Here is a 57,671-nt window from a genome sequence, read left to right as displayed (position 1 = left end):
TTTATGGTGCTTCTAGCATTTCAGATCATGGTAAATTTGTATATCAAAATTATGTTGAAGGTATGCCGAATATTCATGATGATAACTTTGTAAATAGTTTAAACGAAGTTATTAAAAAATATAATATTGATTTTATAATTCCAGCACATGATAGTGTAGTTTTAAAATTAGCTCAAAATCAAGAGGATATAAATGCTAAAGTAATTACATCTGATAAGATGACCTGTGAAGTAGCACGTTCTAAGAAAAAAACATATGAGTTTTTCGAGAATGAGTTTTTCACTCCTTATATGTATGAAAAAGTTGAGGATGTTAAAGAGTTCCCTGTATTTTTAAAGCCAGATGTGGGACAAGGCTCTCAAGGTATTGCATTAGCGAAGGATTATGAGGATTTAAAATTCCATACAAATAAAAATCCTGAGTTATTAATTTTGGAATATCTTCCAGGAAAAGAATATACAATTGATTGCTTTACAGATCGTAATGGTGAATTACGTTTTATTGGAATGAGAGAACGTAAAAGGGTGAAGAGTGGAATTAGTGTAAATTCTGCTACTTTAAAATATAGTGAGCAAGTTGAAAAGATTGCCCATCAAATAAATGAGAAATTAAATTTCCAAGGAGTATGGTTCTTCCAAGTTAAAGAAGATGTGAATGGGGAATTTAAATTATTAGAAATAGCGCCAAGAATTGCAGGGACTATGGGTTTATATAGAAATAAGGGGATTAACTTCCCACTACTTAGTTTATATGATCGTATGGAATATGATATTGAACTTCATGAGAATGACTTTGGGATTGAGGTTGATAGAGCCCTGATTAATAGATTTTCGTTAGATGTAAGTTATGAAAGAGTATTTATTGATTTTGACGATACAATTACATTGGGTGAAAAAGTAAACCCTATGACAATGATGTTCTTATATCAATGTTTAGCAAATAATAAAGAAATCATCTTGGTAACTAAGCATGTAAGAGAAATTTTAGAAACACTTGCAACGTTAAAAATTGATAAAAATATGTTTAATAAAATTGTTCATATTTCTAAAGATGATGAAAAACATAAATATATGAATAATGATGTTCCATCTATATTTATCGATGATTCATATAGTGAAAGAAAGAAAATCAAACAAGTGACGGGCATTCCGGTATTTGATTTGGATTCATTAGAATGTCTAATAGACTGGAGATATTAAAATGAAAGAGGAACTAAAGTTTATTCAACCAATTACTGTTACTCAACCAAAGCTCCCAGATTTTGATTTATATACTTCGTATATTAAAGAAGTGTGGAATAAAAAATGGCTAACCAATAATGGTCCATTACATGAGGAATTTAAAGAAGAGCTAAAGCAATATTTAAGAGTCCCAAACTTGGAACTGTTTACAAATGGTCATCTAGCCTTAGAATTAGGAATTAAGGCGCTAGGATTAACTGGAGAGGTAATTACAACTCCATTTACTTTCGCATCTACTACTCATGCAATTACTAATTGTGGATTAAAACCTGTATTTTGCGATATTGAAATGGACACCTTTAATATTGATGTTGAAGAGATAGAAAAACATATTACTGAAAATACTAGTGCGATTGTAGCTGTACATGTATTTGGAAATCCATGTAACGTTGAAAAAATAAATGAATTAGCCGAAAAATATAATTTAAAGGTTATATACGATGCAGCGCATGCTTTTGGGGTCGAAATAGATGGGCGTAGTATAGCAAGCTATGGAGATTTATCTATGTTTAGTTTCCATGCAACTAAAGTTTTCCACTCTATTGAAGGTGGGTTGCTAGTATTTCAAGATGAAGAATTGGGAAGTAAATTAATGGCATTGAAGAACTTTGGTATGCCATCACCAGATCGTGTGGAATTTATAGGATCAAATGCCAAAATGAATGAATTCCAAGCGGCTATGGGATTATGTAATATAAAAACGATTGATAGTGATATTCAAAAAAGACAACGAATCTATGAAGAATATGTAAATTGTTTGCAAAATGTTAATTTTATAAAATATTTACCACAGATTGAGAATGTGAAGCATAACTATTCATACTTTCCAATTGTATTAGAGAATAATGCTTTACGAGATCGATTATTCGAACAGCTGAAATCATATAACATATATGTGAGGAAATATTTTTATCCATTATGCAATGATTTTGATTGCTATGATTACGATAAGAATGAAACTCCGAATGCTGTTTATGTGAGTGATAGAATTTTGGCATTGCCAATGTTTACGGAATTAAACATTAATGATATAAAGCAAATCTGTGAAATTATTTTAGAAGAATCATTACTAAATGTATAAGTTGGGTGATTGAAATTGAAAAAAGCATATAAACTAAGCGTTATTGTTTTAGTTTATAATACAGAAGAATATTTAAGGGAATGTTTAGACTCGCTTGTTAATCAAACCCTAGACAGTATAGAAATAATAATTGTAAATGATAGTAGCCCAGATAATAGTCATATTATTATTGAAGAGTATCGTAGTCAGTATGAGAATATCAAAGTAATTAACCAAGAAAATAGTGGCGGTGCAATTGCTGGGAATAAAGGTATGAAGATTGCTCGTGGTGAGTATGTGACTATTATGGATTCCGACGATATTGTTCCTCTTAATGCGTATGAAAAATTATATAAAAAGGCCAAAGAAACAAATTCAGAAATTGTAATAGGGAAACCAAATATCTTAATTGATGGAATTCAGAAAGAGATTTTGTACAAAAAAGAAAGAGAAGTTTGGCGTGAAGAAAGGGTTATTGAAAATATAAATGACTTTTTAGACATATTTTACGATGCCTTTTATTGGAATAAGATATTTAAAAAAGATCTTATTTTTGAACATGAATGCTTTATGCCACCTGGAATGCTATATGCAGATAGACCTATGGTTCACAAGGCATTTTTATATGCGAAAAGAATTGCAATTATAGAAGATGTTGTATATCTTTGGAGAAAAAGAGGAAACCAAGCAGTCCATAAGTCTATTAGTCAGATGAATAGCGAAGTGAATAATTTTAGAGATAGAATGGAATCTTATCACTATCAGTTAAGATATTTTGATTATTATGGAGATGCAAATCTCACCAATGAGTTTTTAAAGAGAAATATAGAAAGAATTTTCTTCCCGATAAATAATCTTGTAGAAAGTCCAAGATTTAGAGAAGTATTTTTAGAAGAAGTAAAACCCATATTGAGTAGAATAGAAAATGTATATGAAAATGAGTTAGGAATAATAAAGAACTTATACATTTATATGATTCTAAATGACTTAGAACAGGAATTACTTTCTTACCTTGCTTCAAAACCTCAAGGTAAGGTGATTGGGGAAAAAGGAAAATATTATTGGACTTTACCATATTTTCGAGATAAGTCATTAAATATTCCAGATGAATTATTTCAGATTAAAGAATTATTAGAAGGTTTTATAAAAATTGATGCCTTTAATATAGAGAATAACAGTATCAATTTTGAAAAAATTAAAATTCCACTTGCTTTGAATGTACATTTTGCTAAGTTAATTGTGCAGTCTCGTTTTGATGTACAAGATTATAAAGAGTATGATTTAAAACATGAAGGCCATAATCATTTTAATATAACGATAAACTTAAATGATTATGATAAAAATAATATTTATGACATATATCTATTGTTTAACTATGATAATAAAGAAGGAAAGTATAGAATCTCTAAAAAAATGTTTCTGAATCAGAATGCTGAGGAACTGCCTTATCAAGGTGAAAGACATAATTTATATTTCACTAATAATGAGAAGTTATCTTTAAAAGCTACTAATTTTAATATCGAGCAATTAAATGTTAATCAGTCTACATTTAGCTTGAAATTTAATAATCTTTTAAATGATGAAATCGAATTGTATTTGAGAAATAGAAAAACAAGAGAGAAAATATATTTTCAGAAAAACTCTGTTGATGTTTATGAATTACATTGGAAACATTTCCTAGATAAATATACTACTTATGATATATATTTTAATGTATTCAATCAAGAATATAGAATGAGTGTAGGATCTATTATGGAATTTAATAGCCGAACTATAAAGGTAGATAATTGTTCTATAGATATATATCAGACGAAAAAGGGAAATGTTTCTCTAAAAACATATACTTTAATAAGTACTTTAGTAACTAAACTTAAGAAGCCTTTTAAGAAATTTGCATAATCTAGATGTACATTATATTAAAGAAATAAAAAGTTTTATTGTTTTAGAAGGTTAAGTGAGGATTATTAACAATCACTTAACCTTTTTTAATAATTTATTAATCAGGATTACAAAGGAGAATTCTTATGAAAAAAATTACTGTTATTGGTGCAGGTAGTTGGGGAACAGCCCTATCTATGGTTCTAGCAGACAATAGACATGAAGTAAGAATTTTTGGTAATAAAGTAAATCAAATCCATGAAATTAATGAGAATCATACGAATGAAACATATTTACCTGGAATTCAGCTTTCTAAAACTATAAAAGGTTATAAGTCTTTAGAGGAAGCAATGAGTGGGATAGACACTGTATTATTAGTTGTCCCAACGAAAGCAATTCGTAGTGTAGTACAACAATTAAAGGGCGTTGTAAAACAACCGGTAACCATTATTCATGCGAGTAAAGGAATTGAACCAGGATCATTTAAACGTATCTCAGAAATGATTGAGGAAGAGATACCGAAAGAGTTAGTAGAAAGTATTGTCGTCCTTTCAGGCCCAAGTCATGCAGAAGAGGTGAGTCTCCGTCATCCTACTACTGTAACTGCTGCATCATATCATTTACAGGCTGCGGAGAAAACACAAGAACTATTTATGAATACGAACTTCAGGGTTTATACAAATCGAGATGTACTCGGTGTGGAATTAGGTGGAGCACTAAAAAATATTATTGCTCTTGGTGCAGGAATTTCAGATGGCCTTGGTTATGGAGATAATGCGAAAGCAGCTTTAATTTCACGTGGATTAACTGAGATTACACGATTAGGGTGTGAGATGGGGGCAAATCCGCTTACTTTTGCAGGTTTAACTGGCGTTGGTGATTTAATTGTAACTTGTACAAGTGTTCATAGTCGGAATTGGCGAGCTGGAAACTTACTTGGTAAGGGTCATAATTTAGAAGAAGTGTTAGAAAATATGGGCATGGTAGTAGAAGGTGTTCGCACAGCTGAAGCAGCGTATCATTTAGCTAAAAAAATGAACATTGAGATGCCAATTACAAATGCGATATATAATGTTTTATTTAATGGAAAAAATGCAAAAGAAGAAGTAGACGTATTAATGGGCAGAACGGGAAAAGGCGAAGTTTCGCATTAATATATCATAGGCATGAAGCTATTGAATTAGAAGGTGTGTAAATAACATGAGCTTTATAAGAAGAATAAAAAATCACCGTATTGTTAAAAAACTATGTAAGGTAGTATTTCTTTTCTGTAGTCATTTGCCTGCCAAAAAGAAATTGATTGTATTTGAAAGTTATTCTGGAAAACAATATAGTTGCAATCCACGGGCTATGTATGAATATATGTTGCAAAATAACTTGGATTTTCAAATGGTTTGGAGTGTGAATAAAAATCACATTGAACAGTTTGATAAAGGAAGTATCCCATATGTAAAACGATTTTCACTTCGTTGGTTTATTTTGTTAGCGCGTGCACAATATTGGGTAACAAATAGCCGAATGCCAATTTGGTTACCGAAGCCCAAACATACTACTTATGTGCAAACCTGGCATGGTACTCCACTTAAAAAGTTAGCAGGGGATATGAAAGAAGTTCATATGCCAGGTACAACTACTGAAAAGTATAAGGATAACTTTCATCGTGAAGCGCAAAACTGGGATTATTTACTTTCTCCTAATGGATATTCGACTGAGATCTTTAAACGAGCTTTTCGATTTCAAAGGGATGTTGTTGAAGCAGGATATCCTCGTAATGATTTTTTATATGTAAATAATAACTTGAAGGCAATTGATGCATTAAAGAAACGGAATGGATTACCTATAGATAAAAAAATAATTTTATATGCGCCAACGTGGCGAGACGATCAGTTTTATAATAAAGGTCGATATAAATTAGATTTACAACTAGATTTACAACTTTTGCAGAAAAGATTAGATTCAGATTATATTATTTTGTTACGCATGCACTACTTAGTGGCAGAACAGTTTGATTTAGAACCGTATAAAGGATTCGTGTATGATTTCTCTAAACATGTTGATATAAATGAGTTGTATTTATTATCAGACTTGTTAATTACAGACTATTCTTCGGTCTTTTTTGATTATGCAAATTTGAAGCGACCAATCATCTTCTATACGTATGATATTGATTCTTATCGTGATAAATTAAGAGGTTTTTATTTTGATTTAGAGACGGAAGCTCCTGGGCCGGTTGTGATGAATACAGAGGAAGTGCTAGAGGAAACATTAAAATTCGAAATGGTAGGTTTAAGTGCATTTGCAGAGAAATATAATACCTTCTATAATAATTATTGTTATTTAGAAGATGGGTTTGCTTCTAAGCGAGTAGTAGAGAAAATATTCTTCGGAGAGGCACAATAAAGATGAATTCAATGATTATGGTATTAAAAGAACAGATAAACAGCTTTTATTTAATTAAACGTTTATCTATTTATCAAGTAAAAAGTACAAATAATAATAATTATTTGGGGCTTATTTGGGAAGTGCTGAATCCTCTAATACAAATGAGTATTTATTGGTTTGTATTCGGGTTTGGAATTCGGGGTGGTCAAGGGATAGATGGAGTACCATTTGTTTATTGGCTATCTGCAGGGCTTGTTGTATGGTTTTTTGTACAACCAGCAATGCTACAAGCTTCTAAGTCCATTTATACAAGATTAAACATGGTTTCGAAGATGAGTTTTCCAATGAGTGTTATCCCTAGCTTTGTCATTATGTCTAATCTGTATCAACATTTGATACTTGTTGGGATTGTGACAATCTTATTTTTAGTAACGGGCCAAGGTATTTCTATTCATTATATTCAGCTAGTTTATTATATCTTTGCCACTCTTATGTTAATATTTTCACTTTCTTTAATTACATCAACATTAGCAACAATTGTAAGGGACGTTCAAATAATTGTTCAATCAATTATGAGAATGCTTCTATACTTAACGCCTATACTTTGGACGCCTGAAAAATTACCACCTACTTTTCAAAAAATTATGCAATTAAATCCGTTTTGCTATATTGTTGATGGATATCGGGCTTCTTTATTAGGAACAGGTTGGTTTTATGAAAATCTAAAATATGCATTATGTTTTTGGGGCTTTGTTCTTATTATGTTGCTAATTGGTGCGACGCTACATGTGAAATTGAGAAAGCACTTTGCAGATTATCTATGATGAGGGTTGTAAAAATGAATGAATCAGTGAAGTTTCATAATGTAACAAAAAAATATAAAATGCATAGCAAAAACTCTGAGAAATTAAAGGATATTATATATCCAGGAGGGTTTGGTGAAAACTTTTATGCATTAAGAAACTTAACATTTGAGGCTCAAAACGGTGATGTTATTGGTATTGTTGGGGTAAATGGTTCTGGAAAATCAACGATGTCTAATTTGATTGCTGGCATTACACTGCCTACAGTTGGGAGTATCGACATAAAAGGGAAAGTCGCACTCATTGCAATCGCAGCTGGTTTGAATAATCAATTGTCAGGTAGAGAAAATATTGAGCTTAAATGTTTAATGATGGGATTAAGTAAACAACAAATTGAAGAATTGACACCTGAAATTATTGATTTTGCTGATATTGGTAAGTTTATTGATATGCCAGTAAAAAAATATTCTAGTGGGATGAAATCACGTTTAGGTTTTGCAATTTCAGTTAGTATTAATCCAGATGTACTCGTAATCGACGAAGCTTTATCAGTAGGTGATCAAACATTTGCTGATAAATGTTTAAAACGAATGAATGAATTTAAGGAACAGGGCAAAACAATATTTTTTGTTAGCCATTCTTTAGGACAAGTGAAGAAATTCTGTACAAAGGCTTTATGGCTTGAATACGGTGAAATTAGAGACTACGGTCCTATTGAAGAAGTAATGCCGAAGTATGAAAGCTTCTTAAAAGAATACAAGGCAATGAGCAAAGAAGAGCAACAAAAATTCAAAAAAGAAGCAATGGAAAAGCAAACCGGAAAAGGGCTAGAAAAGGAAAAGATTGCTCCGGAAGATGAACCAAATGTATCAAAAGAAATTACAGACTATGCCCTTTTATTACGTGGAGAAACGTTGCAGCATAGGAAGAAACGACTAGATCGTAAGTATATGACAAGTTTAATTGGTTTTATATTACTTATCACGATAGGTGGACTAACGTATTGGCAAAAGGATAATATTTTTCATTCTTTACAAGCGAAAGAGTCGGTGAAAAAAACAACTTATAAAGAAAAGCCTGTAAAAAAAGAGAAAAACCCATTAGTTGATTTAGATGTTAGATATATAAATTCTGCAAAGGCACGTGTAAGGAGTATGCCAGCTTTAGAAGGACAAGTAATTAATACGATGACATTTGGAACACCGTTTGTAGTAAAGGATCAGAAAAAAGATGAACAATCTGGAATCAATTGGTTAAAGACTGTTTATGACAATGGGGAGGAGGGTTGGATTAGCGAAGAAATAACAATTTCAATTCCGTTTCACAAGGCATTACCGTATGAAGATGTTATGAAAAAATTAAGGGATTTAGAGGGAGTACCCCAAAATCTTGAACAGAGTATTAATTTATTAGGTAAACGTAAGGAAGATGTAACTAGTATGATAGGTATTCCTCAGAATGAAGAAAAACTTCCAGAAGGAATACTGACCCAATATAAAAATATTGATATTGTATATAATAATGAATTGGTTGCTAAGCAGGTAAACCTAAAGGATATGGCTATATTAAGATCAAAGCTAATTGAGCAATTAGGCAAAGCACAGGTGGAAGATAAAGATAGTTCATTATTAGTTTATCGATCTAATAAATATGATTTTAAATTTGATATTTCAAATGGTGTGCAGGTTGATAAACTATCTATTGTTTCTTTGTTGGATATTTAAAAGCAATTGATTAATTATGAAAATAAGAGTGCTCCTCAATATAAAAAGTTATGAATTGAGGAGCACTCTCATATTTTTAATGTTTTTAGTATGAATTAAAGAGCTTTAATTTACTTAAGTGTTATTTGAATCCTTGGATAAAATAAAAAAGATAAATAGTATTGATACATTTTAAAATTACGGTAATGGATTAATATTTTTTCAATTTATTTGAAATAAAAGATGTAAAAGATTGGTTTTGAAGTGTAGATACTGTTGATTCTAATGATGTATTCTCATCTTGTGCTGTACATAATGTATTTTTTAATAAAGTGTTATCTGTTTGTAGAATATCATTTAATTGCGATAACTCTTGTATTTTAATTATTTGTTCATGTAGTACTATTTCATGAAGGTTCTTTAAAAAATTATGATAATAATTTTCTGTATAATGAACATAAAAATCTCCCCAAGGATGCTCTTCATGAGATATATATTTTTCATCTGTTAAATTTATACATTTAACATCATATTTTTGTATTACATATCTATCTAACTGATCCCAAAGGGAGTTCAGATAATCTATATTAATGGGATAGTGCTTACCATTTTTACTTAATTGTTTAATTGCCTGGGTTTCTTTTTCGATATACCAATCAACAAACCTAGCTTGTGTTAATATTACTTGACACGTGGGTAATTCTTTTTTTAGAAAGTTGAAGAATTTATCAATACTGAGTTTCCATAATTCGAAATATTCATCTCTATTTAACGCTATTTTCAACTCTTGTTTTGAATCCAGTTCCTTATAGTAAGATGTTTTTGTTAATTTCCACCAATTATTGGTTAGGAATTGGTTAGTGTTTATTTTTATGACACCAAAGTACACGTCTGCAAAAAAATCTATAATTAAATAACTAGGAGCCATTTGTTTAATTAATGTCAAAAATTCTTTGGTGAATTCTGTTTTTAAATGCCAAACATCTGAACTATTGGTTTGATTATCTATCTTGGCTTCATTGAATGGTATAGGACTAGACATTAAACTTATTATTGATGTTTGATGTTGATGTAATATACAATTATAAAATTCCTTATAATTAGGATTAAAGAGGGAATTAAAATTATCTCTGGTTAGGCAGCTTCCTAGAGTTGCTACATTGATTGGATTTATTTTCATATAATAATTAACTCCTTAGTAATTTTACTATTTCAACATGTTCTATGAAGAACTATGCACGTATTCCGTTCAACACAATAATAAATGGAATATAAAAGGATGTTGAGTTTGAAATATAAAGTATAGATAAGAATTTTCAAATTAGTATTTATTGATTTTTCAGTTTATCAGCTATTCTTTTGGATAGTTGATTTATCATTATGTGCAAAAAAGGTGTCATTACCCTATTAATGATAAAGGTATTTTTACCTTTTTCTTTCATTTCTAGTTCACTTGTTATTCGTTTCTTTGATGGAGAAATTGCTTCGGCATGGAAAAAACCACTACCTGTTAATTTTTTAGTTGGAGAAGCAATTGTAAAACTAATTTTATCGTAATCTTTCTGTTCAATAATTTTAACATGCAAATCAACATTGCGTTTAATTATACCAATATCACCATATAGGCGCCAACTTGAATGTTGATTATTAATTATTCTATGTTTAACGTATCCAGAAACGAGAGGAGCCCAGTTATTTATATTATTAATGAATATCCAAATGTTTTCTAAGGGTATATCTAATTCAATTGAGTGAGTTCCTTTTGCCATAGATTGAATCCTCCCTTACATGTGATTCAATCATCGAATTGGATTGTTTGTGATAACATACAAAGTATAAAAAAGAGGTTTCTCTATGAATTATTTTACAACAGATGTTGTTCAATCTCTAGTGAAAAATGTCATTATAATGTTAATATCTGAATATTAGATAAATATAAAAAGATGTTATTTTATAGTTTGAAATGTGATACTTCTTCTTGAAGCGGAGTATCGTTAAGTCTAGGTGTTCCCATTAGATAGAAGCTATTTTCAAATATGAATTATTAGATAGTTTTTTGTTACTTATTTTACTTATCATAATTAGGCACAAAATAAGTTGCTGGTTTTCTGCTGCAATACTAATCAATATATAATAGAAGAATAGTCTATTATTAATACATTTGAAGCACGCATTAACCCTCAAGAATCATGGAACTTAATAACATCGATTACTTTCCTTTCAAATTTTTTAATTCATCATCAGATTTACTCTTGTGACCTAACGAGTAGAATTGAAAGAAGATAGCTATCTAGTGTAATTTTGTTTAAACTATATAGGTTTCTTTTTTGTAAAAATTCTAATTTCCGAATATAGCATTTAAAATAATGCAAGAAAAAAGGAGGAATTTGTAGTAATTGGAGGAAATAGCGAGGAAAAACAATGAATATTAGATTTTCCTTTCCTATTTCTGTCCTTTATAATAAGTTGAGAATACGGCACTTAAGGTAAGTAGTGCTTTAAGCATGCTACCTTTCCCTAACTTGATATAACTCTTTTTCCAACCTCCGTGTCATTTGCTATTATTTTGTTATACGGATATTAGTAAAGGAAAAAGGGTGTATCTTTTTTGTCTTTTAAGGCATTCTTGGATAGAAAGACATAGTCATCAAGTTAAGGTTATGGAGCGTTCCTCTTTTTTCTTCAAAGCCGTATTTTATTTGAAAAATCCTTAACGATAAACATAATTTTTTATTTCATTTTCCCATGCTTTATAGCCCTCGCCATTTATATGAATTCCATCGACAGTCCATTCTTTCTTTAATTGTCCATCTTTGTCTGTAAATAAAGGGTGTAAATTAATAAAAGTATAGTTATTCTTTTTAGCTATTTTTTCAAGTTCTTTATTTATCGAATTGATATCTTCATTGTTTAAATTTTTGGATTTAGATAGCGGTTTAACTGGAAGTATACTTTCAATGAATACTTTTGTATCTGGTAATTCTAATCTTAATTTTTTAAGAATCTCACTATAGTTATGTAATACTTCCTCTTTTGGTGTTTTAGCTGCCAAGTCATTTATGCCAATCATAAGAAAGATTTTAGATGGTTTTAAAGCAATTACTTGGTTTAAATGATCCATTACACCAATCGTTGTATCTCCGCTGATCCCACGATTATACGTCTTAATGTGGGGAAATGCTTCTCCCCATTCATTATAATCCGTGAGACTATCACCCAAAAATGCTACCCCAGTTTCTACAGGTACAGCATTTTTGAATAAGGATGTTCGTACTTTATGTATTGGCGAAAACGCCCTTTTTTTATCACTACTATCACTTGTAGAAGAGGATACTTCAGCACTCTTTAATTGGGATTCTGAAGGTACTTCTACCTTCTCATTTGTAATTAATGATAATTTATTAGTGGTAAAAGAAATCTTACTGTTTAAATAAACAAAACATCCCCCTAAAAGAAAAAATACTACGTTTAATGTGATAGATATAGTTGCTACTTTTTTTGTGTTCATTTTGGTAAATCCCCCTAATCAAATTGCGTTAAGTTAAATTTACCATATAGAATATTGAAAAGGTATATTATTGCAGCATGGTGATTCTAACAAGAAGAGGGAGGTTTTTCCTTTTTTATCTATAAGTTTTTATTAAAACATGTTGAAGTTTTATTTGACTATTTCTAGATAGGTTAATTTGATAGCTATGGAGGAGAAAGCGTCTTTTTTGTTTTTTCCGTGATAAAAACGGGGAAGAGTGGGATAATAAGGACAGTGTTTTGGTGGTATGACCAATTTAGTGTGTAAGGGGAGAACAATATGCTAGATATTCAACAAATTAAAGAAATAATTCCTCATCGCTATCCATTTCTACTAACTTAGCAATTATGGGGCGCTATGTATTAACACCTGAAATTTTTATGTTCTTAGAGAATCAACAAACAGGAGCAGGTGGAGAGATTCAGTTGACGGATGCTATTCAGCGTTTAAATGAGATACAAAGAGTATTTGCCTATGATTTCGAAGGAAAGCGATACGACGTTGGAGAGAAGCTTGGATTCATTCAAACAACAATTGAAATGGCATTACAGCATGATGAGTTAAAGAATGAATTATTAAGCTATATGGAGAAATTATTTAAAACAGAAATGGTTAATAATTAACTTTTACAAAAAAAACATCCCGGAAATTTATTGTAAAATAAATTTCTGAGATGGTTTTTTATAACTGTTTCATTAATTTATCTGCCACTTTTTTAGAAAGGTGCTTTGTCATTTTAGGGACAAATGGTTTTATTGCGCCGTTAAAAACAAAGGCCCCCTTACCAGTTGTTCGCAATTCTAACTGACTTGTTACTTTTGTAGTAGAAGGAGAGGTTGATTCAGCAAGAAAAAAGCCGCTACCAACTAATTTTTTTGTTGGAGAAGTCATCGTAAAGCTAATTTTATCAGGCATTTGCCATTCAATAATTTCAACATTGAGACTAACGTCGCGTTTAATAAATCCTAAATCACCGTGCAAACGCCAAGTTGAATGTTTGTCATCAATAATTTTATGTTTAACATAGCCTGCGACTAGTGGAGCCCAATTGTTTATATCACTAATAAATTTCCAAATTTGATTTGGTGAAGCATTTAACTCTATAGTATGTATACCTTTTGCCATTTTTGCATTCCTTTCTAAAAGGTATTTGAATAATTAGGGTAAAATCCTATATTCATTCTGTTATAATATTATTGTGTAAATTCTATTACAAGCGTTTTTGTTTTTATTTTAATAATTTTTCATTAAAATTTATATTTCTAAATATCACATTTAAGAGAATGTAAGGAAAATAGAGAAATCATGAGTAATATTAGGGAATTAATACGAAAAAGGTCGAAAATTAGGTTTTAATTTCTTATTTTTGTCATATATAATAAATCTTGAATACGACATTAAGGCTTAATATATTTGATATAATTTGCCTTTCCCTAACTTGGGTATACACTCTTTTCAACCTCCGTGTCAGTGATAATACATATTGAAAAGAGTGTATACATTTTTTTATTTAAAAGAGAAATCTTGAAATCCTTTTTTATAATGACAAATGAGATTTAAAATGGGATAATGATAGTATAACTTCTGGTGGTATGACCAATCTTGTTTAAGGAGAGAAGTGTATGCTAGATATTCAACAAATTAAAGAAATAATTCCTCATCGCTATCCATTTCTACTAGTGGATAAAGTTTTAGAAGTAGAAGAAGGAAAGCGTGCTATTGGGATAAAGAATGTTACAGCTAATGAAGAATTTTTTAATGGACATTTTCCAGATTATCCTGTAATGCCAGGTGTTTTAATTGTAGAGGCTTTAGCACAAGTTGGCGCTGTTGCTATGTTGAAGAAAGAAGAGAACCGTGGTCGCTTAGCATTCTTCGCAGGCATCGATAATTGCCGTTTTAAACGACAAGTCCGTCCAGGTGACCAACTTCGTTTAGAAGTTGAAATGACACGTGTACGTGGAGCGATTGGAAAAGGAAAAGCAATTGCTACTGTAGATGGTGAAATTGCTTGTGAGACAGAAATAACGTTTGCGCTTGGTGACAAGAAAGAATAAATATATTAAGATATGTGATAGACAAATAACAATATATAATTGTTGTTTGTCTATTTTTTGTGGTTTGTATAATAGGATTTACACGTATTGTAAGTTAGGCTTAAGAAAGAAGGGTGCAATAATGAAAAAGAAAATTTTATTTTGGGTACTCGGTATTATCGGGGTACTAATAATAGGCGGAGGAATTTATGCCTATAATGTATATTCTTCTGTATCTAATACATTAAAGGAAGTTCATCAACCTTTAAAACGTGATCAGAACAACAGTAACGTTGGAGAAAAAGTTAGCAAGAGTGAACCAGTGTCAATTTTATTACTAGGGGCAGACGAGCGCGGTAATGATAAAGGGCGTTCAGACTCTTTAATGGTAATTACATTAAATCCTAAAAATAACTCTATGAAAACAGTAAGTATTCCTCGTGATACTTATACAGAAATTGTTGGAAAAGGTAAAAGCGATAAAATCAATCATGCTTATGCATTCGGCGGAGTAGATATGTCTGTAGCGACCGTAGAAAACTTCTTGAATGTTCCTATTAATTATTATATTGAAGTGAACATGGAAGGCTTTAAAGATATCGTTGATGCAGTCGGTGGGGTAGATGTAAATAATGATTTGGAATTCTCTCTAGAAGGGAAGCACTTCCAAAAAGGGAATATTCATTTAACAGGTGACCAAGCTCTAGCATACACACGTATGCGTAAAGAAGACCCACGCGGCGACTTTGGACGTCAAATGCGTCAGCGTCAAGTAATGCAGGCTGTTATTAAGAAGGGTGCAAGCTTCTCTTCTTTAACAGGTTATGGAGATGTATTAGCAGCAATTCAAAAGAATGTGAAGACAAACTTAACGCAAGATCAAATGTTTGATATGCAAAAGAACTATAAAGATTGCTTGAAAAATAGTGAGGATATCCAAATCCCGGGTGACGGTCACAAGGCTGCTAATGGTATTTGGTACTACTATGTTCCAGATGCAGCAAAACAAGATTTATCGAATAAATTAAGAGCGCATCTTGAAGTGACTAAGTAATAAGCAATGGCCCAACTTCTTTAGACAGAATTCGGTTTCCCAAGTGCTAAAGGACATGAAGTTTGGGCACAATATGTAACGGATTATTTCGTTGCTAAGTAATAAAGGTACACAAAAGGTATACGAGCAATCGTATACCTTTTATAATAAGTAAGTGAATAAGAAATCCTAATATATGTAGGAGGAAGACAATGAATTCAATTCTAATCTGCGGCGGAGCTGGTTATATCGGTTCTCACGCTGTGAAAAAATTAGTAGACGAAGGTTTATCTGTAGTAGTAGTAGATAACTTACAAACTGGTCATGAGGATGCAATTACGGAAGGTGCGAAGTTTTATAATGGCGACCTTCGTGATAAAGCATTTTTAAGAGATGTTTTTAAACAAGAAAATATTGAGGCGGTTATGCATTTCGCAGCTGATTCTTTAGTTGGAGTTAGTATGGAGAAGCCTCTTCAATATTATAATAACAATGTGTATGGTGCACTTTGCTTATTAGAGGTAATGGATGAGTTTAAGGTAGATAAGTTTATTTTCTCTTCTACTGCGGCGACGTATGGTGAGGTAGATGTAGACCTTATTACTGAGGAAACGATGACAAATCCAACGAATACGTATGGAGAGACGAAGTTAGCAATCGAGAAGATGCTTCATTGGTATAGCCAAGCTTCTAATTTACGTTATAAGATTTTCAGATACTTTAACGTGGCTGGTGCAACTCCAAATGGTATTATTGGGGAAGATCACCGCCCAGAGACTCATTTAATTCCTCTTGTACTGCAAGTGGCGTTAGGTCAACGTGAGAAGATTATGATGTTTGGTGAGGATTATAATACACCAGATGGTACTTGTATTCGTGATTATATTCATGTTGAAGATTTAGTGGCAGCTCACTTCTTAGGGCTTAAAGACCTACAGAACGGCGGAGAGAGTGATTTCTATAACTTAGGAAATGGTAATGGTTTCAGTGTAAAAGAAATCGTTGATGCAGTTCGTGAAGTTACAAATCATGAAATTCCTGCTGAAGTAGCGCCACGTCGTGCGGGAGATCCAGCACGTTTAGTTGCTTCTTCTCAGAAAGCGAAAGAGAAGTTAGGTTGGGATCCTAAGTATGTAAATGTGAAGACAATCATTGAGCACGCTTGGAATTGGCATCAGAAGCAACCTAATGGGTATGCTAAATAAAATATAATAAGTGAAAGAGAGGGTATTGTCGTTCAACATATGTTCGACAATACCCTCTCTTTTTTTATAGGATTTTTGCTATACTAAACTGTACTATAATACGGGATGGAAGGAGGAGAATAATGAAAATACTTGTAGTTGATGATGAATCGAGTATTCGTAATTTGATTCGGATGCAGTTGGAGATGGAAGGATATGAAGTGCTCACGGCGGCTGATGGAAGAGAAGCTTTAGAGAAATGGAATGAAGGACCGGATGTATTAATTTTGGATGTTATGCTTCCAGATACAGATGGGTACGAGTTGCTTCGTTTATTCCGTGAGAAGAATAGGGATATTCCAGTACTCATGTTAACTGCAAAGAGTCAGATGAATGATAAATTGCTTGGTCTGCAGCTTGGTGCGGATGATTATGTGACGAAGCCATTTAATTATGCGGAGCTTATTCTTCGGGTCAAGAATATGACGCGGCGTGTGATGAAGGCAGAGGTAACGGTAAGTCATGAAGTAATTGGGGCAGGAGAGATAACGATTTGTCCTAAGGAAAGAAAGGTACATGTTAGTGGACAAGAAATTCAGTTAACGTACAGAGAGTTTAATTTATGTCAGTTGTTTGTCTCCAATCCGCAGCGTGTATTTATGAGAGATGAGTTACTTGAGAAAGTATGGGGGTTTGAGTATATCGGAAATACGAGAGCGGTTGATATTATGGTGCAAAGACTGCGGAAGAAGCTAGGGAATAGCGGGGAATATATTAAGACAATTTATGGCGTTGGCTATAAACTAGATTGTTAAGTGGTGATGGTATGTCTTTAAAAAGGAATATGGTGTTTGGAATAGTGGGACTGTTAATCCCGATTTTTGTTCTTTTGTACGCAGTTGTTTATATTACGTTAGAAAAGAATATGTATCATAACGCGGCAAATTCTTTAGAGAAGTTAAGTGTAGAAGCACAAATTTATACGATGAATTATTTAGAGAAGGAAGCAGAGGTCGAGACGCTCGGCCCGAATTCACTTTTAATTGCTTCGTATTTAGCAAAGCGCATGGATGTACGTGTACAGATGATTGGAAAGAATGGAGATGTTGTTGCGGATACGCAAAAGGGAGCACTTCTTCACCGGAATATTGATATTGAGAGCTCTTTGAAGGGGAAGAAATCGTATGTTTTTGAAGAGGGAGACCTAGCTCCAATTCTTTTGTTTTCAAGCCCAGTTTATTATGGAAACGATGTCATCGGAAGTGTTCGTTTTATAAATGAGTTAACGGGTGAGAAGGAAGTTTTAACAAATGTTGGCTGGACGTTCTTAATGACGTCTCTTTGTCTCGTAGCTGCAGGTATTTTCTTTGCAATTCGTTTGGCAAAGTCTCTTCATAAGCCGATTGATCAGTTAAGACAAATGGCAAAGCGGCTTGCGAATGGTGATTATAAAAGTAAGATTGAGCTAAATGAATATGTGGAAATTGCTCAGCTTTCAGCATCTTTTAATGCGATGGCTGATGGAATTGAGCTGCATATTAAGCAATTGAAAGAGGAGAAAGAGAAGCAGAAAGATTTCTTAGACCGCATTACGCATGAGCTAAAAACACCGTTAACGGCGATTATTGGCTATGTGGATTTAATTCCGAAGTTAAAGGCGAAGGAAGATGTAAAAGAGAGCCTGCGATATGTGGCTGTAGAGAGTGAGCGTTTATTATCACTTGTAGAGGAATTGCTTAAGTCTTCAAAGTACGGGAAGAGTACGTTTGAAGTGTCACCTACAGTTGTGAATGTAAAGGAATTAGCAGAAGAAGCAGTTTCAATTGTGAAACCTCGTCTGCAAAAATTTGAGATTGAAGTGATAAATGAGTTAACAGATGTACATGTTGTTGCGGATTTCGATAAGACGAAACAGATTTTCTTAAACGTGCTGGATAATGCGATAAAATATAGCGATGCTACGCAAATTCGTATGAATGTAATTGTAAATGAACGTGAGGCAAAGGTTTTTGTTCATGATGATGGCATTGGTATAGATGAAGGTGTGCTTGCAGAGTGGAATGAAGCACCAGAAGGGAAGGTACTACCTTCTAGTTACGGGAATGGTTACGGTTTGTATATTTGTCAGGAGATTATGAATAAGCAGGGCGGAAGTATGCGAATTGAGAGTAGTGAAGAGATTGGTACTACAATATTTATTACATTTTTGCTTCCGAGACGGATGGAAGACATAAAAAACTTGAAAGCGGTTAAATGATACATTTATGAAACAATTATGCGGTATTTTCGAAACAACGTTTTTTTATCTTGGAGGTAGGCAGAAATGAAAAGGCTATCATTTCAAATTCTTATGTTTGTTCTTTGTATAATTGTTTCTCTTATTTTGTTTTATGTGATGGAGAAGCAAATATACAATCGAATCACAATAGTGAATGACAAACAAACTGTTTTACAAAGAGTGAATGAATCCCTGCCTACCGAAATGAAGGTTAGGCATGAAAAGTGGGGAGAAATTGTTATAACGGATGAAGTTCGTTTGCATACGATTGTTTCATTCTTTGACCGAATTCAAATAGAAACGAGAGAAGCTAAGAATCAAGAACAAGTATTTACTGGAGAAGTAACGTACTTGAATGGACATAAACGTACTTTTGCAGTAGGTGACTTGTTCCAGTACGGGGCTGATGTGTACGGAAAGAATGGTACGGACCCAATGATTTCAGCATTTCAAACGTATTTGTTAAGCCTGTATTACACACCAGAACGTATTAGTGATTTTTTTGCGTCAGCACAGGATGTCATAGTACGCCAAGGTGATGTAGAACGTGCGATGAATCTTACGCACATACTTGATTCGATTCGGTACGCGAAGCAAATTACAGATTACGGAGAAATACAGAAATTATTACAATCACAGAATGAACCGATTGCTTATATTACCGCTTATAAAACAGGGAAGCGTATAAAGAATGAGCGAGAAGACATTCTTACTATTTCTGTGTATCCATCGTACTTTGTTGTGCAATATCTCGGTGATAATAACGGGAATGTTATGTATATGAAAAGCTCCCTAGCAAATTTATTTGTAAAGGAGAATGTGTCATGAGAAAGATAGCCTTTTTCTTCTTTTTGCTAGTAATTGGAGGAGCGATGTCTAGTTGCTCTCGAGATACAACCTCTATTAAATATAATAAAAGTGGCCTCCCTATTTTGGATGATCGTCATCTTGTTGCGTATGTAGCAGCTCGTGAGGAAGTTGGTGAAGCTTTGCTTTCATCATTTTGTAAACCACGCGGCTGTACGTATGAATTTATTCGTCTTTCGACAGAAGAGCTTCTTCGGAGGGTAGAAGAGGAAGCTGGAAATCCGAAAGCGGATATTATTATTGGCGGTACGGTAGACGCGCATCAAATGATGAAGCAAAAAAATCTATCTATTCCTGTTACGAGTCAGCATGCGAACCGTATTTCAAAAACTGTTAAAGATAAAGACGGTTATTGGTACGGTTATGAAGTGGAGAAGCTGGCAATTGCGATCAATAAAGAGCGGTGGAATGAAGAGATAGCGCCGCTCGGACTTCCTTATCCATCAAGGTGGCAAGATTTATTAAATCCAGTATATAAGGGAAAGATTGTTATGCCAGATCCGAATGTCTCAGGAACAGCATATACGTTTTTTCAATCACTTATTGATACTTTAGGTGAAGTGGAAGCGAAGGAATATGTGAAGAACCTTGCAGGGCAAGTTGGTGAAGTAACGGTGAATGGTTACATACCAGTAGAGCTTGTTGCGAGCGGTGAGTATATGATAGGCATCAATTTCATGGGAGATCAGAGAATGCTTCAAAAACGAGGCTTTCCAATTGTAAGTATTGTACCTGAGCAAACAGGGTTATCTGTTAATGCGATTTCGAAACTAAAACGTGCACCGAGTGGTATTATTGCGGATTTATTTATTGATTATTGTTTATCAGAAGAAGCGGGTCACATTTTAGAAAAAGTTTCGTTTGGCGTACCAACGATGTTTGCGAAGAACGAGAAAGAAATAGAAGGACAGCCGGTTAGAAGAACAAACCAAAATATATCAAATAGCGGAATAATCGAGATATGGAATAGACAGCGTCTCTCTCAGAAGTGAGAAAAGGAGACGAAAATATATGTTTAAATGGCTTAAGCCAGCACCTGCAATTGAAAGATTGCCAGCGGATATGATTGATCGAGTATATAAATTATTACGTATTCGTGTATTAATGGGAATTTCAGTTGGGTATGCTGCTTATTATTTAGTTCGTAGTAACTTTACGTTATCAAGTACGTATTTAGTACAAGAATATGGATTTAGTACAGCTGAAATTGGACTACTAGGTTCAATCATGGCAATTGTTTATGGATTTAGTAAGTTCTTTATGGGGAATTTGTCAGATAAAGCTTTCGCCCAGCGCTTTATCGCAGTCGGTTTATTCTTATCAGGGCTTGTAAATATTTGTTTCGGTTTTGCATCGTCATTTGGAATGATTGTTACACTACTTGTTCTAAATGGTATTGTACAAGGTATGGGAGCACCACCTTGTAGTATCGTTATGACGAAATGGTTCTCGAAGAAAGAACGCGGTACGAAAACAGGTATTTGGAATATTTCACATAACGTTGGCGGAATGCTCGTACCACCACTTGTCGGAATTGGTGTAGCTATTTTTGGTGAAAATCATTGGCAAGGCGGCGTGTTTATTTTCCCTGCGATTATCGCAATGATAATTTCAGTTCTTGTTTGGATTAATGCGAAGGATACACCAGAATCAGAAGGTCTTCCTCCAATTGATGAGTATCGTAATGACTATGAAAATCTTGAAAAAGCAGATAATGCTAACAAGATGTCACCAAAAGAAATTTTAATGAAGTATGTAGTGAAAAATAAATTTGTATGGTTCTTATGTATTGCAAATGCATTTGTGTATTTAATTCGTTTCGGCGTTATTAACTGGGTTCCACTTTATTTAACGACAGTTAAAGGCTTCTCAAAAAATGAAGCACACGCGGCGTACGCAATCTTTGAAGGTATGGCAATTCCAAGTTCATTAATCGTTGGTCTTTTAAGTGATAAATTATTTAAAGGAAAACGTATGCCATTATGTATCATTAGTATGGTCGGAGTTGTTATTGGTACGTTTGTATATTGGCAAGCAACTAGCATACTTGTTGTAAGTATTGCCGTTTCTATTATCGGTTGCTTAATTTATGTGCCACAGTTCTTAATCGGTTTAAGTGCGATGGAATTAGTACCGAAATTTGCAGTAGGTACGACAGTTGGTATGTGTGGTCTGTTCGGTTATGTAGGCGGAAGTCTTGTAGCAAACGCAGCAATCGGTGTTATTGTTGATCGTTCTGGCTGGGACGGTTGCTTCATCTTACTATTAACAGGTGCTATTTTATCAACAATCTTCTTGTTCATCGTTCAACGTGGACATGAGGGGAAAAAAACTAAAGTAGCGTAATATTTTGTTTGAAAAGCTATCCAATTGTTATATTGGATAGCTTTTATATTAGCAAAAACAAAAAGTATGTAAAATTGCAGTTTTATGTGTAAATGATTTTTGTTAATTAGTATAATTTTTTTAGGTTTAATAAACCAATCATGTACATAGTTACACCGAAAAATATACCGCCGCAACTCCAAAGCCCAACATCAAATAAAGAAATAGAGATTTCTTCTGAACCTACATAGGGAAGGATATAATTCATAAAAACAAACATTTGAAAGCCCCAAAGTACACCTGCTTTTAAGCCCGCTTTTCTTAATTTTTTCTTATGTTGCAAATACTCTTCTTTTGTTGCACATTCAGTCTCATTTAAACCTTTTTTCTTAAGTTTAAATGTTAAATAATTAGCATAAATCATATTAGACAGAAAAACTAATATAGTTCCTATAGATATTGTGTGGTTCATAGTATCAACAAGTAACATAATAAGCATTACCAACATATTTAACCACCATAAACCAATTCCAGCTACAGATAATTCTTTATTGATTTCTTGTTTTTGATATTCATCTCTTTCACTCATTGTTCCAACAAAATTATTATAAACTCTTTCTTTCCATTCAATTTTCATCATTTAATCTCCCTCCCAAAATAGACTGTTTAAATCTGTTTGTAGTGCTTTTGCTAATTCGATACATAAGGCTAAAGAGGGGTTATATTTATTATTTTCAATTAAGTTTATTGTCTGTCTCGCTACATTAACTTTTTTAGCTAATTCTAGCTGCGATAGACCTTCAGATTTTCGATATTGTTTAACGTTATTCAAATATAAACCTCCTATTAATAATTGTAGACCTCGTGCATCAGAAATGTCATTTATATGTGACATTTTATAATTTGATAAATGAAATGTCAAATATATATGACAAAAATGATAATGGTGCAATTAGGAAAATAATTTTAATAATTTATATTGGTAAGGAGTTGATTAATAAAGGATGGCTTTTCTTATATTAATATAATCTTTCCTTAAATCTATCTTAAAAGACAAGATGTCATATTTCTAATCATTGGAATTTTTGTTACAATATAAATGGATGTGTAAAACTTTGTAAAAAGAATGTAATAATATGTAATTATTTTTCAGAAAGTTTTATACAATTTTTATATTAAACTATTAAGTTATAAAAGGAGAGAGAATATGGTACCAAATACGGTTCGTACTCCAAACAAGAAGAAGAAATGGATTATCATCGGGGTTATTGCACTAATTGTTATTGTAGCAGCAGTTAATATTTTTGTAATGCAAGGGAAGAAGAAGGGCGCAGCAACGACGGCTGATGCTGTGAGCTTTGAGAAGGTAACGGAGCGAAAGCTTAATAATACGAAGTTAATTTCTGGTCAGGTGAAACCAGGGAATATTGAAAGTTTCTATGCGGATCCGACTAAAGGAAAAGTGAAAGATATTGCAGTGAAAGAAGGACAAGAGGTAGAGAAAGGTACGAAGTTATTCTCTTATGATAATGAAGAGATTAATTTGCAAATGAAGCAAGCTGAGCTTGATCAAAAGATGGCAGATATGCGTTATGATCAAGGAAAGAAGAAAATTGATTCGTTGAAGAAAGAAATTAAGAAGGCAAAGGATAGCGGAGCTGGGAAAGAAGTAACAGATCCGATGGACGAGCAAGTAAGTGAGTTAGAGATGGCGCAAAAGACAACTGATCTTGAGAAGGAAAAAGGGAAGTTGCAAAAAGAAGAGTTAAGTAAAAAGCAGAAAGAGCTTACGATTTATAGTAATTTTACTGGTGTCGTTCAAAAGTTAGATAAAGATGCGGCGCAAAGTTCATCTCAAGCGTTAGGTGGTCAAGGGAAAGCATTTTTACAAGTGGCGTCTAAAGATCCATTCCAAGTTCAAGGGACGTTAACTGAGCTTCAGAAGTCACAAATCCAACCAGATCAAACATTTACTGTCACTGCGAAAGCAAATAGTAAGAAGAAGTGGACAGGTAAAATTACAGAGGTAAGTGAATTCCCAACGAGTGCAGAGATGGCTCAAGCTGGTGGTATGGGTGAAGCGACTCAAAATATGTCCCAATATACATATAAAGCAAGTCTTGATAGTCAAGATGGTTTATCTCCAGGTTATCACGTTTCTCTGCAAGTAAGTTTAGAGAATAAGACGATGATTGCTGTTCCAACTAAGAGCATTGTAGAAAAAGGCGATGATGCATTTGTTTATGTTGAGGAGAAAGGGAAGCTTCGTAAACAAAATGTGAAAAAAGGTTCTACTGATGGAGATTGGACAGAGATTGTTGAAGGCGCAAAAGTGGGGCAAAAGGTGGTTAAAAATCCTTCCGACGACGTGTATGACGGAATGGAAGTGAAAGAGAAATGATTACGTTAAATAATATTGCTAAAACGTATTATCAAGGAAAGTTGGCAGTGCCAATCTTACATGATATTAGTTTAACAATTCAAAGCGGTGAGTTCGTTTCGATTATGGGACCGTCTGGTTCTGGTAAATCAACGCTTATGAATATTATCGGTTGTTTAGATCGTCCGACAGAAGGCGAATATATGCTGAATGATGTGAATATCTTAACAGCAGACGAGTCAAAGCTTGCTTTAATTCGTAATGAATATATTGGCTTTGTGTTTCAGCACTTTAATTTGCTTCCGCGTCTTTCGGCAGTAGAAAATGTTGAACTTCCGCTCGTATACGGTGGTGTGAAGAAAGCAGAGCGTCGTCAAAGGGCTCTGGACGCGCTTGGTAAAGTCGGTTTGTCAGATAGGGTTCACCATTTGCCGAATGAATTATCAGGTGGACAGAAGCAGCGTGTAGCGATTGCAAGGTCGATTGCGAATAATCCAACGTTCATTATGGCTGATGAGCCTACTGGCGCGCTTGATACGAAGTCTGGTGAACAAGTGATGAATATTTTCACGAAGCTTAATGCAGAAGGTACAACGATTGTTATGGTTACGCATGAAGAGGAAGTAGCAGCGTATTCTTCCCGCCGCATTGTACTGCGAGACGGGAAAATTACAGAAGATAGAAGGTGTGCGGTATGAGTTTACTAGATAGTATAAAAATTGCCCTATCTTCTATTTTAGCTCATAAACTGCGTTCAGCGCTTACGATGCTCGGTATTATTATCGGCGTTGGTTCTATTATTACTGTCGTTGCAATTGGGCAAGGCGGGGAAGCGATGCTGAAGTCGAAATTCGCAGGTTCTGGTGGTAATAACCTTATGCCAATTCAATTTAAACCAGATATGAATGATGAGTTTGCTATAGGCGGATTTGAAATACCAAAGTTAACGGAAGAGGATATTATGGAAGTAAAACAAGTGAAAGATGTTTCACATGTTATTACGACAAATTCGACAACAGAGATATTGGATGTAAATGATAAAAAAGCAAATCTGAATGTTATTGGTCTTGATAATGAATATTTTGCGGTTAATAAAGTAAAGGTCGTAAAGGGACGTACTTTAAATGAATCAGATATTACTCATGCAAATAACGTTGTGATGATTAGTACAAAAACAGAAGAGACGTTATTTAAGGACGTAAACCCAGTAGGACAAATTATTGAGATGAAGGGGCAGCCAATGCAAATTATTGGTGTGTATACATCTGATAATGAGTTTATGGGATTTGAAATGGAAGAAGCGTTAATCCCTCTTACATTATGGCCTGTTTTATTCGGAACAGATGATATTCAAAATATCGCAATTCAAGCTAAAAATGTAGACGATCTAGAAGCAGCTGGGAAAAAAGCTGTTGATGTGTTAAATAGTCGTAAGCCAAGTGAAATTCCAGGTAAATATGAACTGGTGAATTTAAAAGAATTACAAGAAAATGTTTCTAAAGTCACTAGCATCATGACGATGATTATTGGCGGTATTGCGGGTATTTCATTAGTCGTTGGTGGTATTGGTGTTATGAACATTATGCTTGTATCTGTAACGGAGCGTACGCGCGAAATTGGGATACGTAAAGCGCTTGGGGCAACACGTAGTAAAATTTTATTACAGTTTTTAATTGAAGCAGTTATGTTAACACTTCTAGGTGGTTTAATTGGAATTGGTCTTGGATATGGCGGAGCATATATCGTTTCCACATTTGCAAAATGGCCACCTCTCGTTTCGTGGGAAGTTGTCGTTGGAGGCGTACTGTTCTCTATGACACTTGGTATTATTTTCGGATTAATTCCAGCAAATAAAGCTGCGAAGTTAGATCCAATTGAAGCATTACGTTATGAATAAGTTAGTAGTGTAGTAGAGAGGGGGCTCTCTACTACACATTACCGTTCTAGTGGGCGGTTCGTAGCCTCTATGTTGAGGAAGTGAACCGCCCGTTAGAACGGGTTATATAAATAGAAGGAGGCGTTATAATGGAAGCGAATTTGAATACGCAAAAAGCTGGTGGAGAGAAGCCATCATTGTTCGGAATGATTACTTCTCCTGGTTTACAGTTTGAGAGAATGAAGACGACTGAGAAAGTTTGGGGTATGTTCTTCATAGTGGCGCTATTACAAGGACTTGTAGGTGGTTTAAATTCGTATATTACGTATACATCACCTGAGATGATTGAAATGCAAAAGAAATTAGGTGGTGCACTTGCAGAGCAGGGCTCGCTTGTATCAAATTTAATTTCTAGTACGATATGGGGAATAGTAGGTGTTATGATTGCAACATTAGTTGTTGCAGCTATTTATAAAGTGTTTATGATGTTTTACGGGAATGATACTTCTTATAAAAAAATAGTAATGATTATTGTATACGCGGATATTATTGTTATTATTGGTGGACTCATTAATGGTATTATAGCTTTAATTTTAGGTGCTGCACCAACTGCGTATACAAGTTTAGGTCCGTTATTTGAGAAAGGCTCACTTGTATATGGAATCGCTAATTCAATTGAAGTGTTCTATTTATGGAATTTAGTTTTAATTTGGTTAGGATTACAAGTTACAGCAGGATTAAGTAAAGTGAAAGCAGCTATTCCAATTATCGTTTTATTCATTATTAAGGCGGTATTCTTAGCTGCGATTGTTGTATTGATGGCAAAGTTTTTACCTGGTTTGCCGGTATAATATGATTGGACTAAAAGGTGACTCTCCCAAGAGTCACCTTTTTTATTTTTACCCTTATTTCAAATACGACCAGCAGAATTTCAAATTCTACTTCGTGTAATTTAAAATTTCGGCGGTAGTATTTAAAATTACTCACAGTGAAATCGCTTATTTATTTTTATATTGTGGAGGTACCGGCGGAATAACAAAGAGGTATACCTTTTAGAAACAGGTACTGTGTGAAGCCAGCGACTTTTACAGAGACAGTTGTTTTGTATGAAGGAATGATTGTAAATCAAATAAAGAAGCTAGGTATTTATCAAGATCATGAAGAGTATTATCAATGTGGTTTAATTGGTCTTTGGCATGCTTATGAAAGATTTGATGCGGAGAAAGGAAGTTTTCCTGCATATGCAGTTGTAACGGTGCGTGGTTATATATTGGAAAGATTGAAGAAAGAGTCTGTCTTGCAAGAAAGGAATGTTTATGTAGGTGAATATGAGGAGATTTTTACGTTTGAAGATGCTGAAATAAGAGCAAAGGATTTTATGAGTGTATTAGATGAGAAGGAGAAGTATATTATTTTCGAACGTTTTTTTGTAGGGAAGACGATGGGGGAAATCGCTAGCGAGATGGAAATGACTTATTATCAAGTGAGGTGGGTGTATCGGCAAGCACTTGAGAAAATGCGAAATAGCTTAAGAGGATAAATAGGATCATAAGAATGGAAGGCAAGGGATATTGCTTTCCATTCTACTTATTGTTTTAAGGTAGTAAATGTAATAAGAGGTTTTTGAATTGTAGTGAATCTTGCATGTTCATACGTGATAATACGTATCCGGCTTTTAATAATTGTTGTTTTAATCTATGGGGACTGATATGTATGGTTGTAGTAGTGCCATTTGAAAAGTGAATGGTAGCCTTTTTACTCTTTTTGAAAAACTCTATATCACCTATATGGTTATAAAACAGCCATATACAGTTTGGAGAAGAAGGAGATTCTGTCGGGAAAGCACAAATATATTCTCGATGATTAATTGGAATTGGGACATTTTGTTTGAAATTAAAGTTTGTTTGGACTGCATTACGTCTGCCTTGATAAGTAGAATGAACATTGGCTAGACAAGATTGCTTGATGAGTTGAAGAGCAGTTTGACAGGAGTAAAAATGATTCCCACTACTGTCAATAACTTTTGTGCGATAATAAGGGTGCTTGTAAGGCTCTAACATCATTGTAGAATTAGAAATAAAAATATCATTTTCATTGTTCATAACTCCGAGTCCTCCCTTATAAAATATCATTAATATCATTATATACGAATTAAGTAAAATGATTGTTAATCTTTTGTTTCGTATTGTAAATTTTGGCTATTCGTTTACAATCAATAGATGTTAGTCTTTCTAATTTGCATCGCTTGTACATATATATGAAAATAGAAAAGAGTAGGCGGTGAGATAGTATGAAGAAAAAGTATATTATTATGGCTCTAGTTGTTGTTCTTCTAGTATATTTAGCAAATAGTAATCCGAGTAAAGGTGAATATACGGATTGGGCAGCGAAGCAGTTTATGAAACGTAATGATGTAAGTAAGAAGCTAGACGAAGTTCAAAAGGAAAATGAAGAAGGTCTCCTTGGCGATTTAGCATCGGCTGGTAAGAAGTTGGCGAAAAAATATGTTGAGCCACAAGTTGGATTATTAATCGAGAATTATACAAAGCGAAATGATTATATTTTCTTCTCAACATATACGACCGAGTTTGATATAGGCGGAGAACATTATAAATATGTATGCGTCGGTTTTTCAAAAATTTTTATTCCGATTGAAATGCCGAAGAAAAAAGACGAATCTGCAAAATGATGCAGATTCGTCTTTTTGTTTATAAGTTAATTGGAACTTCAGATACATTCTTTTCTACGAGACGGGCTCCTTTTTTTCGGGTATTTTCATTAATTGATGAAAATACAGATGAGGCAAGGATGGTATCCATTACTTGATTTACGACTTGTGCATCGACGGGTGTGACAGGTTTCTCGATAGAAAAAACAACTGTTTTTCCATCTTCTTTCGCAAAAATTAATTCTAGTACTTGCATATGTTATTTCCTCCTTTTTATTTATCCCGCTATATTGCGGGCAGGGTGATTGGTGTTGGTTCATACTTAGCGGGGGAGGAACACCCCCCACTGAGTAAATTTTAACCTTATAGGGTAGAAAGATCTGATGTGCTAACAAGCTGTATAGTGTGAAGCGGTGATGCTTGTAAAGAAGCAAGAGCACGTGCTACGTTTTGTACTTGCTCTAAGTTTGCGTTTGTTTTAACACGCTTAAATTGTTTTTGCTTAAAAGCTGTTTTTCCGTTCTGATCTAATCCATTGTTTAAGACAAGACGTAAAGTTAAGTCCGTTACGATTGTTTCGACTGCCATGTTTATCACCCCCTTTCACTTTATAAATAGGGTGCAAATGTCATGTTTTGGCGTGAAATTTATTCTTTTTTTTGGTACGCTTAAAAGACTAAGAGAGGGGTTTCGGAAGAATGAATCGTAAATGGTTATTTTGGATTCCTGTTTTACTATGGATGGGGTTGATTTTCTATTCCTCGGCACAACCATATAAAAAGCAGGATATGCGTTCGGATATTGAACAATATGTAAATGTTGAGTTTGTGAAAGAGCATTTCTCGTGGGTATCTATCGATTATGGCGGTGGTACACCTGTTAGCATTGCAAATAAAGGTGTAGGTGGGTTTATTGAGTTTTTCCTTCGTAAAGGTGCTCATTTTATGGTGTTCTTTATGCTCGGTTCATTGACGTATTATGCTTTTCATCGATCGGGTTATTCGAGAAAAAGGTGCTTCCTATACGCTCTTCTATTCGTTGCGGGGTATGCAACATTTGATGAAATTCATCAATGGACTACGGGAGATCGTACACCGATGTGGCAAGATTCATTACTGGATACGTGCGGCGGATTAACAGGAATTATAATAAGCAATTGGTTTTGGAGTAGAAAAAGGAGCTAATCTTTTGAGATTAGCTCCTTTTGTTTATACACCAAGTAATTCTTTTAGTTCATCTGTAGATAGTTCGGTCATCCAACTATCGGTTGTAATGACAGCGTTGTTTAATGATTGTTTTCTTTCTAACATTTCATCAATTTTCTCTTCGAGTGTCCCCGTTGTAATCAGTTTATGAACGTGAACGAAGCGTTTTTGACCAATACGATATGCGCGGTCTGTTGCTTGGTTTTCTACAGCTGGATTCCACCAACGGTCGTAGTGAATGACATGGTTGGCAGCGGTTAAGTTTAAGCCAGTTCCACCTGCTTTTAACGATAAGATGAAAATGTCATACGTTCCGTTTTGGAACTGCTCGATCATTTTGTCACGTTCTTTCTTTGGTACACTACCGTTTAAGAAGAGGACGCGCTGACCGAAATGTTCTTCTAACACATTTTTTAGCATGTTCCCCATACCGATGTATTGTGTGAAGATTAAACAACTTTCATTTTGATCTTTTATATTTTCAATTAGCTCCATTAGCGTGCTCGTTTTCATGGAACGTTCGATGATGTCTTTTGGTTCTGTTTCTTTTAAATAAAGAGCAGGGTGATTACAAATTTGTTTAAGTTTGTTCAGCATGAGTAATATAAATCCGCGTCTTTCAATCCCGCTTAATCCTTCTACATTTTGCAATGTATCTTGAACAAGTTGCTCATATAAGGAAGCTTGTTCACCGGTAAGTGGACAGTACGCTTTCTGTTCTTGTTTATCTGGTAAGTTTAATGCGACTGTTTGATCTTTTTTCGTACGACGCAGTAAAAATGGTGAGATAAATCGTTGAACTTGTTGGATTTTTCCTTCGTCACGATCTTTTTCAATCGGTGAGACGAAGCGGCGCTGGAATTGTCCTAAGCTGCCAAGATATCCGTGATTAATGAAGTCAAAAATAGACCAAAGCTCGGAAAGTCGGTTTTCCATCGGTGTACCGGTTAAAGCAATTTTGTGAGTTGCTTGCAAGTTTCGTACTGCTTTCGACTGCTTCGTATGTGGGTTTTTAATATTTTGTGCTTCATCCAAAATAACAGCATCCCAGCATAACGTACTAAGTTCTTCTTCATCAAGCTGAGCTAATGCATAAGATGTTAATACAACATCTGCTGATTGAAGGAAGTCTTTAAATGATTCACCTTTCGCTCGGTTACTTCCATAATGTAACTGAACACGTAAATTTGGTGCGAAACGCTCAAATTCTTTTTGCCAATTTCCAAGAACAGATGTCGGTGCTACGATTAAAGCAGGGCCTGTTTGGAGACTGTTCTCTTTTATATATAGTAAGTAAGTGATCGTTTGAATACTTTTTCCAAGTCCCATGTCGTCAGCTAATAATGCTCCGAATCCAAGCGTTCTTAAATATAATAACCACTCAATGCCATGTTGTTGATACGGACGGAGTGTTGCGTTTAGTGCAGAAGGGACATTTACTTTTGGAATATCTCCAATGTGCAGTAGTTTTTGGAATAGTTCTTCATAATATCCATCTAGCTCGATTTCAATATCGGTAAATGGACTATCTTCTTCTACAATTTCTGTTTCAGCAGTGTTTGATAAATGTTGCTGAAGGACATCTTTCATTTCGAGTCCATATTTATCGGCACGGTTCATAAGCTTTCGTACTTCTTCAATAAAGGCTGGGTCCAGTCTCATCCATTGACCATTTATATTGAATAATCGTTTGTTTTGTTCAACGAGTTCGAAAAATTCGTTTTCTGATAAATCAATGCCGTTCGTTGAAATTCGCCAGTCAAAATTAACGAGTGTATTCATGCCAAAGAAAGATTGCGTTTGCGTGGCATTTTGCTTCAGCTGCACACGTAATTTTGGTTTTGTCGCTTTTAAATTTTGCCACCAGGATGGCAGTAAAATCGTAATACCTGCAGCGAGTAATTCGTTACTTGCTTCTGTTAAGAAGTTCCACGCTTCTGTTTCAAAGAGCTCACTTCGGAATGCATCGCCTTCTTTTAACCACGGTACGAGCTTACTGAATCCTTCTTGTGTTTCAAGAATACGTTCTTCATAATTGTGCCATCGTTTTGGCAAAGAATCGATACTTTCATATACATATATGCGATGTGCCCCGCGCTTTGGTGTAACAATTGTCTCAAGCTTCCACATTTCAAATTCTTCTTGTGGCTCTTGTAGCCGTAGTCCAATTGTAAAGGGAAGGTCATCTTCAATGTAACCAATTTTTCGAAGCCAATCTTCTTCATGTAGTGCTGCATCCAATTGTCTTTTCGTAAAGTCATAATGTTCATAAAGTCTCTTTGCATCTTCCCATCCATCGTTTGAACGGTTATCTTGTAATATGCTTTCATTTACCGCCGCCGAGAAAAGAGATGCCAATGTATCATCTTCGATTGGGGTATTTTGCACTTTCCAAGATGGTTGTTTGGGCCAACGCTCCATATCAGGTACGAAGCTACCGCTTGTGAAGGCATCCCATAATTCGTTCGCATCTTTCGTAAGTGCTGTAATAGGGCCATTCATTTGAATATGGGCAAAGGAGTTCATCGGTTTATTAGCGATGTATTCAAATGCTTGTGCGTTTGTTAGCATAACACCTTGTTTTCCTTCAAAGGTTGCTTCCTTTAGAAACGTGCCGTAGAAGGAAGTGGAGTGCCATGTAAATGCATTTCGTTTCCAACTTGTTACGGATAATGGAGTACCGCTGTCATCTTCTCCCCAAAGGAACCAACCTTGACTAACGTGCTGGAGCCTAATTGTTACTTCAGTTTGATTGATCATCGATTAATTTTCCTTTCCGTAATTCCTCTTGTAGTGCACGCAGACGTGAATGTAAGTTTGCGATGTGAATAATGAAAGCATCCCATTCATCAGTACGCTTTAATCGTTTATATAATGTACGTAATTTCTTTAAGTAACGAACTGCACGTCTATATGATTTGCGGTTTCGCTCTTCAATGGCCTCGGTAGCAGCAAGGTGATAAAGAGGAAGGGCTGCTTCTGGTGCTTCCTTTTCAATATCTTTCAGTGGCTCTTTCAAAAGTTCAATTGCTTCAAACCCATGTAAGAGCTGAAGTTCTGCCCATGTACGATATTGCTTTTTCGCGAGTACGTATTGCTCATAGTTTGCGAAACTATATGGTAATAGCTCTTGCAAAATCATTTCGAGTCCGGCTTGTTCATTTGTATGGGTTGCATACGTTTCATACATGATGACAAATAAGCGAACGATATCTTTTATGAAAATCGTATTTTCGTGCTCATGTATCGTTTTCTTCACTTGTTTATACGTAAAGGAAAGCCAGTTTTTCGCACGATCCCACTGCATTGTATTTAATAGCTCTTCTAACCAATAGAAGTACAGACTTACAACAGAAGCAGGCTGTTTCTTTAGTAAGTCCATAGCTAATAGGTCTTCGTCATTTAAAAAGAGTAGATGAGAAGATGCTAATGCTTTGGAAAGTGGATTGATTTTCGTATCGATTCGCTTTTCTTCTTCTTGCAGTTTCTCTTTATTGTGTAAGAGTTCACTCCATATGTGACGATAAATAAAAAATCTTTCTTGCGTATAGGCGTCAGTGGAGAAGAATACTTCGTGAACGAGACGAGCTGTTTCTTGCAAAATTCCTTCAGACTCTGAAGGAATCGCTTCTGATTGTAAGTCCCGAACGATGGATTCCACTTTATCTACAAATAAGCGAACGACGTTAACAGGCTGGTGATAAGAATACGTTTTATTTGCTTCGAAGTCCTGAATTTCTTCTAATAATTTTTGAAAGCAATAAAGCGCTGCATGTAGCCTGAACAACTCATGTATCGCAACGATACGCGGAGCTTTCCGCTCGAGTTTCGTATAGAATTCTGTAAAAATACTCATAAGAAAATACATTTGTTTATAAGTAAGCCGAGCTTGTTCTTTTTTAAATGATTCATATTCGTTGTCAAAATACGATTGCCAACTTTTATAATCCGTTTCTTCAAACGCTGATGATTGCAATACTTGTCTTGCAGTTCGAATAGGAGGAAGGGAAGGTTTCGTATTATTTTTAAATAAAGTTAATACATCTCCTACTTGCCCGAAACTAGATGCTGCAGATAGTAAAACAGCTAGCATATGCTCACATTGCGTTGGTGCAAAGCAATCGCAATAGCTTTCAGCGACGTTACGAATCGGGATATGGACGCTATATACGCTGCCTGCAGCATCTACAGTTCCTGATAGCGTATAACCATCAAAGTCAACGTTGTAGACAACACCACTACGATATAGGTGCCGAGCTGTAGCGACATGTTCCTGATCAGCTGTTTGCTGTGGATCTAGTCCTTGAACGAACTCATTCGCAATCATCATAATTTCATCTTTCGTAATTGAGTGTTGCAGCATAATATTCCTCCGTACACATATTTCTTTCCTTTACCATTATAAACAAAAAATGCTCAAAACAGAAAAAATGAAATTTGGATTACATAAATTGAAAATCATGGTAATATATATAGTGTTAATTTTGTATATTACTATATATGAATAGGAGGAGAAAAAGTTTGTCAGATTTACAGACGAAGTTAGGCAGTGGAATGAATAAGTTACAAGAAGGAATTGAGCAAGGGAAGATGAAGTTACAAGTTGCGCAAGAAATCGCTCAACTGAAAAAAGAAATGCAAGTGCAAATGCAGAAAAAGGCAGAGGTTCTATTAGAGATTGGACAACGAGTCTACGTTCAATTAAGAGGAAACGGAGTAGATGAAGCGAGCCTACAAGAAATGATTGCTCCAGTTCAAGAATTTGATGTAGCTATTTATCAAGCAAGAAAACGCATTGTTGAACTGCAAAAGCAACAAGGCGAGAAAGCTACATGTGAATGTGGTGGACCTTTATCAATAAATGATAAGTTTTGTGGTTCGTGTGGAAAGCCTAATCCAATGTTAGCGATAGAACATGAAGGTGAAACGACAAATTGTATTTCATGTAATGAACATATTGATCAAAACTCTACTTACTGTCCGGTTTGTGGGATTAAGCAAAGTGGGGAGTGAATCAGATGTATTGTCGCACATGTGGAAATCAACATGGTGAAGAGGTAAACTATTGCCCTAACGAAGGAAGTATGGAGATTGCAGGAGCTATAGAGGCAGTAACGTTAGAACAAGATACTGCAAAATACTGCAAAGGTTGTGGCAGTGAAAATGCTCAGCAAAATTTATATTGCCAAAAGTGTGGGCATTCTTTATTTATTGTGAAGAAAAAGGAACAATCTATCAAATTGCCTACAATGGACGGTACGTCTGAAGTTAAATTTACAGCAGATAAAGCTGTTTTAAAAACAGGTTTTATTGGTGGGGCTGTTGCAAGTATTCTCATGTTAATTGCTGGTTGGATTGGTAGTGTATTATTTGCTTCTATATTAAGTGAGATGTTTAGTAAATTTGCGAAAGAATTAGAAATGTTGCCAAGCTTTTATTCGAGTGCAACTTCTACGATGTTAAATTATCATTTACTTAGTTTTACAGCTAGCGATGATAGCGGATTGATATTTTCTTTATCATGGCATACTCCATTTACATTACTATTAATCATTCCATTTATGATTTTCGCTGGTACAGGAATTTGTTTAGGAAAGCAGCGTGTTGCAAAAACGATTAAGGATCAAATCTTTATAGCAGCAACAGTTGGTATTATTTATGGTGTCTTTTTATTCATTATAAGTTTTATAGCATCACAATCTTTTGCAATTCCATTCTCAGAAGCAGGTAAGATTACGGTTGGCTATTCAGCGATTAAGAGTTTATTGAGTGGTTTTGTATGTGGGACATTATTTACCTTAATAGGATTTATTGCTCATACAAGCAAAAATAATATGGCAGCAGCATTTCAAGAGTTAATGCCATATGGAGCGTCTGTTTATTACGGTATTTCAGCCATGATAAAAGGACTTTTAGTAACAGCAGTAGTAGTTTGTATTATGGCGTTAGTAAATAAGGAAGACAGTATTGAACCATTAAAAGAAATAACAACTTTAAAATCTGAAAGTACATTATTAGCATTAGAGTTAACACCTCAATTATGGAGTATGGCTCATTTTGCTCCGTTAGAAGTATCAAGTCCAGCACTTAGTAAGGATTTTACTGGAATTGGTAAGAAATCAAAATCATCTGAGAGCACATTATCGTTTTCATTTATATCAGGCATCTCTGTAAATGGCGTAGTGGTTAGAGATATAATGATTTCAAAAGGAGCAAGTCAGGAAAGCCTTGCTGAATTTGATGAAGTGAATAACGTATTCCATTACGGTTTATTACTGCTTATTATTCCATTGTTCCTTATGTTTAGAGCGGGAAGAAAGTTAGCTGAATTATCGACTGCCAATATGTATATTACATTAGCAGTATGCAGTGGTTCTTACACAATTATGATGATTGTAATGAATATGATTTCTAAGTTCCAAATTGATGTTTCAGGGACTGTAACAAGTTTGTTTGGAACAAGTGGAACGGTATTATCTATGCAAAATTCATTTGTATATTTAACTTTGTGTAGTTTTATTGTGACATATGTAGCAGCATTTGTTGGAATGAAGTTAGCTAAAAAATAGGAGGAGAGCACGTTGAAGTTTTGTGGAACATGTAAAAAGAACGTTGCAGACCATTTGAACTTTTGTCCTGAGTGTGGGAGTAAAGTAGAAGTAATCGTCGATAACACTGCCGCTTCATATACAGAAGTACAAAGCGAGACACAACCAGTGAAAAGTAAGAAAAATTTATTTTTAATTATTGGTTTCGCCATTATTATTATTTTATTATTTGGGGCATATAAATTTGGAGCATATAAGTTTTCAAAAGAAAAGCAAATAACTGTAATGATTGAAGCATTCCAAAAGAAAGATATTAATGCAATTGATGAGTTTGTGAAAGCAAATGATTCAAGCTTAAAGATTAAGACAGAGGATATTAAAGCGTACATGCGTTACTTAAAAGAGAACCCTTCTTACAATAAACAATTATTGTCTTATTTACAGAAAGAGACAGTAGATCAAAAGTTAACAAAGGATAAAAATTCGTTTAAAGATGGGGAAATTGTAGCAGAGGGAAAAGAGTGGTTCTTATATCCAAAGTATAAGTTTAGCATAAAATCTTATTATATGAGTGTTAGTACAACTGCAAAGAATGCAGAAATATATGTGAATGATAAAAAAGAAACAGCACTTTCTAGTGATAAAACTTCGAAAGAGTTAGGGCCATACTTCCCAGGTACGTATGTTGTCAAGGCAACAGCGAAGACAGAACTTACTGAATTAGAAACAGAGAAAGAAGTAGATTTAGCAGATGAACAGAGCGAGAAAGTGAATGTAGATTTATCGCTTGAAGGAAAGTATGTAAGCATTTCTTCTGATGAAAATGATGCAACCGTATTTGTAAATGGTAAAAAACGTGGGAAATTAAGTTATGGTAATTATAAACTGGGTCCTGTATCCACAGATGAAACAGTAGAAGTACATTTAGAGAAAACTACTGATTTTGGTGTAATAAAATCTGAAAGTGTTAAAATTGGAGACCAAAGTACGTATTACTTAAAATTCCCGAAAGAAACATCAATCTCAGCAGTTGGTGATTTTGTACGAAATCACATTTATAATAACGTACGTGCGATTTCATTAAATGATTTTAGTCTAATTGAAAATAATTATGATAAGAGCGGGAAATCGTATAAGGAAGACCGTGATTATATACAATATCTACACAAAAAGGGAATTACTGAAGATTTATTAACAATGGAAATTCGTAATGTAGAGCATCAAAGTGATACGAAATATAAAGTAACGACATATGAAGAGTACCATATTCGTTATGGTGATGGATCTGTGAAGTTCAAAAGCTTTAATAATGAACATATCGTTACTGTTAATGGAAATGGAAAGATATTGTACCATTCTCTTGGAGCGAATAATACGCTTAAGTCAGAGGAAGTATCTGGTCCGAACCGTTAATAAAAAGACTATCTCATATAATTGAGATAGTCTTTTTGCGATTAGAAGCGCGTTTCCTTTAATATCGCTTGCACATATGGATCATGTAATATTTGTTCTATAATTGGTAACATGTTTTGTTCGAATGGAATATCGATAGGAAATGGCTTTTGTGAGCCGGGTTTGATTCCATATTGGACAATTTTGTAGTGTGTATTTTCTTCAAATCTGAGCACAATTAATTTATATCGATTGTCATCGCCAGCGAGTGAAAAGTCGATGGAAGTAGCGTCGTATGTTACTTCATCTTTATATATATACGGTTTTGGTGTACCGATCCAGTCTATTTTTGCTTGTACATTCATGAACATAACCTCCTTATAGTTATTATAAAAAAATAAAAGCCAGCTCTCAACAAAGAGAACCGGCTTTAGCAGTCATTGGTTATTTTAAAATTTTCACTTTAACAGTTTTGCGTCCCCATTTTTGAGCAGCGCTATCTGATCCAAGTAGGATGTCGATACGGTTACCTTTAATTGCACCGCCAGTATCTCCAGCGATAGCTTCTCCGTAACCTTCTACCCATACTTTAGATCCTAATGGGATTACTTTCGGGTCAACAGCGATCATTTTCATGTTTGGGTTCGCTGTTAAGTCATGACCCATTGCAGTTAATACACGGCCACCGTATGTGCCACCGTTTTCGCTCGGATGAGCTGTATATGCTGTAGCTACAACTGTTAACTCACGACCACCAGAAGGTGTGCTAGTTTCAGCAGCTTTCACAGCAGGCTTAGCAGCTGGTTTTGCTTGTGCTGCAGGTGTTTGTGCTTTAGCTGGTGCTACCGTTTTAGCAGGAGCAGGTTGTTCTTGTTTCTCGATAACAGGCGCTGTGCCTGTTAAGAAAGGAACGTGAACATAAGCTGTTTTCCCGTTATATTCAAATTGTAACCACTCATTTTGTACTTGGTTCGTTGTTTCGATCATATCGTCTTTCTTCAACGTTCCAAGAATTTCTGAGTTTGTGTTCGCTTCAGCACGTACGTTTAATACGTTAGCTGTTACGTAGTAGATGCTTTTTGTGAACTCTGCACTTACGAATGCGTCTTTACCATCTAAAGTGATTTTTGACCATCCGTTCTCTGTATTTTGAACATCTATTTTATTACCGTTTAGTAATTTACCGACAACTTTTGATTCAGTAGTAGGGTTTTCGCGTACATTTAGTACGTCTGTTGTTACAACAGTTTCTGCATTAGCAGATGATGTGAAAATCCCAAGACCAAAAACTGCTGCTGTTGCTATTCCAATTAATTTTTTCATGATAGCCTCCATTGCGTTTGTTTTCGTGTCCTCATTATAGCAACAGATTTTTTCGGATTTCGGGAAAACACACAATTACAAACCATTCGTAATCAGTCGTTAACATCCTGTAATATAACAAAAGATATAGGAAAGCGTTTTTCATTCTATGTGATTAGTAGGTTTCTACTTATATTCAAAATATTTAATACAACATATATTTTTCGGCGTAAATAAAAATATTACAGGAGTGTTACATAATATTTACTAAACGATTACATTCCTTGAGTATTTTGCCGTTTTATGGGTAATATAGTTATATAAACATAAACATTTCGTTTGTGAAACTATAAACACGTGCTATATACTAGCAAAAAAACCGCATAATTGTTACAAAAAGAAAGGGTTGCAAGGAAGAAAAATGCCCTTTTTTACATCTGTAACACATCCTTTTTTGGGAAAATACATTCCCATCCGCATTTTTCTCACACAATTTGACAGCAGTATTTCGATCTTGTAGCTCTTGCAGAGTGAAAAGGTTATACGGAAGGTAAGGCTGTCCATAAGAATTCGAATTGGTGAAGGTGAAAGTAAGAAAATCACCGTAAAATTATAGTTTTCTATCCGATTTTACATATCGGAATTTATGTTATTTACAAAAGTGAAACCTACGAAGGGGGATTTGATGAGGAAACTGACAAAAACATTCATCGTATCATTAACATTATGTATTGCATTTACAATTTGGGGGATTATTCCCGAATCTATTATTGGAAAAGGTAGCCTAGGAAATGTAACGACTGCGATTCAAACGGTATTGGTTAGTAAGTTTGGATGGTTCTATATTATTTCTGTTTCTATTATTTTAGGTGTGTCTATCTTTTTAATTGTTTCGAAATACGGTTCTATTCGTTTAGGTAAAGATGATGATGAACCTGATTATAGTTATATGACATGGTTTGCTATGCTATTTAGCGCTGGTATGGGTATCGGTTTAGTTTTCTGGGGCGTTGCTGAACCATTAAACCATTTGTACGCACCTCCGTTTGGAGAAGGTGCAACTGAGGAAAGTGCGCGTCTTGCATTACGTTTTTCATTTTTCCATTGGGGATTACATCCGTGGGGACTATATGCATTTGTAGCGCTGTGTATTGCTTACTTTACTTTTAGAAAAGGAAAAGCAAGTACAATTAGTGCGACAGTAGGTCCGTTATTCAAAGACGGGGAACATGGACGTATTGCTCATTCATTTGATGTGTTAGCTGTTTTCGCAACTGTGTTTGGTGTCGCAACATCATTAGGTCTTGGTGCGAAACAAATTGCTGGTGGTGTTAGTTATTTAACATCTATCCCGAATTCATTGCCGACACAGTTAGTTATTATTGCAATCGTAACCGTGTTATTTATGTTATCTGCGCAAACAGGTCTTGATAAAGGAATTAAATATTTAAGTAATGCGAATATTATTTTGGCGTTTGCACTTATGATTATTGTATTATTTGCAGGTCCAACAAACTTTATTATGAATTACTTCACTTCAACAATCGGTTCTTATATTCAGGAATTGCCAAGCATGAGCTTCCGTTTAAGTCCATTAGATGAAGGCGGAAATCAATGGATTCAGTCATGGACAATTTTCTATTGGGCATGGTGGATTGCATGGTCACCATTCGTAGGTACGTTTATTGCCCGTGTTTCACGAGGACGTACGATTCGTGAGTTTGTTATCGGTGTGTTACTCGTACCGACTGTAATCGGTGCGCTTTGGTTCTCTGTTTTCGGCGGGACTGGTATTCATATGGAGCTGTTTGGTGATGCTCATATCTTTGAAAAAATTAAAGAGATGGGAACAGAAGTAGGGTTATTCGCTATGTTTGATCAGATGGGAAGCTTTGGATCAGCTTTATCGGTATTAGGTATTCTGCTTATTGCAACATTCTTTATTACATCTGCAGACTCTGCGACATTCGTTTTAGGGATGTTAACGACACATGGTAGTTTAAATCCACCAAACCGCATTAAAATGGTTTGGGGTATCGTTTTAGCATCGATAGCTTCTACCTTATTATATGTTGGTGGATTAGAAGCACTGCAAACGGCAGCTATTATTGCGGCATTCCCATTCGTCTTCGTTATTTTCTTCATGATGGCAGCATTATTTAAAGAGTTACAAAAAGAGGGGCGTATGAAGCGTCATTAATAATAGAAGGAAAAAGGGCTGATTATGTATCAGCTCTTTTTTATATAGAAGGAATTTTAACTGCAAGTAAGGGAAATAAAATACTTTACTATATAAGTAGTATGCCTTTTAGACGAAGATAAATCGATACATTTCGACAATGTTCGATATCTTGCGGCTTCTATTTGTATTTTTGACAAAAAATTGTCGGAAATGTGTTGTCACGTTTATGTATATGTGCTATATTATTTCCTGTAAGCGATTTCAAATAGTTTTAAAGCGCATTCAAGGGGGACATCTAGAATAATGAAACGTTACGAAAGAAAGTGGAAGCATATTTGTTTGAAACGTGTGGCACATCGTAGTGTCCAAGAAAGCACGGAACCTAAGACTGAAACGCGCAAAGAACAGCAAGAGAAGCAATTGGTTCTACAAAAATAGCAATCACTTTTTCGTATATAAATGAAGGTCAATCGTTCGTTGGGGGATGGACGTGAAATTACTTTCAGCTAAGGGGTATTGTCTGATATATATAATTTATACGGCAATAAATCAGCACAGAGCATACGGCGCTCTGTGCTGATTTTTATTTTGTAAATAAAAATCAGTGAGAGAACTCCCACTGATTAAAGTTTTACTTTTCTTTTTTGAATCGAACTGTTTTATCCCAGCCAATGACTTGTTTCTTGCTCTTTGCACGTAAGTATAAAATTAAGCTGCGAATGAATAAGTACGTAAAGAGCTGTGCGTACGTAAAGTACATGATAACACTAATAAAAATATTAGTTGGTGTAAAGGTTCGCTCCACACTCTGGGCACTAAATAATTGAGAAACATATGTAATATATGCGACATACCACATAAATAGTAGCGGAATGCTATATTGAATTTGGAATATCCCGAGTAACCCAATTACAAACCAAACGTTCGAAATGATTAAGAATAGCCAAAATACAACATACACTAAAACTTGTTGTAAGGAATGGACGAGAAGTTTTCCTTTAAAGAAACTTAAGGAAGAAAACATTTTTTCTAAAATGTACAAGTTCCCTTGGAGCCAACGTGTACGCTGCTTAATAAGGATTTTTAAATGCTCAGGTTCTTGTTCCCATGTAATTGATTCTGGAACGATCGGTAAGAGATAGCCTTTTTGTGTAATTCGTAATGTTAATTCAGCGTCTTCTGCAATTGCATACGGGTCATAGCCGCCAAGTTCTTCTAATGCAGAGCGACGAAGAAGCATATTTGTTCCTGTTAGTGAACCTGTTTGGAATAGTAACCAGCGTCCTGATTGCATAAGGAGCTGGAAGATTTGAAATTCTAATGAAATCATTCGTGTTAGCCAGTTTCTGTTTTCATTTACAGTACGAACGTGACCAACAGCTCCAACAGCATCCTCGGTTGTTTCAGCGTGTTCTACAAGCATTCGCAGTGCATGTGGTTCAGGCTGGTTATCTGCATCATAAACACAGAAGTATTCACCATCTGAAATACTAAGACCATAGTTTAATACACGCGATTTCCCTTTTGGTTCACCCGCCGGAACACGAATGTGACGAATATGAGCATAAGCTTTGTCAAAATCGTCACCAATTTCAGGTGTCTCATCTTGAGAGTTATCGTTTAATAAATAAACAGTTAGTTTACCTGGATATTCAATCTTTGCCATCGCCTCTAAAGTGTCTTTAATAACGACCCCTTCATTGTGGGCTGGTATTAAAATGTCGACGCTTGGATAATGTTCTAGCGTACGATCTTTTCGTTTACTATTTCGGTGAACTAAACCTGCGAGTGTTAAGAAAGAATAGTAAACAAGTAAGGCAGAGAATAGAAAGGCTGTAAAGATAAGTATATACTTAATCGAAAATGTGATACTAATCCAAAAAACGAGTACGCAAAACAGAAGGAATAAAAGCAGTATAACGAGTGTCATCATAATAACGTCTTTCCTTTGTTCCCAATTTGCTCGCGTGAAATTTGTATATCTTGGATCGCTTCAGCAGCAAGCCATTTTTCCATTTTGGGCTGTAGACGGTTCATTACAATGTCGGCACCAGCTTCATTTGTATTTTGTAATAAAATGACTAATGTGTTGTTATCATATTCAGCAGCAAGGTCAAAGTCAGCTCTTACCGTTTCAACTAATAATGAAGCTACACGATCCATAACACTTTCCTTCGTATATTTACTAAAGGAAGTGAAGTCGAAGGAAATAATAACACCTGTTTCATTGCGACGATTCATTGCAGTGATTAATAATGCTTGTCTTCTTTCGAACTCTTGTCTCGTTAATAATTTTGATTCTCCAATGTAATGTTCTAACGTTCTCACACGGTCGGTTAATTCTTTATTTTCATGAATAACCTTCTTTAATAAATGAGTTGATATATATACAATGAAGAAGTTTGCTGCCATTAGGAAGTGTGTAATAATGTATTCCCATTGTTCTGATGTACTCCATAAGTAAAGCCATGCTTGGTAGAATAGGTAGAACACCGAAATAATGGTTCCTAATATGAAGAAAACAAATGCAGTTTTATCAGCCAAAAATAGAAATAGTACATTAACAATTACATATATAATTGTAAAAATGAGAGCATGCTCATATTGTGTTACATGTACAGTTGTAAAATAAAATAAAATTTGTAAAATCCACATAGAGAGGACTTTATAGAAGTTATCTTTCACAAAACTTTCCTCCTTAAAGATAATTCATGCAAGGATATTTGTAGTATGGGCAATTATTAAGAAATAGACCAGATGACTAGATTCTTTTGGAGAGAGCAACAACAAGTAGTATCCCTCTTTTGCAAGAAAAAATAAACAGACTTACTAATTATTGTATCATAATGTTTTTATATTTCGACATAAAGTATTTAATATATACCGAAAAAATAAGGAGCATAATAAAAAGCCCCCTCTTTAGAAAGAGGGGGCTTTGATTTATTTTATAGGAACATCATACCTGCAACTGCCGCATTTAAGAAGTTAGCTAGTGTACCAGCGATAACTGCTTTAATCCCTAATTGTGCAATTTGTTTACGGCGAGTAGGAGCTAGCGTTCCTGTTACACCTAATTGAATTGCGATAGAAGAGAAGTTTGCGAATCCACAGATTGCGAATGTTAAAATTAGATTTGTTTTGTCAGAGAACTCAGCCATGTGTGGTCCTAAGTTTGCGTATGCAACGAATTCGTTGATTGCAAGTTTTTGACCGATAAAGCTTGCTGCTTGTATCGCTTCACCAGGAGAAACCCCGATTAAGATTGCAAATGGTGATAGTAAGTAACCGAAGATTAAATCAAGGCTAAGTTTAATATCGAACCAAGAACCAATCCATCCTAATAAACCGTTTAATAAAGCGATTAATGCGATGAAAGCCATTAACATTGCTGCTACGTTAATAACAAGTTGCATACCTTCAGATGCACCACGTGCCGCTGCATCAATAACGTTTGCATCTTCACGTTCTGTAGAAAGCTCAACGTTATTATCTACTTTTTCTGTTTCTGGCATAATTAGTTTCGCAATTAATAAACTTGATGGAGCTGCCATAATTGCTGCTGCTAATAAGTGTTCTAACGGAATACCCATTGCTGCATAGCCGACAAGAACTGATCCGGCAACAGCTGTCATACCGCTTACCATAATAGTGAAGAATTCACTATTTGTTAAACGTGCTAAGTAAGGTTTGATTAAGATTGGAGCTTCAGTTTGTCCTAAAAATACAGTTGTTACTGAGTTTAAACTTTCTGCTTTAGAAGTTCCAAGAAGTTTGCTTAATGCGCCACCAACGACACTAACAAATCTTTGCATAATACCGAAATGATATAAGATTGCTACTAATGAACTAATAAATACGATTGGAAGTAGTGCTTGAATAAAGAATACAAATCCCCAAGGGCCTTTTGCGTTGACTAAATCCCCAGCAACGAACTTAATTCCCTCGTAAGAAAAATTAATTAATCCTTGAACGCCATCTGCAGCGTATTTTAAACCTGCTTTTCCGGCATCCCATCGTAATACGATAAATGAAAATGACATTTGTAATGCTAGCGCGATTAAAATCGTGCGCCAATTAATAGCTTTGCGGTTGGAAGATAGTAAGAAAGCGATTGCTAATACTCCAATCACGCCGCCAATTCCCCATAAAAGATTCATGCAGTGTATGCTCCTTCCTCATAGTAAAAAAAGTGTATAAACCAGTTGTCTATACGTTTACGAATATAACATCTTAAGTAACTTATCATAATGGACATCGGAGGTCAAACGTCTAACGAAAAGTTTAAATAAAAAGAAAATTCTTTAAAAAAACACATATAAAATAAATACACATGAAATAGGTTATGTTTTTTATGTAAATATATACATTATGATAACGTTATGGATTGTTTTTGTAGAATATGGTGTATGAAATAGGGAAATAGATACATTATTTGTTCGTGGATATAGGTGAAACATATTAAAAAGAGCCTTCTAGTAATCTAGAAGGCTCAAAAAATATAACTTAAGGTGCTTTTGTGTATCCTAAGAAATGGCTCTTCCAATAAGAGTTACTTAATGAAGCGATTGCTACACCTTTATCTCCGGCTTGGATAAATGATCCGCCCCCAAGGTAAATACCCATGTGGGAAGGACCCGATTTATAAGTGTTTTGGAAATAAATTAAGTCGCCTGGTTGTGGATTTGAAGTTTGTGGTAGGCTACCCCAATATCCCGCAACACTTTGTCGGCTAATGTTATGACCAAATTTCTTAAATACGTGGTAGATGTAACCACTGCAGTCAACACCAGTAGCAGAAGTTCCGCCCCAAACGTATGGTACGCCTTGCATTCCTTTTGCATATGCAAGTATGGAAGAACTGTTGCCGCTATTATTACCTGTATTATTGTTGTTATTGTTTTGATTGTTATTTTGGTTGTTGTTAGGCTTATTATCTACTGCGCCTCCAACTGGTGTTTTAGAAAGGTAACGTGTTCCGATATAACCAGTTTGGCCGTTGTAGTTAATTTTACTCCATCCAGAGTTTTCAGAGATTACTTGAACCTTCTGTCCTTGTGGAAGTGCGCCTATGATTCTATAATTTGTACCTTCGCCGCTACGTACGTTTAATGCAGAAGCATTAATGTAGTAGTCACCAATTGCACCTTGTTCAGGTTGTTTTGGTTGCTCAGGAGTAGTAGTGCCACCTTTAACGAATTTCATAAATTCGCTACTAACGTAGCCTGTTTTTCCTTGGTAGTTAACTTTAAACCAGCTACCTTCAGAGCCAATTACGTTTAATGTCGTACCATTTAATACGCCACCAATTATGCTATGGTAAGTAGCAGGGCCTGTGCGAACGCGTAGAGATGTTGCGTTAACAACATAAGTACCACCAGTTTGAACAGTTACATTATTGTTTTGATTATTATTTTGGTTGTTTCCTTGTGTAGCGTTATCGCTAGAACCGCCTTTTGTTACGTAGTCTTTGCTTACGTAAGCTGTTTGGCCTGCATAATTGATTTTGAACCAATCTTGCACTTCGCCAACAACTTGTACTACTTGTCCTTTTGTAACAGAACCTACAGTTGTGTGAGAAGTGCTAGGACCTGTACGAACACGAAGGGAAGATACATTTACTGTATAGTTTCCGCTTGCTGGTTTTACAGATTCTTGGTTGTTATTATTCGTATTGTTGTTTGAAGAACCTGCGTTAGAAGAAACACCAGATACGAATTCGCCACTTACATAGCCAACTTGTCCATTATGGTTGATTTTCACCCAACCATTTTCTTGACCGATTACGTTTAAAGCTTGTCCTTCATATACACGTCCTGAAACAGAACTAGAAGTGTTAGGAGCTGTACGAACACGTAATACATCAGCAGTAACTTTATTATTTCCACCTGTATTACTTACATTAGAATTGCTTGCTCCATTTTTTGATACAAATTCGCCGCTAACAAAACCGGTTTGTCCATTAATGTTAATTTTGAACCAACCATTTTCTTGGCCAATCACGTTTAAGGATTGACCGTTATAAACGCGTGAGATGATGTCGTGAGAAGTACTTGATCCTGCACGAACATGTAATACGCTAGCGTTTACCGTATAAGATGAGCTGTTTGATGCAGAAGCTTGGACAGTTGTAGCAGCTTTTTGTGTATTTTGTTCTGGGGCAGCTTGAACACTATCAAGTGTAGGTGCTGCTCCTCCTGCTACAGACACTGCCGCAAGACCGGCAAGGTATTTTTTCATAATTTGTCGATTCCTTTCTGTCTGTAATGTAGTGAAGAAATATTTACCAACTGTTAAAAATTCTAAAGAGCATGTCGATTACTGTCAAGACTTATGCGGGAATCTGAATATGACAAAAAGATTACAAAAAAAATCAAGGCATAAATCTATACCTTGATTTCCATTTAAATACATATATTGAATGTAGAAAGAATAGAAATTATTCGTGTTTAAGAAGATGACATATTGGATTGTAACAAACTTTGAGAAAAGGATCTTTGTAGCATTTTAGTGATAGGGCCAACTTGACCATCTTGGATTGCGGTTCCATCAAGATGAGTCATCGGCAAAATTTCAATCGTCGTTCCTGTAAAGAAACATTCATCGGCTTGATAAACATCACGAACGCTGAAAAGTTCTTCTTGTACAGGAATGCGAAGGGTTTTCGCTAAAGAAAGGACATATTGACGAATAATGCCATTTAAAATAAGGTGATTGGCTGGGTGTGTGTAAAGCGTTCCGTTTTTGATTAGAAAGAAGTTAGAACAGCTTCCCTCAGTTACAGTACCATTTCGTACGAAAAGTGCCTCTTTACAACCTTTGCGCTCAGCTTTCGTAGCAGCTAATACATTGGGTAATAAATTTAATGATTTGATATCACAGCGTAGCCAGCGCGTATCTGGTTCTGATATAGCGCGTACACCATATTCAATCCATAATGCTGGTCTTTCTTTCTTTGTAATATAGGCATAGATTGTCGGAGGGACGTCATATGAGAATGTATGGGTACGAGCTTGTACACCACGAGATACTTGTAAATAAATAGTGCCATCTTCGTGGAAGTTATTATTTTCAATTAGTTTATAAAGTAGGGTAATAAGTTCTGCTTTTGAGAAAGGGAGTGTTAATTCTATTTCTTCCATGGAGCGATATAATCTTGTGATATGCGGATCTAATAAGTGAAAGTTCCCTTTATATAGGCGAATAACTTCGTAGACACCATCTCCAAACTGCAAGCCTCTTTCTTCAAGTTCTATGTACGCGCGATGTTTTGTTGTATCAATAACTGCATCATTCCATAGTACAAATTTTTCGTATGCCAATTTCTGTCCCATCCTTTCGTAAGTGCATAAGTAAAGTGAAGCTTTCATTCATTTGGAATAAAAACCACTATAGTAATTTTTATGTGAGTACTTCTTTACATATGACGTATATGTATTTGTAAATGGTAGAGAAGTAGTAGTGATTTACAGCATTTTGTATATACAAATTCGAAAATGAGAAATAAGAATCCTGCTTTTGAATAAAAAAAAGCAACATTCTTATGGAATGCTGCACAAGGAGGGTAGCTATCTTTCATAGGGACATCGTCTTATTGAATGTTTTGTGTATGGAAACAAAACATATTGAAAGACAATTATAAGAAAGTAGAAATAAAACGATTCACATATTTCTTTGAGGGATCTTATTACAGATGAGAGATAAGAAATATATAGAACCTCGTTTACATATTTTATTATAGAGATGTTTCATTAACTCTATGTGAATATTTGGTAAAGGTTATGTAATGTTAAAGTTAATGAATATAAGTGATTGTATGGAGAAATATAAAAAAAAGAGGCTGAGATTACTCAGCGCTCTTCTTTTCTTCTTTAATAGCTGTCTTTACTTCACCAGTTTTGGTCTTGTTGCTTTCAGAGAAGCGAAGTAAGTCACCTTCAATGATTTTGTCAGACATGTTCAATTCATTTTGGGCACGATCAATGAGTGGTTGAGATTCTTCTTTTGGTAATTGTACAACTTCGCCAGTAGTACGGTCGTAGAATGTACTGTTCGTGTACATGTACTTATCTGTAACGAAGCTACCGTCACGAAGAACAACGAATCCTTTATTTTCTGGTGAGAATACATCATGACCGAATTGAACTTGATTCGTAGAATCTACACCAAGTAAGTTTAGAATTGTTGGTTTAATATCAATTTCACCAGTTGGTTTTGAAATTGTTTTACCTTCTTTTTGACCTGGAACGTGAATAAACATCGGCGTTTTTTGTAAGTTCATATGGTCAAATGCAGTGATTTCTTCTTTTCCTAAGAACTGTGCCATTGCACGGTTATGGTTTTCAGAAATACCGTAGTGATCACCGTAGAATACGATAACTGAGTTGTCGTAAATACCTTCTGCTTTTAGACGCTCAATAAAGTGTTTCATTGCTTCATCTAAATAGCGAGCAGTTACCATGTAACGGTCAAATACGCCATCACCAGAATTATATTCATCGATTAATTTCGTGCTGTCATCATAAGTGAATGGGTAATGGTTTGTTAAAGTAAGGAAGCGAGTATAGAACGGTTGCTTCACTTCTTTTAACATATCGATAGATTGATCGAAGTATTCGATATCTTTTAATCCCCAATTTAATTTCGTTTCTGGCGTAATCTTGTAGTCAAGCTCGTTGTAGTAACGATCATAACCAAGTGCCGGATACATAATGTTACGGTTCCAGAATGTTGCGTTGTTCGCGTGGAATACCGATGTGTGATATCCTTGCTCACGTAAAATTTCTGGTGTTGCTGTATATTCGTTATTACCGTGTGTGAAGAATACAGCACCACGGTCTAGTGGATACATGGAAGTATCTACTAAGAATTCAGCATCAGATGTTTTTCCTTGCCCAGTTTGATGGAAGAAGTTATCAAAGTAATAACTTTCTTTCGTAAATTGGTTTAAGAATGGTGTAACTTCTTGTCCGTTAACTGTTGCACCAATTAAGAATGTTTGTAATGACTCAAGAGAGACAACAATTACGTTTTTCCCTTTTGCAGTACCAAACATATTTGGATCTGGTTTGCTTTGCGTTGTTTTTACGTAGTTCTCTGTTTCCTGTAATTTACTACCGTCAGCAAAAGCTTTTTGTGAACTTGATTTTGCTTGTAAGCCAAGATCATACACTTGGTGTACATATAAACCTAAGTTTTTAACAAGCATAACGCGGTCGAATGAACGTGTTAATAATTCTGGACGTTCAGCTTCTGCAAGTCCTAAGTTTGCGAAGAAAATAGCAACTGTTGACACGAAGTATAGGGAACGCATTGGGCGTGCTACACGTTCTGTCGGTGCAAAATTCTTCATCTTCTTCAATAAAATGAAGAAGACAATAATATCAGCAAATGCAAGGATAATTTTGTAGTTAAACAATTCTTTCACACTAGAACCTAAACTTCCAAAGTTAGATGTTTGTCCTAGTACTGGTAAAGTAACGAAGTCATTGTAGAATCCGTAGAACATTACGTTACCAACAAGAACGATTGTTAAAACAAAATTAATTCCAAGTGCTATATAGTTACGTTTTTTCCCTTTTGCAAATAATGCAAGACCAACAAGCAGTAATGATGCTGCTAATGGGCTAAGGAATAAAATGAATTCTTGCATGAAAGATTCAAGTTTTAAATCAAAGCTTGTGCGTGTAATAAGGTACGTCTTCAGCCATAAAGCTAAAGCTACGAATACAGTGAAACGCACATTTTGAAATTGTGATTTCAAGGTTTCTTTCATTCATTTCCACCCTTTCTCTATCAGGCTTGGTCGATTTTGGAGCGAAAAATGCTAAAATAAAAAATACATAGTTTTCTTGGCCATAATTAGAGGTTCTATATTCACCCATATACGACTATAACTATGCATACCCTTTTGGTTTCTTGTGCTGCTCATAAGCATAACGTCATTTCTGTATTATACAACAAAATTCATTTCTGAGAAACACTATAACATTTTACATTTTTTGTATGAGATTTGTCACTACCAGAGAAAACTTTAACATTCGTTTATATGTCCGTCAACTAGAAAATATAACAAAGGTAGAGCAGAATGTTCAGTGAAAGTGAAAATTTTCTTGTTGAGAAATAAGAAATGACAATGGGTGAGTGGTTATCTAGAAACCTATTATATGAAGGGAAGTATGTAAAAATTAACGAACACTTGTTCTTTTTTAGTTTGTTTGTTACAATGAAAGTTCATTGATAGATTATGTGTAATTTTGATGAACTTTTACTGATAACATATTGTAGCTTATTTCTTTAAAAAAATAGGGAGGCTTTTACATGGAACAAAAATTTTCAGTTGAAGCGTTTTGGAAGAAAGCAAAACATGTTGCAAAGCAAGCAGGGCAGTCGGTCATTTATGCAAGTTTATTATTGTTTTACGTTTTGCAAAGACCTGATGTTCCAAAGCGAGTGAAAATTATTGTGATTGGAGCACTTGCTTATTTTATTGCACCAATTGATGCCATCCCAGATTTCATTGCTGGAGTTGGTTATACAGATGATTTAGGGGCGTTAATGGCTGCTCTATTACAAGCGTCGTTATACGTCAATGAAGAGGTGAAAGATAAGGCACGAGTGAAGTTGGCAGAATGGTTTGGTTCGGATATAGACACATCCTTTATCGATCAGAAATTAGATCAATAGGTGAGAACTGTCATATGGTGACAGGGCGAACGTAAGCGAGGAAGTGCATTATGCCATCAGGAAGAACGCATACGAAAATAAACTTAATATCCCTTCCGGTTGTTTTGTTTATGCTCTTTTCGTATGGATTAACAAACTTGGATTTTTTATTAACTTTTGCAATTGGCTTTTTAGTAGGTACTTCATTTTTAACGCCGGATTTAGATACATATAGTAATGCGTATAATAAATGGGGGTTCCTACGTATATTTTGGTATCCGTATAAGAAGGTCATGCCGCATCGATCCTTCTTTACACATACAATTATACTTGGTGATGTGATTCGTATTGCATACATGTTAATTGTGTTTTCTCCGTTTTTATTCCTATTAAATGTAATCGCGCTTGATGGGAATTTAATAGAAATTGCGAAGGAACATGAGGTTGAAATTGTAACGTTCGTAATGGGAATTATTGTAGCAAGTACGCTTCACATTATAGCGGATAAAGTGAATACGCGCCGCAAAAAAATGATGAGAAAAAAGAAGAAACGCAGAAGATAAAAAAACCGTCCCAAAAGGTATTTTGGGACGGTTTTTTCTTATTAAAAGATTGTCGTATCGCCGATAAAATTTCATTTATTATGATGCGTACTGTTTTAATCAAACGTTTGTTTAAACTTAAGCTTTCAGCACTTTAATACCTTTTACGATGTTCCAAATGAAGTAGTATAAGCTAATAATGCCACAAATACATAAGACAATCATTGCTCCAATGCCAAGTGTTACGTCTGGTTGATTCGATCCGATACCCATAATTCCTAGAATAATAAATCCAATAAATAACGCGATGCTTGGAATGATGTGTGTCCATAGAGCACGTTTTGCGTGCGGTTTCGTTTCAGAATCGCCCACAATCCACACAATGATAGGGAATAAGATAGGGGCAAATAATACACTAAAGTATGATAAAGCTGCTAATATTTTGTTTCCGTTCATATATATCACCTCATAAATAATATTCGTTTTTATACCTTTATTATGCAGGAAATGTAGCGAGCTTCCTATCGATGAACATTACAAGAACGTGACGTTTTTGTAAGATTCCCATGATAAATAATAAAATTTTCAAAAAAATCTTTTTTAGTGGAAATTGTTGTGATAAAATTAATGAAAACGTTTTCTTTGGCGTTTTTTTATTTTAGGCTTAAAGGTATGATGACCTGATAGTCTATTGATGAGGTTATTCTATTTAAAAGGGGATTCTTTAGGGGGAGAGAACAATGAACACATGGACACAAGTTTATGATCCGTTCGGAAACATTTGGATTTCGGCAGCGGTCGCACTTATTCCGATTATCTTTTTTTTCTTAGCTTTAGCAGTTTTCCGCATGAAGGGGTATGTGGCAGGATTAATTACAGTCGTACTTACAATTTTAGTTGCGTTATTCGCTTATAAGATGCCGTTCACGATGGCGATGGCAGCGACGGGATATGGTTTCTTATACGGACTATGGCCAATTGCTTGGATTATCATTATGTCGGTATTTTTATATAAAATATCTGTGAAAACAGGTCAATTCGATGTGATTCGCGCATCTGTATTATCCATTACGAATGACCATCGTTTACTCGTTATTTTAATCGGTTTTTCATTTGGAGCATTTTTGGAAGGGGCAGCAGGATTTGGTGCACCAGTAGCGATTACCGCAGCGCTTCTTGCAGGTCTTGGGTTAAATCCTTTATATGCAGCGGGTCTGTGTTTAATCGCAAATACGGCACCAGTAGCGTTCGGAGCGATGGGAATTCCGATTACAGTTGCTGGACAAGTAACAGGTATTGATCCGCATAAAATTGGACAAATGGCTGGGCATCAATTACCGTTCTTATCATTATTTGTTCCGTTCTTTATCGTATTTTTAATGGATGGATTTAAAGGAGTAAGACAAACATGGCCGGCTCTATTTGTAGCAGGTAGCTCCTTTGCAATTACGCAGTTCATTACAGCGACGTTCTTAGGGCCAGAACTTCCGGATATTACGTCAGCACTTGTAAGTTTAGTGAGTTTATCTCTATTCTTAAAAGTTTGGCAGCCGAAAGAAATCTATCAGTCTAAAGAAGCAAATAGTGAAGTAGCGGCAACGGCGATATCTATGCCGAAACTAACGGTAGGAAAAGTAGTAAAAGCATGGTCTCCATTCATTATTTTAACTGTGATGGTAGTCATTTGGAGCCAAAGTTTCTTTAAAGCGTTATTTGCTCCAGGCGGTGCTTTGGAAAGCCTTGTGTTTAAGTTTGAAGTTCCAGGCTTACACAATTTAGTAATGAAAGCAGAGCCAATTGTAAATAAACCGACGCCTTATGAAGCAATCTTGAAATTAGATATTTTATCAGCGACGGGAACAGCAATTTTAATTGCTTGTATCATTTCTATCTTTATTTTGAAAATGAGTGCAAAAGATGCAGTAGTAACATTTAAAGAAACGTTAAATGAGCTTAAGATGCCAATTCTATCTATCGGATTCGTATTAGGATTCGCGTTTATCGCAAACTATTCTGGTCTATCTTCTACATTAGCATTAGCACTTGCAGGAACTGGCGGACTATTCCCGTTCTTCTCACCATTCCTAGGCTGGATCGGTGTATTTTTAACAGGATCCGATACGTCAGCGAATGCACTGTTCTCGAATTTACAAGCGATTACAGCGCAGCAAGTCGGTGTATCTGAAGTACTTCTCGTTGCAGCAAATACAACGGGCGGTGTAACAGGAAAAATGATTTCTCCGCAATCGATTGCGATTGCTTGTGCGGCAGTTGGACTTGCTGGAAAAGAATCAGATTTATTCCGCTTTACAGTGAAGCATAGTTTATTCTTCGTAATTATTGTTGGTATTATGACGTATGTACAGGCATATTATTTAACGTGGATGATTCCATAAACAACAAAAGAAATAAACTTTGCATTTTTCAGATTATCGTGTATGATGGGAAAGTATTGAAAATTAAATCAGTGATAAACTAGGGGTGCCTAACGTATGCGTAGGCTGAGAGAGAAGCGTGTGAACTTCTTAACCCTTTGGACCTGATCTGGCTCGTACCAGCGTAGGGAAGTTAACGGCTTTACATAATGATGTCTTTATGAGCCAGGTCCTTATTTTTTTATGGACCTGGCTCTTTTTATTTTGGCATACGCTGGCCATATCTCGTCCTTGTCACGTACAGGGGGGCAACAAAGGTTATGAAACAGTCTGTTTCAGCTGAGCAAATTGAATTGAAATCGAGTTTACCAGGAAGTAAGAAAGTGTATGTGGATGGACCACGCGCGGGTATGAAAGTGCCGATGCGCGAGATTGAACAAAGCGAAACGAACGGTATTCCGAATTCGCCAATTCGTGTATATGATACGAGCGGTCCTTATACAGATCCTGCTTATAAAGTGGAACTGGAAAAGGGGCTGCAGGCGCCGCGCCACTCTTGGATCCTGGAGCGCGGAGATGTAGAAGCATACGAAGGGCGCGAAGTAAAACCAGAGGATGACGGTGTGAAAGTGGCTTTGAAACATACGCCTGTTTTCCCGCAAATGGATCGTCAGCCGCTTAGAGCAAAGCATGGTGCAAATGTTACGCAAATGCATTATGCACGTAAGGGTATCATTACGTCTGAGATGGAATATGTTGCGATTCGTGAAGGAGTAGAGCCTGAGTTTGTTCGTAAGGAAATCGCGGAAGGTCGTGCCATTTTACCAGCGAATATTAACCATCCGGAAGCAGAACCGATGATTATCGGCCGTAACTTTCACGTGAAGGTCAATGCAAATATCGGAAACTCTGCTGTATCTTCTTCTATTGCAGAAGAAGTAGAGAAGATGACGTGGGCAACGCGTTGGGGTGCGGATACGATTATGGATTTATCTACAGGTAAAAATATTCATACGACGCGTGAGTGGATTATTCGTAACGCGCCTGTACCAGTTGGAACTGTACCGATTTATCAAGCGCTGGAAAAAGTAAATGGAATTGCAGAAGATTTAACGTGGGAAGTGTATCGTGATACGTTAATTGAGCAGGCGGAGCAAGGTGTGGATTACTTTACGATTCACGCGGGCGTATTACTTCGTTACATTCCGATTACTGCAAAGCGTACGACAGGTATCGTTTCGCGTGGTGGTTCAATTATGGCACAGTGGTGTTTATTCCATCATAAAGAAAACTTCTTATACACTCATTTTGAAGAGATATGTGAAATTATGAAGCAGTACGACGTTTCGTTCTCTCTTGGAGATGGATTACGTCCAGGTTCGATTGCAGATGCAAATGACGAAGCACAGTTTTCTGAGCTTGAAACACTTGGTGAATTAACGAAGATTGCTTGGAAACATGATGTGCAAGTGATGATTGAAGGACCTGGGCATGTACCGATGCATTTAATTAAAGAGAATATGGAGAAAGAGCTTGATATTTGTCAGGGCGCGCCGTTCTATACACTTGGGCCGTTAACGACAGATATTGCACCAGGTTATGACCATATTACATCGGCAATTGGAGCGGCGATGATTGGCTGGTTTGGCACGGCGATGCTTTGTTATGTAACACCGAAAGAACATTTAGGTTTACCGAACAAAGATGATGTTCGCACGGGGGTTATTACGTACAAAATTGCTGCACATGCAGCTGATCTTGCGAAAGGGCACAAAACGGCTCATCAGCGTGATGATGCACTTTCAAAAGCTCGCTTTGAATTCCGTTGGCGCGATCAATTTAATTTATCTTTAGACCCTGAACGTGCGATGGAATATCACGATGAAACATTGCCAGCAGAAGGCGCGAAAACGGCTCATTTCTGTTCAATGTGTGGACCGAAGTTTTGTAGTATGAGAATTTCACATGATATTCGTGAATATGCGAAAGACAATGATTTAGAAACGACAGAAGCAATTGAAAAAGGGATGAAAGAGAAAGCGAAAGAATTTAAAGACACTGGTAGTCATTTATACCAATAACACGTTACACCTCTTTACTTGATTGATCACACTGTAGTACCTAACTTAAATATAGAAGAAGCCCCCTTTGCTAAGACGGTAGCAAAGGGGGCTTCTATTGTTTATCCCACTTTAATGGGCAGTAAGACCCCCACCTCAA

At 35.3% G+C, this 57,671-nt stretch carries 50 protein-coding genes, 1 pseudogene and 1 riboswitch (1 of these 52 running past the window's edge); of the genes and pseudogenes, 31 read left to right on the top strand and 20 right to left on the bottom strand.

Annotated elements, in window-relative coordinates; all coding sequences use genetic code 11:
• The 7 genes from GFJ36_RS26915 to tagH all read left to right on the top strand — a co-directional run.
• A protein-coding gene (locus GFJ36_RS26915) for an ATP-grasp domain-containing protein (RefSeq protein ID WP_098707776.1) crosses the window boundary here: on the top strand, positions 1–1,199 show its 3' portion. It extends 88 nt beyond the left edge of the window; the window shows 1,199 of its 1,287 coding nt (coding positions 89–1,287); its start codon lies beyond the left edge, outside the window; its stop codon occupies positions 1,197–1,199.
• A gap of 1 nt (position 1,200) precedes the next feature.
• Positions 1,201–2,322, top strand: a complete 1,122-nt coding sequence (locus GFJ36_RS26910) for a DegT/DnrJ/EryC1/StrS family aminotransferase (protein WP_098707777.1) — start codon at positions 1,201–1,203, stop codon at positions 2,320–2,322.
• A 15-nt stretch (positions 2,323–2,337) separates the two neighbouring features.
• Complete coding sequence (locus tag GFJ36_RS26905; protein ID WP_098707778.1) at positions 2,338–4,200, top strand: glycosyltransferase family 2 protein; 1,863 nt, start codon at positions 2,338–2,340, stop codon at positions 4,198–4,200.
• A 125-nt stretch (positions 4,201–4,325) separates the two neighbouring features.
• On the top strand, positions 4,326–5,333 hold the full coding sequence (locus tag GFJ36_RS26900) for an NAD(P)H-dependent glycerol-3-phosphate dehydrogenase (RefSeq protein ID WP_098707779.1): 1,008 nt from the start codon (positions 4,326–4,328) through the stop codon (positions 5,331–5,333).
• 46 nt (positions 5,334–5,379) lie between these two features.
• On the top strand, positions 5,380–6,579 hold the full coding sequence (locus GFJ36_RS26895) for a CDP-glycerol glycerophosphotransferase family protein (RefSeq protein WP_157349798.1): 1,200 nt from the start codon (positions 5,380–5,382) through the stop codon (positions 6,577–6,579).
• 2 nt (positions 6,580–6,581) lie between these two features.
• On the top strand, positions 6,582–7,385 hold the full coding sequence (locus GFJ36_RS26890) for an ABC transporter permease (protein ID WP_098707781.1): 804 nt from the start codon (positions 6,582–6,584) through the stop codon (positions 7,383–7,385).
• Positions 7,386–7,399: 14 nt separating this feature from the next.
• On the top strand, positions 7,400–9,088 hold the full coding sequence (gene tagH / locus GFJ36_RS26885) for a teichoic acids export ABC transporter ATP-binding subunit TagH (protein WP_098707782.1): 1,689 nt from the start codon (positions 7,400–7,402) through the stop codon (positions 9,086–9,088).
• A gap of 190 nt (positions 9,089–9,278) precedes the next feature.
• Here the strand turns inward: tagH and GFJ36_RS26880 are convergent, their stop codons facing one another.
• The 3 genes from GFJ36_RS26880 to GFJ36_RS26870 all read right to left on the bottom strand — a co-directional run bounded on the left by GFJ36_RS26880 (position 9,279) and on the right by GFJ36_RS26870 (position 12,575).
• Positions 9,279–10,247 (bottom strand): DUF6270 domain-containing protein, encoded by a 969-nt coding sequence (locus GFJ36_RS26880; RefSeq protein WP_098707783.1) that lies wholly within the window; start codon positions 10,245–10,247, stop codon positions 9,279–9,281.
• Positions 10,248–10,395: 148 nt separating this feature from the next.
• Positions 10,396–10,836 carry an SRPBCC family protein gene (locus GFJ36_RS26875; protein WP_098707784.1) on the bottom strand — a complete coding sequence of 147 codons (441 nt, stop codon included), beginning with the start codon at positions 10,834–10,836 and terminating at the stop codon, positions 10,396–10,398.
• A 941-nt stretch (positions 10,837–11,777) separates the two neighbouring features.
• Positions 11,778–12,575, bottom strand: coding sequence for an SGNH/GDSL hydrolase family protein (locus GFJ36_RS26870; protein ID WP_098707785.1), 798 nt, complete (start codon positions 12,573–12,575; stop codon positions 11,778–11,780).
• A 353-nt stretch (positions 12,576–12,928) separates the two neighbouring features.
• On the opposite strand from GFJ36_RS26870, the pseudogene GFJ36_RS26865 reads away from it, so the two are divergent.
• Positions 12,929–13,219, top strand: a pseudogene (locus tag GFJ36_RS26865) (UTP--glucose-1-phosphate uridylyltransferase); the annotation flags it as partial.
• Positions 13,220–13,277: 58 nt separating this feature from the next.
• Here the strand turns inward: GFJ36_RS26865 and GFJ36_RS26860 are convergent.
• Positions 13,278–13,721: an SRPBCC family protein gene (locus GFJ36_RS26860; RefSeq protein WP_088064844.1), complete on the bottom strand. Its 444-nt coding sequence runs from the start codon at positions 13,719–13,721 to the stop codon at positions 13,278–13,280.
• A gap of 497 nt (positions 13,722–14,218) precedes the next feature.
• Between GFJ36_RS26860 and fabZ the strand changes: the two genes are divergently transcribed.
• The 8 genes from fabZ (at position 14,219) to pgtP (ending at position 22,340) form a co-directional block, all read left to right on the top strand.
• Positions 14,219–14,653 (top strand): 3-hydroxyacyl-ACP dehydratase FabZ, encoded by a 435-nt coding sequence (fabZ, locus tag GFJ36_RS26855; RefSeq protein WP_000884318.1) that lies wholly within the window; start codon positions 14,219–14,221, stop codon positions 14,651–14,653.
• A 121-nt stretch (positions 14,654–14,774) separates the two neighbouring features.
• Positions 14,775–15,686: a polyisoprenyl-teichoic acid--peptidoglycan teichoic acid transferase TagU gene (gene tagU / locus GFJ36_RS26850; RefSeq protein WP_097889533.1), complete on the top strand. Its 912-nt coding sequence runs from the start codon at positions 14,775–14,777 to the stop codon at positions 15,684–15,686.
• A gap of 191 nt (positions 15,687–15,877) precedes the next feature.
• Positions 15,878–16,870: a UDP-glucose 4-epimerase GalE gene (galE, locus tag GFJ36_RS26845; RefSeq protein WP_001084638.1), complete on the top strand. Its 993-nt coding sequence runs from the start codon at positions 15,878–15,880 to the stop codon at positions 16,868–16,870.
• A 122-nt stretch (positions 16,871–16,992) separates the two neighbouring features.
• Positions 16,993–17,664 carry a response regulator transcription factor gene (locus tag GFJ36_RS26840; RefSeq protein ID WP_097889534.1) on the top strand — a complete coding sequence of 224 codons (672 nt, stop codon included), beginning with the start codon at positions 16,993–16,995 and terminating at the stop codon, positions 17,662–17,664.
• Positions 17,665–17,675: 11 nt separating this feature from the next.
• A complete protein-coding gene (locus tag GFJ36_RS26835; RefSeq protein ID WP_097889535.1) occupies positions 17,676–19,106 on the top strand; it encodes a HAMP domain-containing sensor histidine kinase in 1,431 nt (476 codons plus the stop codon).
• A gap of 66 nt (positions 19,107–19,172) precedes the next feature.
• On the top strand, positions 19,173–19,955 hold the full coding sequence (locus GFJ36_RS26830) for a DUF3919 family protein (protein ID WP_097889536.1): 783 nt from the start codon (positions 19,173–19,175) through the stop codon (positions 19,953–19,955).
• Positions 19,952–20,986 (top strand): ABC transporter substrate-binding protein, encoded by a 1,035-nt coding sequence (locus GFJ36_RS26825; protein ID WP_098649106.1) that lies wholly within the window; start codon positions 19,952–19,954, stop codon positions 20,984–20,986. The genes GFJ36_RS26830 and GFJ36_RS26825 overlap by 4 nt, the downstream gene beginning before the upstream one ends.
• A 19-nt stretch (positions 20,987–21,005) precedes the next feature.
• Positions 21,006–22,340 (top strand): MFS transporter, encoded by a 1,335-nt coding sequence (gene pgtP / locus GFJ36_RS26820; RefSeq protein WP_097889538.1) that lies wholly within the window; start codon positions 21,006–21,008, stop codon positions 22,338–22,340.
• 106 nt (positions 22,341–22,446) lie between these two features.
• Here the strand turns inward: pgtP and GFJ36_RS26815 are convergent, their stop codons facing one another.
• On the bottom strand, positions 22,447–22,959 hold the full coding sequence (locus tag GFJ36_RS26815) for a DUF3278 domain-containing protein (protein WP_048560327.1): 513 nt from the start codon (positions 22,957–22,959) through the stop codon (positions 22,447–22,449).
• The gene (locus tag GFJ36_RS26810) at positions 22,960–23,151 is read right to left on the bottom strand and encodes a helix-turn-helix transcriptional regulator (RefSeq protein WP_088064837.1); all 192 of its coding nucleotides are present in this window, start codon (positions 23,149–23,151) and stop codon (positions 22,960–22,962) included.
• 375 nt (positions 23,152–23,526) lie between these two features.
• Here GFJ36_RS26810 and GFJ36_RS26805 point away from each other — a divergent pair, with 375 nt between their 5' ends.
• From GFJ36_RS26805 to GFJ36_RS26785, 5 genes are all read left to right on the top strand, one after another.
• The gene (locus GFJ36_RS26805; protein WP_087985944.1) at positions 23,527–24,720 is read left to right on the top strand and encodes an efflux RND transporter periplasmic adaptor subunit; all 1,194 of its coding nucleotides are present in this window, start codon (positions 23,527–23,529) and stop codon (positions 24,718–24,720) included.
• Positions 24,717–25,397 carry an ABC transporter ATP-binding protein gene (locus GFJ36_RS26800; RefSeq protein ID WP_097889539.1) on the top strand — a complete coding sequence of 227 codons (681 nt, stop codon included), beginning with the start codon at positions 24,717–24,719 and terminating at the stop codon, positions 25,395–25,397. Before GFJ36_RS26805 ends, GFJ36_RS26800 begins: the two co-directional genes overlap by 4 nt.
• The gene (locus tag GFJ36_RS26795) at positions 25,394–26,596 is read left to right on the top strand and encodes an ABC transporter permease (protein ID WP_098114949.1); all 1,203 of its coding nucleotides are present in this window, start codon (positions 25,394–25,396) and stop codon (positions 26,594–26,596) included. Before GFJ36_RS26800 ends, GFJ36_RS26795 begins: the two co-directional genes overlap by 4 nt.
• 128 nt (positions 26,597–26,724) lie before the next feature.
• Complete coding sequence (gene yknW, locus GFJ36_RS26790; protein ID WP_048566687.1) at positions 26,725–27,426, top strand: YknW family membrane protein; 702 nt, start codon at positions 26,725–26,727, stop codon at positions 27,424–27,426.
• Between the two features lie 218 nt (positions 27,427–27,644).
• On the top strand, positions 27,645–28,115 hold the full coding sequence (locus GFJ36_RS26785; RefSeq protein WP_097889541.1) for a sigma-70 family RNA polymerase sigma factor: 471 nt from the start codon (positions 27,645–27,647) through the stop codon (positions 28,113–28,115).
• Positions 28,116–28,170: 55 nt separating this feature from the next.
• Here the strand turns inward: GFJ36_RS26785 and GFJ36_RS26780 are convergent, their stop codons facing one another.
• Positions 28,171–28,677, bottom strand: coding sequence for a competence protein ComK (locus GFJ36_RS26780; protein ID WP_097889542.1), 507 nt, complete (start codon positions 28,675–28,677; stop codon positions 28,171–28,173).
• Positions 28,678–28,865: 188 nt separating this feature from the next.
• Here GFJ36_RS26780 and GFJ36_RS26775 point away from each other — a divergent pair, with 188 nt between their 5' ends.
• On the top strand, positions 28,866–29,264 hold the full coding sequence (locus GFJ36_RS26775; protein WP_000731403.1) for a DUF4359 domain-containing protein: 399 nt from the start codon (positions 28,866–28,868) through the stop codon (positions 29,262–29,264).
• Between the two features lie 19 nt (positions 29,265–29,283).
• On the opposite strand, the gene GFJ36_RS26770 is transcribed toward GFJ36_RS26775, so the two are convergent.
• Both GFJ36_RS26770 and GFJ36_RS26765 read right to left on the bottom strand, forming a co-directional pair.
• A complete protein-coding gene (locus GFJ36_RS26770) occupies positions 29,284–29,499 on the bottom strand; it encodes a DUF2922 domain-containing protein (RefSeq protein WP_097889543.1) in 216 nt (71 codons plus the stop codon).
• 107 nt (positions 29,500–29,606) lie between these two features.
• Positions 29,607–29,831, bottom strand: a complete 225-nt coding sequence (locus tag GFJ36_RS26765; RefSeq protein WP_097889544.1) for a DUF1659 domain-containing protein — start codon at positions 29,829–29,831, stop codon at positions 29,607–29,609.
• Positions 29,832–29,941: 110 nt separating this feature from the next.
• On the opposite strand from GFJ36_RS26765, the gene GFJ36_RS26760 reads away from it, so the two are divergent.
• On the top strand, positions 29,942–30,427 hold the full coding sequence (locus GFJ36_RS26760; RefSeq protein WP_048542591.1) for a VanZ family protein: 486 nt from the start codon (positions 29,942–29,944) through the stop codon (positions 30,425–30,427).
• 24 nt (positions 30,428–30,451) lie between these two features.
• On the opposite strand, the gene GFJ36_RS26755 is transcribed toward GFJ36_RS26760, so the two are convergent.
• Together GFJ36_RS26755 and GFJ36_RS26750 are read right to left on the bottom strand one after the other, a co-directional pair.
• A complete protein-coding gene (locus GFJ36_RS26755; protein WP_098114950.1) occupies positions 30,452–33,208 on the bottom strand; it encodes a DEAD/DEAH box helicase in 2,757 nt (918 codons plus the stop codon).
• Positions 33,192–34,811, bottom strand: a complete 1,620-nt coding sequence (locus GFJ36_RS26750; protein ID WP_098649107.1) for an SWIM zinc finger family protein — start codon at positions 34,809–34,811, stop codon at positions 33,192–33,194. Before GFJ36_RS26750 ends, GFJ36_RS26755 begins: the two co-directional genes overlap by 17 nt.
• 158 nt (positions 34,812–34,969) lie before the next feature.
• On the opposite strand from GFJ36_RS26750, the gene GFJ36_RS26745 reads away from it, so the two are divergent.
• From GFJ36_RS26745 to GFJ36_RS26735, 3 genes are read left to right on the top strand one after another with little or no spacing between them, the layout of a single operon-like run.
• A complete protein-coding gene (locus GFJ36_RS26745; RefSeq protein WP_087985935.1) occupies positions 34,970–35,461 on the top strand; it encodes a zinc ribbon domain-containing protein in 492 nt (163 codons plus the stop codon).
• A gap of 5 nt (positions 35,462–35,466) precedes the next feature.
• Positions 35,467–37,017 carry a zinc ribbon domain-containing protein gene (locus GFJ36_RS26740; RefSeq protein ID WP_098649108.1) on the top strand — a complete coding sequence of 517 codons (1,551 nt, stop codon included), beginning with the start codon at positions 35,467–35,469 and terminating at the stop codon, positions 37,015–37,017.
• A gap of 12 nt (positions 37,018–37,029) precedes the next feature.
• Complete coding sequence (locus GFJ36_RS26735) at positions 37,030–38,409, top strand: zinc ribbon domain-containing protein (RefSeq protein WP_098088736.1); 1,380 nt, start codon at positions 37,030–37,032, stop codon at positions 38,407–38,409.
• Positions 38,410–38,450: 41 nt separating this feature from the next.
• On the opposite strand, the gene GFJ36_RS26730 is transcribed toward GFJ36_RS26735, so the two are convergent.
• Together GFJ36_RS26730 and GFJ36_RS26725 are read right to left on the bottom strand one after the other, a co-directional pair.
• Positions 38,451–38,753: a DUF3910 family protein gene (locus GFJ36_RS26730; RefSeq protein WP_097889548.1), complete on the bottom strand. Its 303-nt coding sequence runs from the start codon at positions 38,751–38,753 to the stop codon at positions 38,451–38,453.
• 79 nt (positions 38,754–38,832) lie between these two features.
• Positions 38,833–39,711 carry a cell wall-binding protein EntA gene (locus GFJ36_RS26725; RefSeq protein WP_097889549.1) on the bottom strand — a complete coding sequence of 293 codons (879 nt, stop codon included), beginning with the start codon at positions 39,709–39,711 and terminating at the stop codon, positions 38,833–38,835.
• A 664-nt stretch (positions 39,712–40,375) separates the two neighbouring features.
• Here GFJ36_RS26725 and opuD point away from each other — a divergent pair.
• Positions 40,376–41,890, top strand: a complete 1,515-nt coding sequence (gene opuD, locus GFJ36_RS26720) for a glycine betaine transporter OpuD (RefSeq protein ID WP_141540953.1) — start codon at positions 40,376–40,378, stop codon at positions 41,888–41,890.
• Between the two features lie 613 nt (positions 41,891–42,503).
• Here opuD and GFJ36_RS26715 read toward each other — a convergent pair.
• The 6 genes from GFJ36_RS26715 to GFJ36_RS26690 form a co-directional block, all read right to left on the bottom strand.
• Positions 42,504–43,805: a glycosyltransferase family 2 protein gene (locus tag GFJ36_RS26715; protein ID WP_000988744.1), complete on the bottom strand. Its 1,302-nt coding sequence runs from the start codon at positions 43,803–43,805 to the stop codon at positions 42,504–42,506.
• Entirely contained in the window at positions 43,802–44,557 is a 756-nt protein-coding gene (locus GFJ36_RS26710; RefSeq protein ID WP_097889551.1) for a PleD family two-component system response regulator, read from the bottom strand. The genes GFJ36_RS26715 and GFJ36_RS26710 overlap by 4 nt, the downstream gene beginning before the upstream one ends.
• Before the next feature lie 260 nt (positions 44,558–44,817).
• Positions 44,818–46,029 carry a NupC/NupG family nucleoside CNT transporter gene (locus GFJ36_RS26705; protein ID WP_098649109.1) on the bottom strand — a complete coding sequence of 404 codons (1,212 nt, stop codon included), beginning with the start codon at positions 46,027–46,029 and terminating at the stop codon, positions 44,818–44,820.
• Between the two features lie 346 nt (positions 46,030–46,375).
• Positions 46,376–48,109: a C40 family peptidase gene (locus tag GFJ36_RS26700; RefSeq protein ID WP_098088739.1), complete on the bottom strand. Its 1,734-nt coding sequence runs from the start codon at positions 48,107–48,109 to the stop codon at positions 46,376–46,378.
• A 209-nt stretch (positions 48,110–48,318) separates the two neighbouring features.
• Positions 48,319–49,203, bottom strand: coding sequence for a D-amino-acid transaminase (locus GFJ36_RS26695; protein WP_157349796.1), 885 nt, complete (start codon positions 49,201–49,203; stop codon positions 48,319–48,321).
• 512 nt (positions 49,204–49,715) lie between these two features.
• Positions 49,716–51,644, bottom strand: coding sequence for an LTA synthase family protein (locus GFJ36_RS26690; protein WP_000665355.1), 1,929 nt, complete (start codon positions 51,642–51,644; stop codon positions 49,716–49,718).
• Positions 51,645–52,189: 545 nt separating this feature from the next.
• Between GFJ36_RS26690 and GFJ36_RS26685 the strand changes: the two genes are divergently transcribed.
• Positions 52,190–52,555, top strand: coding sequence for a YkvA family protein (locus tag GFJ36_RS26685; protein WP_000435500.1), 366 nt, complete (start codon positions 52,190–52,192; stop codon positions 52,553–52,555).
• Positions 52,556–52,605: 50 nt separating this feature from the next.
• Entirely contained in the window at positions 52,606–53,097 is a 492-nt protein-coding gene (locus tag GFJ36_RS26680) for a metal-binding protein (RefSeq protein ID WP_088608286.1), read from the top strand.
• Positions 53,098–53,214: 117 nt separating this feature from the next.
• On the opposite strand, the gene GFJ36_RS26675 is transcribed toward GFJ36_RS26680, so the two are convergent.
• Positions 53,215–53,532, bottom strand: coding sequence for a magnetosome magnetite crystal formation protein family (locus tag GFJ36_RS26675; RefSeq protein WP_098649110.1), 318 nt, complete (start codon positions 53,530–53,532; stop codon positions 53,215–53,217).
• A 284-nt stretch (positions 53,533–53,816) separates the two neighbouring features.
• On the opposite strand from GFJ36_RS26675, the gene lldP reads away from it, so the two are divergent.
• The gene (gene lldP, locus GFJ36_RS26670; protein ID WP_001099351.1) at positions 53,817–55,472 is read left to right on the top strand and encodes an L-lactate permease; all 1,656 of its coding nucleotides are present in this window, start codon (positions 53,817–53,819) and stop codon (positions 55,470–55,472) included.
• 71 nt (positions 55,473–55,543) lie between these two features.
• A riboswitch (TPP riboswitch) is annotated at positions 55,544–55,659 on the top strand.
• Between the two features lie 112 nt (positions 55,660–55,771).
• Positions 55,772–57,532, top strand: coding sequence for a phosphomethylpyrimidine synthase ThiC (gene thiC / locus GFJ36_RS26665; RefSeq protein WP_098649111.1), 1,761 nt, complete (start codon positions 55,772–55,774; stop codon positions 57,530–57,532).
• Positions 57,533–57,671: the final 139 nt, after the last annotated feature.

This window comes from Bacillus sp. EE-W1, from assembly GCF_009760835.1.
In the GTDB taxonomy this organism is placed as follows: domain Bacteria; phylum Bacillota; class Bacilli; order Bacillales; family Bacillaceae_G; genus Bacillus_A; species Bacillus_A wiedmannii.
This window is presented reverse-complemented; position numbering and strand designations above follow the sequence as displayed.

Coding starts and splice junctions, on each gene's coding strand:
- GFJ36_RS26730 (WP_097889548.1), bottom strand. CDS start 38,753: ATGAATGTACAAGCAAAAATAGACTGGATCGGTACACCAAAACCGTAT.
- GFJ36_RS26780 (WP_097889542.1), bottom strand. CDS start 28,677: ATGAACAATGAAAATGATATTTTTATTTCTAATTCTACAATGATGTTA.
- GFJ36_RS26835 (WP_097889535.1), top strand. CDS start 17,676: ATGTCTTTAAAAAGGAATATGGTGTTTGGAATAGTGGGACTGTTAATC.
- GFJ36_RS26890 (WP_098707781.1), top strand. CDS start 6,582: ATGAATTCAATGATTATGGTATTAAAAGAACAGATAAACAGCTTTTAT.
- GFJ36_RS26765 (WP_097889544.1), bottom strand. CDS start 29,831: ATGGCAGTCGAAACAATCGTAACGGACTTAACTTTACGTCTTGTCTTA.
- lldP (WP_001099351.1), top strand. CDS start 53,817: ATGAACACATGGACACAAGTTTATGATCCGTTCGGAAACATTTGGATT.
- GFJ36_RS26880 (WP_098707783.1), bottom strand. CDS start 10,247: ATGAAAATAAATCCAATCAATGTAGCAACTCTAGGAAGCTGCCTAACC.
- GFJ36_RS26775 (WP_000731403.1), top strand. CDS start 28,866: ATGAAGAAAAAGTATATTATTATGGCTCTAGTTGTTGTTCTTCTAGTA.
- GFJ36_RS26680 (WP_088608286.1), top strand. CDS start 52,606: ATGCCATCAGGAAGAACGCATACGAAAATAAACTTAATATCCCTTCCG.
- GFJ36_RS26895 (WP_157349798.1), top strand. CDS start 5,380: ATGAGCTTTATAAGAAGAATAAAAAATCACCGTATTGTTAAAAAACTA.
- GFJ36_RS26750 (WP_098649107.1), bottom strand. CDS start 34,811: ATGCTGCAACACTCAATTACGAAAGATGAAATTATGATGATTGCGAAT.
- GFJ36_RS26740 (WP_098649108.1), top strand. CDS start 35,467: ATGTATTGTCGCACATGTGGAAATCAACATGGTGAAGAGGTAAACTAT.
- opuD (WP_141540953.1), top strand. CDS start 40,376: ATGAGGAAACTGACAAAAACATTCATCGTATCATTAACATTATGTATT.
- GFJ36_RS26795 (WP_098114949.1), top strand. CDS start 25,394: ATGAGTTTACTAGATAGTATAAAAATTGCCCTATCTTCTATTTTAGCT.
- GFJ36_RS26870 (WP_098707785.1), bottom strand. CDS start 12,575: ATGAACACAAAAAAAGTAGCAACTATATCTATCACATTAAACGTAGTA.
- GFJ36_RS26705 (WP_098649109.1), bottom strand. CDS start 46,029: ATGAATCTTTTATGGGGAATTGGCGGCGTGATTGGAGTATTAGCAATC.
- GFJ36_RS26770 (WP_097889543.1), bottom strand. CDS start 29,499: ATGCAAGTACTAGAATTAATTTTTGCGAAAGAAGATGGAAAAACAGTT.
- GFJ36_RS26695 (WP_157349796.1), bottom strand. CDS start 49,203: ATGGGACAGAAATTGGCATACGAAAAATTTGTACTATGGAATGATGCA.
- tagH (WP_098707782.1), top strand. CDS start 7,400: ATGAATGAATCAGTGAAGTTTCATAATGTAACAAAAAAATATAAAATG.
- pgtP (WP_097889538.1), top strand. CDS start 21,006: ATGTTTAAATGGCTTAAGCCAGCACCTGCAATTGAAAGATTGCCAGCG.
- GFJ36_RS26840 (WP_097889534.1), top strand. CDS start 16,993: ATGAAAATACTTGTAGTTGATGATGAATCGAGTATTCGTAATTTGATT.
- GFJ36_RS26910 (WP_098707777.1), top strand. CDS start 1,201: ATGAAAGAGGAACTAAAGTTTATTCAACCAATTACTGTTACTCAACCA.
- fabZ (WP_000884318.1), top strand. CDS start 14,219: ATGCTAGATATTCAACAAATTAAAGAAATAATTCCTCATCGCTATCCA.
- GFJ36_RS26815 (WP_048560327.1), bottom strand. CDS start 22,959: ATGATGAAAATTGAATGGAAAGAAAGAGTTTATAATAATTTTGTTGGA.
- GFJ36_RS26690 (WP_000665355.1), bottom strand. CDS start 51,644: ATGAAAGAAACCTTGAAATCACAATTTCAAAATGTGCGTTTCACTGTA.
- galE (WP_001084638.1), top strand. CDS start 15,878: ATGAATTCAATTCTAATCTGCGGCGGAGCTGGTTATATCGGTTCTCAC.
- tagU (WP_097889533.1), top strand. CDS start 14,775: ATGAAAAAGAAAATTTTATTTTGGGTACTCGGTATTATCGGGGTACTA.
- GFJ36_RS26860 (WP_088064844.1), bottom strand. CDS start 13,721: ATGGCAAAAGGTATACATACTATAGAGTTAAATGCTTCACCAAATCAA.
- GFJ36_RS26725 (WP_097889549.1), bottom strand. CDS start 39,711: ATGAAAAAATTAATTGGAATAGCAACAGCAGCAGTTTTTGGTCTTGGG.
- GFJ36_RS26760 (WP_048542591.1), top strand. CDS start 29,942: ATGAATCGTAAATGGTTATTTTGGATTCCTGTTTTACTATGGATGGGG.
- GFJ36_RS26825 (WP_098649106.1), top strand. CDS start 19,952: ATGAGAAAGATAGCCTTTTTCTTCTTTTTGCTAGTAATTGGAGGAGCG.
- GFJ36_RS26900 (WP_098707779.1), top strand. CDS start 4,326: ATGAAAAAAATTACTGTTATTGGTGCAGGTAGTTGGGGAACAGCCCTA.
- GFJ36_RS26875 (WP_098707784.1), bottom strand. CDS start 10,836: ATGGCAAAAGGAACTCACTCAATTGAATTAGATATACCCTTAGAAAAC.
- GFJ36_RS26830 (WP_097889536.1), top strand. CDS start 19,173: ATGAAAAGGCTATCATTTCAAATTCTTATGTTTGTTCTTTGTATAATT.
- GFJ36_RS26755 (WP_098114950.1), bottom strand. CDS start 33,208: ATGATCAATCAAACTGAAGTAACAATTAGGCTCCAGCACGTTAGTCAA.
- GFJ36_RS26805 (WP_087985944.1), top strand. CDS start 23,527: ATGGTACCAAATACGGTTCGTACTCCAAACAAGAAGAAGAAATGGATT.
- thiC (WP_098649111.1), top strand. CDS start 55,772: ATGAAACAGTCTGTTTCAGCTGAGCAAATTGAATTGAAATCGAGTTTA.
- GFJ36_RS26675 (WP_098649110.1), bottom strand. CDS start 53,532: ATGAACGGAAACAAAATATTAGCAGCTTTATCATACTTTAGTGTATTA.
- GFJ36_RS26800 (WP_097889539.1), top strand. CDS start 24,717: ATGATTACGTTAAATAATATTGCTAAAACGTATTATCAAGGAAAGTTG.
- GFJ36_RS26700 (WP_098088739.1), bottom strand. CDS start 48,109: ATGAAAAAATACCTTGCCGGTCTTGCGGCAGTGTCTGTAGCAGGAGGA.
- GFJ36_RS26685 (WP_000435500.1), top strand. CDS start 52,190: ATGGAACAAAAATTTTCAGTTGAAGCGTTTTGGAAGAAAGCAAAACAT.
- GFJ36_RS26715 (WP_000988744.1), bottom strand. CDS start 43,805: ATGATGACACTCGTTATACTGCTTTTATTCCTTCTGTTTTGCGTACTC.
- yknW (WP_048566687.1), top strand. CDS start 26,725: ATGGAAGCGAATTTGAATACGCAAAAAGCTGGTGGAGAGAAGCCATCA.